The organism is Sphingomonas sp. GM_Shp_1, from assembly GCF_026540895.1.
Classification (GTDB): domain Bacteria; phylum Pseudomonadota; class Alphaproteobacteria; order Sphingomonadales; family Sphingomonadaceae; genus Sphingomonas.
Genome location: NZ_JALNUR010000013.1, coordinates 1 through 56,424, shown reverse-complemented (window position 1 = coordinate 56,424; position 56,424 = coordinate 1). Strand labels below are relative to the sequence as shown.

At 67.7% G+C, this 56,424-nt stretch carries 51 protein-coding genes (1 of these 51 only partly in view); 35 read left to right on the top strand and 16 right to left on the bottom strand.

The window, feature by feature from the left end; all coding sequences use genetic code 11:
* The 9 genes from OXQ33_RS08770 to OXQ33_RS08730 form a co-directional block, all read left to right on the top strand.
* Positions 1–652, top strand: the 3' portion of a protein-coding gene (locus OXQ33_RS08770) for a MotA/TolQ/ExbB proton channel family protein (protein WP_267434302.1). Its footprint begins 38 nt before the window's first position; only the last 652 of its 690 coding nucleotides appear in the window; the start codon falls outside the window, past its left edge; its stop codon occupies positions 650–652.
* Positions 649–1,194, top strand: coding sequence for a hypothetical protein (locus OXQ33_RS08765; RefSeq protein WP_267434301.1), 546 nt, complete (start codon positions 649–651; stop codon positions 1,192–1,194). The genes OXQ33_RS08770 and OXQ33_RS08765 overlap by 4 nt, the downstream gene beginning before the upstream one ends.
* Entirely contained in the window at positions 1,191–1,691 is a 501-nt protein-coding gene (locus OXQ33_RS08760; protein ID WP_267434300.1) for a flagella basal body P-ring formation protein FlgA, read from the top strand. The genes OXQ33_RS08765 and OXQ33_RS08760 overlap by 4 nt, the downstream gene beginning before the upstream one ends.
* Before the next feature lie 93 nt (positions 1,692–1,784).
* Positions 1,785–2,084 carry a flagellar biosynthesis anti-sigma factor FlgM gene (flgM, locus tag OXQ33_RS08755; protein WP_267434299.1) on the top strand — a complete coding sequence of 100 codons (300 nt, stop codon included), beginning with the start codon at positions 1,785–1,787 and terminating at the stop codon, positions 2,082–2,084.
* The gene (locus OXQ33_RS08750; RefSeq protein ID WP_267434298.1) at positions 2,071–2,382 is read left to right on the top strand and encodes a flagellar protein FlgN; all 312 of its coding nucleotides are present in this window, start codon (positions 2,071–2,073) and stop codon (positions 2,380–2,382) included. Before flgM ends, OXQ33_RS08750 begins: the two co-directional genes overlap by 14 nt.
* A gap of 233 nt (positions 2,383–2,615) precedes the next feature.
* Complete coding sequence (locus tag OXQ33_RS08745; protein WP_267434297.1) at positions 2,616–3,473, top strand: lytic transglycosylase domain-containing protein; 858 nt, start codon at positions 2,616–2,618, stop codon at positions 3,471–3,473.
* Between the two features lie 3 nt (positions 3,474–3,476).
* Positions 3,477–5,558: a flagellar biosynthesis protein FlhA gene (gene flhA / locus OXQ33_RS08740; RefSeq protein ID WP_267434296.1), complete on the top strand. Its 2,082-nt coding sequence runs from the start codon at positions 3,477–3,479 to the stop codon at positions 5,556–5,558.
* Positions 5,555–6,364 carry a FliA/WhiG family RNA polymerase sigma factor gene (locus OXQ33_RS08735; RefSeq protein WP_267434295.1) on the top strand — a complete coding sequence of 270 codons (810 nt, stop codon included), beginning with the start codon at positions 5,555–5,557 and terminating at the stop codon, positions 6,362–6,364. Before flhA ends, OXQ33_RS08735 begins: the two co-directional genes overlap by 4 nt.
* 136 nt (positions 6,365–6,500) lie before the next feature.
* Entirely contained in the window at positions 6,501–7,730 is a 1,230-nt protein-coding gene (locus tag OXQ33_RS08730) for an FtsX-like permease family protein (RefSeq protein WP_267434294.1), read from the top strand.
* Positions 7,731–7,860: 130 nt separating this feature from the next.
* Here the strand turns inward: OXQ33_RS08730 and OXQ33_RS08725 are convergent, their stop codons facing one another.
* Both OXQ33_RS08725 and OXQ33_RS08720 read right to left on the bottom strand, forming a co-directional pair.
* Positions 7,861–8,703, bottom strand: a complete 843-nt coding sequence (locus tag OXQ33_RS08725; protein ID WP_267434293.1) for a flagellin — start codon at positions 8,701–8,703, stop codon at positions 7,861–7,863.
* 200 nt (positions 8,704–8,903) lie between these two features.
* Positions 8,904–9,752 (bottom strand): flagellin, encoded by an 849-nt coding sequence (locus OXQ33_RS08720; protein ID WP_267434292.1) that lies wholly within the window; start codon positions 9,750–9,752, stop codon positions 8,904–8,906.
* A 297-nt stretch (positions 9,753–10,049) separates the two neighbouring features.
* On the opposite strand from OXQ33_RS08720, the gene OXQ33_RS08715 reads away from it, so the two are divergent.
* The 18 genes from OXQ33_RS08715 (at position 10,050) to OXQ33_RS08630 (ending at position 25,985) form a co-directional block, all read left to right on the top strand.
* Positions 10,050–11,333 (top strand): sigma-54 dependent transcriptional regulator, encoded by a 1,284-nt coding sequence (locus OXQ33_RS08715; RefSeq protein ID WP_267434291.1) that lies wholly within the window; start codon positions 10,050–10,052, stop codon positions 11,331–11,333.
* Positions 11,330–11,704 (top strand): flagellar hook-basal body complex protein FliE, encoded by a 375-nt coding sequence (gene fliE, locus OXQ33_RS08710; RefSeq protein ID WP_267434290.1) that lies wholly within the window; start codon positions 11,330–11,332, stop codon positions 11,702–11,704. Before OXQ33_RS08715 ends, fliE begins: the two co-directional genes overlap by 4 nt.
* A 1-nt stretch (position 11,705) precedes the next feature.
* Complete coding sequence (gene fliF / locus OXQ33_RS08705) at positions 11,706–13,445, top strand: flagellar basal-body MS-ring/collar protein FliF (RefSeq protein WP_267434289.1); 1,740 nt, start codon at positions 11,706–11,708, stop codon at positions 13,443–13,445.
* Positions 13,442–14,470, top strand: a complete 1,029-nt coding sequence (gene fliG, locus OXQ33_RS08700) for a flagellar motor switch protein FliG (protein ID WP_267434288.1) — start codon at positions 13,442–13,444, stop codon at positions 14,468–14,470. The genes fliF and fliG overlap by 4 nt, the downstream gene beginning before the upstream one ends.
* Complete coding sequence (locus OXQ33_RS08695) at positions 14,463–15,299, top strand: FliH/SctL family protein (RefSeq protein ID WP_267434287.1); 837 nt, start codon at positions 14,463–14,465, stop codon at positions 15,297–15,299. Before fliG ends, OXQ33_RS08695 begins: the two co-directional genes overlap by 8 nt.
* Positions 15,293–16,630, top strand: a complete 1,338-nt coding sequence (locus OXQ33_RS08690) for a FliI/YscN family ATPase (RefSeq protein ID WP_267434286.1) — start codon at positions 15,293–15,295, stop codon at positions 16,628–16,630. The genes OXQ33_RS08695 and OXQ33_RS08690 overlap by 7 nt, the downstream gene beginning before the upstream one ends.
* Positions 16,631–16,644: 14 nt before the next feature.
* A complete protein-coding gene (locus OXQ33_RS08685; RefSeq protein WP_267434285.1) occupies positions 16,645–17,085 on the top strand; it encodes a hypothetical protein in 441 nt (146 codons plus the stop codon).
* 13 nt (positions 17,086–17,098) lie between these two features.
* Positions 17,099–18,475, top strand: coding sequence for a flagellar hook-length control protein FliK (locus tag OXQ33_RS08680; protein WP_267434284.1), 1,377 nt, complete (start codon positions 17,099–17,101; stop codon positions 18,473–18,475).
* A gap of 11 nt (positions 18,476–18,486) precedes the next feature.
* Complete coding sequence (locus OXQ33_RS08675; protein ID WP_267434283.1) at positions 18,487–19,182, top strand: flagellar basal body-associated FliL family protein; 696 nt, start codon at positions 18,487–18,489, stop codon at positions 19,180–19,182.
* A 3-nt stretch (positions 19,183–19,185) separates the two neighbouring features.
* Positions 19,186–20,166 carry a FliM/FliN family flagellar motor switch protein gene (locus OXQ33_RS08670; RefSeq protein WP_267434282.1) on the top strand — a complete coding sequence of 327 codons (981 nt, stop codon included), beginning with the start codon at positions 19,186–19,188 and terminating at the stop codon, positions 20,164–20,166.
* Positions 20,163–20,453 (top strand): flagellar motor switch protein FliN, encoded by a 291-nt coding sequence (gene fliN, locus OXQ33_RS08665; RefSeq protein ID WP_007406148.1) that lies wholly within the window; start codon positions 20,163–20,165, stop codon positions 20,451–20,453. Before OXQ33_RS08670 ends, fliN begins: the two co-directional genes overlap by 4 nt.
* 8 nt (positions 20,454–20,461) lie before the next feature.
* A complete protein-coding gene (locus OXQ33_RS08660; RefSeq protein ID WP_267434281.1) occupies positions 20,462–20,815 on the top strand; it encodes a flagellar biosynthetic protein FliO in 354 nt (117 codons plus the stop codon).
* The gene (fliP, locus tag OXQ33_RS08655) at positions 20,812–21,693 is read left to right on the top strand and encodes a flagellar type III secretion system pore protein FliP (protein ID WP_276039970.1); all 882 of its coding nucleotides are present in this window, start codon (positions 20,812–20,814) and stop codon (positions 21,691–21,693) included. Before OXQ33_RS08660 ends, fliP begins: the two co-directional genes overlap by 4 nt.
* A 147-nt stretch (positions 21,694–21,840) precedes the next feature.
* Positions 21,841–22,110 carry a flagellar biosynthesis protein FliQ gene (gene fliQ, locus OXQ33_RS08650; protein WP_267434280.1) on the top strand — a complete coding sequence of 90 codons (270 nt, stop codon included), beginning with the start codon at positions 21,841–21,843 and terminating at the stop codon, positions 22,108–22,110.
* A 1-nt stretch (position 22,111) separates the two neighbouring features.
* Positions 22,112–22,885, top strand: coding sequence for a flagellar biosynthetic protein FliR (gene fliR / locus OXQ33_RS08645; protein ID WP_267434279.1), 774 nt, complete (start codon positions 22,112–22,114; stop codon positions 22,883–22,885).
* Positions 22,885–24,012, top strand: coding sequence for a flagellar type III secretion system protein FlhB (locus OXQ33_RS08640; protein WP_267434278.1), 1,128 nt, complete (start codon positions 22,885–22,887; stop codon positions 24,010–24,012). The genes fliR and OXQ33_RS08640 overlap by 1 nt, the downstream gene beginning before the upstream one ends.
* Before the next feature lie 91 nt (positions 24,013–24,103).
* Positions 24,104–25,573 (top strand): flagellar filament capping protein FliD, encoded by a 1,470-nt coding sequence (gene fliD, locus OXQ33_RS08635; protein WP_267434277.1) that lies wholly within the window; start codon positions 24,104–24,106, stop codon positions 25,571–25,573.
* Between the two features lies 1 nt (position 25,574).
* A complete protein-coding gene (locus OXQ33_RS08630; RefSeq protein WP_267434276.1) occupies positions 25,575–25,985 on the top strand; it encodes a flagellar protein FliS in 411 nt (136 codons plus the stop codon).
* Between the two features lie 143 nt (positions 25,986–26,128).
* Here OXQ33_RS08630 and OXQ33_RS08625 read toward each other — a convergent pair whose 3' ends face one another.
* The 5 genes from OXQ33_RS08625 to argH all read right to left on the bottom strand — a co-directional run bounded on the left by OXQ33_RS08625 (position 26,129) and on the right by argH (position 30,857).
* A complete protein-coding gene (locus OXQ33_RS08625) occupies positions 26,129–27,082 on the bottom strand; it encodes a zinc transporter ZntB (protein ID WP_267434275.1) in 954 nt (317 codons plus the stop codon).
* Positions 27,079–27,852 carry a bifunctional precorrin-2 dehydrogenase/sirohydrochlorin ferrochelatase gene (locus OXQ33_RS08620; protein WP_267434274.1) on the bottom strand — a complete coding sequence of 258 codons (774 nt, stop codon included), beginning with the start codon at positions 27,850–27,852 and terminating at the stop codon, positions 27,079–27,081. The genes OXQ33_RS08625 and OXQ33_RS08620 overlap by 4 nt, the downstream gene beginning before the upstream one ends.
* A gap of 142 nt (positions 27,853–27,994) precedes the next feature.
* The gene (gene lysA / locus OXQ33_RS08615; RefSeq protein WP_267434273.1) at positions 27,995–29,257 is read right to left on the bottom strand and encodes a diaminopimelate decarboxylase; all 1,263 of its coding nucleotides are present in this window, start codon (positions 29,255–29,257) and stop codon (positions 27,995–27,997) included.
* The gene (locus OXQ33_RS08610) at positions 29,257–29,493 is read right to left on the bottom strand and encodes a hypothetical protein (RefSeq protein WP_267434272.1); all 237 of its coding nucleotides are present in this window, start codon (positions 29,491–29,493) and stop codon (positions 29,257–29,259) included. Before OXQ33_RS08610 ends, lysA begins: the two co-directional genes overlap by 1 nt.
* Positions 29,490–30,857, bottom strand: coding sequence for an argininosuccinate lyase (gene argH / locus OXQ33_RS08605; protein ID WP_267434334.1), 1,368 nt, complete (start codon positions 30,855–30,857; stop codon positions 29,490–29,492). Before argH ends, OXQ33_RS08610 begins: the two co-directional genes overlap by 4 nt.
* A gap of 16 nt (positions 30,858–30,873) precedes the next feature.
* On the opposite strand from argH, the gene OXQ33_RS08600 reads away from it, so the two are divergent.
* A complete protein-coding gene (locus tag OXQ33_RS08600; protein WP_267434271.1) occupies positions 30,874–31,476 on the top strand; it encodes a TlpA disulfide reductase family protein in 603 nt (200 codons plus the stop codon).
* Between the two features lie 226 nt (positions 31,477–31,702).
* Here the strand turns inward: OXQ33_RS08600 and OXQ33_RS08595 are convergent, their stop codons facing one another.
* On the bottom strand, positions 31,703–34,681 hold the full coding sequence (locus OXQ33_RS08595; protein WP_267434270.1) for a TonB-dependent receptor: 2,979 nt from the start codon (positions 34,679–34,681) through the stop codon (positions 31,703–31,705).
* 203 nt (positions 34,682–34,884) lie between these two features.
* On the opposite strand from OXQ33_RS08595, the gene OXQ33_RS08590 reads away from it, so the two are divergent.
* Together OXQ33_RS08590 and mdoH are read left to right on the top strand one after the other, a co-directional pair.
* Positions 34,885–36,408, top strand: a complete 1,524-nt coding sequence (locus OXQ33_RS08590; protein WP_267434269.1) for a glucan biosynthesis protein — start codon at positions 34,885–34,887, stop codon at positions 36,406–36,408.
* Complete coding sequence (mdoH, locus tag OXQ33_RS08585; protein WP_267434268.1) at positions 36,405–38,216, top strand: glucans biosynthesis glucosyltransferase MdoH; 1,812 nt, start codon at positions 36,405–36,407, stop codon at positions 38,214–38,216. The genes OXQ33_RS08590 and mdoH overlap by 4 nt, the downstream gene beginning before the upstream one ends.
* 92 nt (positions 38,217–38,308) lie before the next feature.
* On the opposite strand, the gene OXQ33_RS08580 is transcribed toward mdoH, so the two are convergent.
* Positions 38,309–39,307, bottom strand: coding sequence for a ligase-associated DNA damage response exonuclease (locus tag OXQ33_RS08580; RefSeq protein ID WP_267434333.1), 999 nt, complete (start codon positions 39,305–39,307; stop codon positions 38,309–38,311).
* A gap of 19 nt (positions 39,308–39,326) precedes the next feature.
* Here OXQ33_RS08580 and OXQ33_RS08575 point away from each other — a divergent pair, with 19 nt between their 5' ends.
* The 4 genes from OXQ33_RS08575 to OXQ33_RS08560 all read left to right on the top strand — a co-directional run bounded on the left by OXQ33_RS08575 (position 39,327) and on the right by OXQ33_RS08560 (position 46,915).
* Positions 39,327–41,738: a ligase-associated DNA damage response DEXH box helicase gene (locus tag OXQ33_RS08575; protein ID WP_267434267.1), complete on the top strand. Its 2,412-nt coding sequence runs from the start codon at positions 39,327–39,329 to the stop codon at positions 41,736–41,738.
* Positions 41,739–41,990: 252 nt separating this feature from the next.
* The gene (locus OXQ33_RS08570; protein ID WP_267434266.1) at positions 41,991–44,090 is read left to right on the top strand and encodes a bifunctional (p)ppGpp synthetase/guanosine-3',5'-bis(diphosphate) 3'-pyrophosphohydrolase; all 2,100 of its coding nucleotides are present in this window, start codon (positions 41,991–41,993) and stop codon (positions 44,088–44,090) included.
* Between the two features lie 382 nt (positions 44,091–44,472).
* Positions 44,473–45,888: a M48 family metalloprotease gene (locus OXQ33_RS08565; RefSeq protein WP_267434265.1), complete on the top strand. Its 1,416-nt coding sequence runs from the start codon at positions 44,473–44,475 to the stop codon at positions 45,886–45,888.
* Positions 45,889–45,922: 34 nt separating this feature from the next.
* The gene (locus OXQ33_RS08560) at positions 45,923–46,915 is read left to right on the top strand and encodes a glycosyltransferase family 2 protein (RefSeq protein ID WP_267434264.1); all 993 of its coding nucleotides are present in this window, start codon (positions 45,923–45,925) and stop codon (positions 46,913–46,915) included.
* Positions 46,916–47,042: 127 nt separating this feature from the next.
* Here OXQ33_RS08560 and OXQ33_RS08555 read toward each other — a convergent pair whose 3' ends face one another.
* From OXQ33_RS08555 to OXQ33_RS08535, 5 genes are all read right to left on the bottom strand, one after another.
* Positions 47,043–48,191, bottom strand: a complete 1,149-nt coding sequence (locus OXQ33_RS08555; protein ID WP_267434263.1) for an AAA family ATPase — start codon at positions 48,189–48,191, stop codon at positions 47,043–47,045.
* A 142-nt stretch (positions 48,192–48,333) separates the two neighbouring features.
* Positions 48,334–50,673, bottom strand: a complete 2,340-nt coding sequence (gene pnp / locus OXQ33_RS08550) for a polyribonucleotide nucleotidyltransferase (protein ID WP_267434262.1) — start codon at positions 50,671–50,673, stop codon at positions 48,334–48,336.
* A gap of 254 nt (positions 50,674–50,927) precedes the next feature.
* Positions 50,928–51,197: a 30S ribosomal protein S15 gene (gene rpsO, locus OXQ33_RS08545; protein WP_261268525.1), complete on the bottom strand. Its 270-nt coding sequence runs from the start codon at positions 51,195–51,197 to the stop codon at positions 50,928–50,930.
* Between the two features lie 13 nt (positions 51,198–51,210).
* Positions 51,211–52,224: a tRNA pseudouridine(55) synthase TruB gene (gene truB / locus OXQ33_RS08540; protein WP_267434261.1), complete on the bottom strand. Its 1,014-nt coding sequence runs from the start codon at positions 52,222–52,224 to the stop codon at positions 51,211–51,213.
* Positions 52,225–52,234: 10 nt separating this feature from the next.
* Complete coding sequence (locus OXQ33_RS08535; RefSeq protein ID WP_267434260.1) at positions 52,235–52,846, bottom strand: thymidine kinase; 612 nt, start codon at positions 52,844–52,846, stop codon at positions 52,235–52,237.
* 53 nt (positions 52,847–52,899) lie between these two features.
* Between OXQ33_RS08535 and OXQ33_RS08530 the strand changes: the two genes are divergently transcribed.
* A complete protein-coding gene (locus tag OXQ33_RS08530) occupies positions 52,900–53,487 on the top strand; it encodes a YceI family protein (protein WP_267434259.1) in 588 nt (195 codons plus the stop codon).
* 58 nt (positions 53,488–53,545) lie between these two features.
* Here the strand turns inward: OXQ33_RS08530 and rbfA are convergent, their stop codons facing one another.
* A complete protein-coding gene (gene rbfA, locus OXQ33_RS08525) occupies positions 53,546–53,953 on the bottom strand; it encodes a 30S ribosome-binding factor RbfA (RefSeq protein WP_267434258.1) in 408 nt (135 codons plus the stop codon).
* Positions 53,954–54,075: 122 nt separating this feature from the next.
* The coding region (infB, locus tag OXQ33_RS08520) for a translation initiation factor IF-2 (RefSeq protein ID WP_267434257.1) at positions 54,076–56,424 on the bottom strand (2,349 nt) is incomplete at its 5' end.

The window sequence follows — 56,424 nt, the reverse complement described above, 5'->3', positions numbered from 1 at the left end:
CGCCGCGCTCGCCATCGTGCTAGGCGGGACGCTGGTCGCGACCCTGCTCCGCACGCCGTGGCGGGATGCCCGGCGCAGCGTGCGCGCGCTGGGCGTGCTGGTCCGCGCGCCCTATTCCGCCGAGCCGCTGCTGGAGCAGATCACCCATCTGGCCCGGATCGCGCAGCGCCACGGCGTGGTCACGCTCGACCGTTCGGTCATCACCGATCCCGATCTGGCCGAGGCGATCGGCGCGATCGTCGATGGCGAGCGGCCCGAGACCGTCCTCACCCGCACCCGTCAGGCCCGCCTGGCGCGGGTCGAACGGCATCTGGCGGTCGTCGATATCTGGGCGGGCGCGGCGGAGGCGGCCCCCGCCATGGGCATGGTCGGCACGCTGATCGGGCTGGCGGCGATGTTCGCGACGATGAACGATCCGCAGCGGATCGGCGGCGCGATGGCGATCGCGCTGCTCGCCACCCTGTATGGCGCGCTGTTCGCCAATCTGGTCGCACAGCCCATCGCCGCCCGCCTGCGCCGCGCCGCCCGGATCGAGGCGTTCGAGCGCGCGCGGATCGAACTGCCCATCGCCGCGCTCGCCGCGCGCGAGGCCCCGGTCGCCGCCGTCCGCCCGCCGACGCCGCCGCGCCGCCCGCTGGCGACCGTCGCATGACCGAGTTCGACTTCCCCGCCCCTGCCGCGTCGCGCCCGCTCTGGCTGATCACCCTGGCCGATCTGGCGCTGCTGCTGGTCGGCTTTCTGGTGCTGGTGCAGGCGATGGGCGCCGAGCGGCGCCCCGCGCTGGTCGATTCCCTGCGCGCCGAGTTCGGGGCGGCCACGCCGCTTGCCCGTGCCGCTCCCGTCCCGGCGCCATCGCCGATCATGCCGGTCGCCGCCGCCGCGCTCCGTTTCGCCCCCGGTTCGGCCCAGCCGATCGACCCCGATCCCGATCTGGCGCGCTGGGCGAAGGCAGCGCTGGCCGATCCGCGCGTGCGCCTGTCGATCCAGGCCGCGACCGACGGCAGCGCCGCCGATGTCGACCCCGTGACCCATAGCCCGGTGGTGCTGGCCGCCGATCGCGCGCGCGCCGCCGCCGCGCTGATCGGCCCGACCGCCGCCGATCGCCTGACCCTGTCGACCGCCACGGCCTCCGGCCAGCGACGCGCGGTGGTCACCCTCGTCTTTTCCGGTGAACCCCGAAGGAAGTCCCCATGATCCTGTCCCTGTTGCTGGCCGGCGCCGCCGGTTTTCAGGATGTCGCCGCGCTGGATGCGGCGGTCACCGCCTTCACCGGCCGCCCGGTCGGGGTGGAGGGCGGCGCGCGTTCGCCCGTGGACGCGCGGCTGAAGCTCGCCCAATGCCCCACCGTCGCGCTGTCCTGGCGGACCGAGGCGCATGACGCGGTGGTCATCGCCTGTTCCAGTCCGCAATGGCGCATCTTCGTACCGGTGCTGGCCGCCCCTCGCCCGGTGGCCGCCGCCGTGGCGGCGATTCCCACCGTTCCGGTCCGCCAGGAACCGGTGATCCGGCGCGGCGATCCGGTGACGGTGGAGGCGGGATCGGACGGATTTTCGATCACCCGCGACGGAATCGCGATGGCCGATGCCGCGCCGGGCGCACATTTTCCGGTGAAGATCGACGCAGCTCGCCAACCTATTCAAGCAGTTGCCCTGTCCAGCGGTCGCGCCACCCTGCCCGGCTGGACCGATTGACGGCGTCCCGCAGGGGCGGGGCTGAAATTCCGACTAAAAGAATGCACGAAACTGCCGTTTCCATGGATGTCAGCGAAACCGATAGGTGCGGGCATGGTGGAAATATCGACTTCAAGGCTGAATGCCGGAGACACGAGGGTCGCGCGGATCGCGGCGGCCCGCGTGGCGGCGACTCCCGAGGCAGGGCCTGCCCCGGCGAAGCCCGCGACCGGCGACACGAGCGCGCTGAGCGGCCTGTCCGCTTCGATGGCCTCGCAGCCTCCGATCAATCAGGAGCGCATCGCCCAGATCAAGAAGGCGATCGCGGACGGCAATTTTCCGATCCTGCCGGCGACCATCGCCGACCAGATGATCGCCCTGAAGCTGAGCTGGAGCAACAATGACGCGGCGTGACGCCCTGATCCGGGTCATCGAGGCCCTTCATCGCGAGATCGCGGCCCTGAAGGTCAACGACGTCGCCGGCCTGGAGCGCGCGACCACCGAAAAGCTGGCCGCGATCGAGGATGTCGCCGCGCTGGGCACCGGCCCCGCCGGACCCGAGCTGCGCGAACTGGCCGACGAGGCCAATCGCCTGAACGAGACGTGCCGCATCTATGTCAACCTGATGGCCGCCAATGTCCGCCGCCGGTTGCAGACCCTGACCGGCGATGCCGGGGCGGGTTATCGCCCGATGATGCGCGCCTTCGCCTGATTGCCGCCTTGCCGGCGGCAAGCGCTTGCCGCTTTGCCGCACCGACCTCTGCCGTGACCCGACCCACCACCGCCCCGCACATGGTCACGGCGCCAGCAATGTGAAGCAAAGCCCGGTTTTTCCGGGCTTTTTTATTGCCGCCATCGCTTTTGAACGGGTCGATCCGTGGCGGCGATCGGGATTGGCACGCCCCTTGCTAATCGAAGCCCAAACCAGGGCTTTAACCACATAGCATGACCGTCCAACCCGTTTCCCACGCCAGAATCCAATCGGCCATCGCGCTGGCGTCCAGCCGCACGGGGGTCGATTTCGGCTATCTGCTCGGCCAGGCGAAGCTGGAATCCGGGCTGAACGCCAATGCCCGTGCGGGCACCTCCTCGGCCTCGGGGCTCTATCAGTTCGTCGAGCAGAGCTGGCTTGCCGTGCTCAAGAAGCATGGCGCCGAACATGGGCTGGGCTGGGCGGCGGATTCGATCGGCCAGTCGGGCGGGCGCTATTATGTGACCGGCAATGCGCGCTCGGCGATCATGGGCCTGCGCAACGATCCGACCGCCGCCTCGCTGATGGCCGCCGAACATGCCTCGGACAACAAGGCCGCGCTGGAATCGACGCTGGGCCGCGAGGCGAACGGCACCGACCTGTATATGGCGCATTTCCTGGGCCTGGGCGGCGCGACCAAGTTTCTGGGCACGCTGGCCAGCAACCCGCAGGCCAGCGGCGCATCGCTCTTCCCCGCCGCCGCGCGGGCCAATCGTTCGGTCTTCTATGCGTCGAACGGCCAGCCGCGCTCGCTGTCCGACATCTATGACCGGTTCGCGAACAAGCTGGCGGGCAGCAGCGCCGACAGCGACGCGACCCGCTCCGCCAATCTCCAGTTCGCGGCGCAGGCGCTCGCGCTCCAGGGGATGAACGGCGATGCCACCGTGGTCACCGGCAACAACGAAAGCGCCGCCGACGCCATCGCCTGGGCGACCAGCACGATGAACCAGCTCGGCATGCGCAGCGCGACGGCGAACGGCGACAGCGTGCTGCGCCCCAAGCCCGATCATGCGCGGCTGGCGTACATGATGCTCGCGAGCATGGGGGGCTAAGGCATGGGCAAGCTTCTCGCCAATGGCCGCACCATGGCCCTGCCCGCCGCGATCCTGCTGCTGGTCCTCGTCATGGTCGTGCCGATCCCGCCGGCTTTGCTCGACGTCTTCTTCGTCGCGAACATCGCGATCAGCCTGGCCGTGCTGATGGTCTCGCTGAACGCCGAAAAGCCGCTCGACTTCTCGGCCTTCCCGACCGTCCTGCTCTTCGCCACGCTGTTCCGCCTGGGCCTCAACGTCGCCTCGACTCGCATCGTGCTGGTCCATGGCCATGAGGGCGAAGCGGCGGCGGGCCATGTCATCGAGGCGTTCGGCACCTTCCTGATCGGCGGCGACTATGTCGTCGGCCTCTTCGTCTTCGCGATCCTGATGATCATCAACCTGATCGTCGTGACCAAGGGCGCGGGCCGCGTGTCGGAAGTGTCCGCGCGCTTCACCCTGGACGCGCTGCCCGGCAAGCAGATGGCGATCGACGCCGACCTGAACGCCGGGCTCATCACGCCCGACCAGGCCAAGGCGCGCCGCGTCGAGGTGTCGACCGAGGCCGATTTCTACGGCTCGATGGACGGCTCGTCCAAGTTCGTGAAGGGCGACGCGGTCGCCGCGATGCTGATCCTGGCGGCCAACATCATCGGTGGCCTGATCCTGGGTCCGGTCAGCCACGGCATGGGCGTGGCCGACGCCGCCAAGACCTATATCCTGCTCGCCATCGGCGACGCGCTGGTCGCGCAGTTGCCCAGCCTGATGCTGTCGATCGCTGCCGCCGCCATCGTGACGCGCGTTTCGTCCGACAAGGATCTGGCGGGCCAGATCGGGTCACAGTTCGGCGCGTCCAAGACCTGGCTGCCGGTCGCGGTCATCCTGGGCCTGCTGGGCGTGCTGCCCGGCATGCCGCACCTGATCCTGCTGCCCGCCGCCGCCATCGCCGGTTTCACCGCGTGGAAGCTGCGCCAGATCGAGAAGCGCCCCGTCATCGTCGCCGCCCCGCCCGCAGCCGAACCGGTCGACCCCTCGCGCATCGCGTGGGAAGACGTGACCGACGGGATGCAGGTGCATATCGACATCGGTTACGGCCTGGTGCCGCTGGTCGACGAGCGTCGCGGCGCCCCCCTGATGGCGCGCATCACCGGCGTCCGCCGCCAACTGTCCAAGGATTTGGGCTTCGTCGTGCCGCAGGCGCGGGTCCGCGACGATATCAGCCTGGCGCCCTATAGCTATCGCATCCTCATCAACGGCGTGGTCGCCGCCGAGGACCAGGTCTCGCCCGACGAGATGCTGGCGCTCGACACCGGCCAGGCGTTCGGCACGCTGAACGGCAAGCCGGTCAAGGACCCGACCTTCGGCCTGCCCGCCACCTGGATCCTGAAGGGCGATGCCGATGCCGCGACCGGCATGGGCTATCTGGTGGTCGATCCGGGCACCGTCATGGCGACCCATCTGAACCATATCCTGGGCTCGAACGCCGCCGAACTGCTTGGCCCCGACGAGGTGCAGGCGCTGCTCGACGGGTTGAAGGAGCACGCGACGCAACTGGCCGCCTCGCTCTGCCCGACGCCGCTGCCGCTGACCACGCTGACCCAGGTGCTCAAGGGCCTGCTGGCCGAGAATATCTCGCTCAAGGAATTCCGCCGGATCGCCAGCGCCATCGCGGTCGCCGCGCAGCGGACGACCGATGCCGAAGAGATCATCGAGACGATCCGCCCCAGCCTGGGCGCGCTGATCGTCCAGAAGCTGTGCGGCGTGCGCGAACCGCTTCGCGTCATGACGCTGGACGGTCAGCTCGAAGGGCTGCTGGGCCAGGCGATGCGCGCCGACGTGTCGCGCCGCCATGTCATCGAACCCGATCTGGGCCAGCGGATCACCACCGCGCTGACCCAGGCGGCCGAACCGCTGATCGCCGAGGCCAAGCCCTTTGCCCTCGTCGTCCAGCCCGGCGTCCGTCTGGCGATGCGCAAGCTGCTGCGCACCTGCCTGCCCGACGTGCCCGTCCTCTCCTTCTTCGAAGTGCCGGAAGACAAGCCGGTCGAAGTCGTCGCCGTCATCGGCGCCCCCCATCACTCCCAGCAACAGGCGATTGCTGCATGACCTCGCACCCTTTCAGCGGCGCATTCATGAATGCCCAGCCGGTCAACCCGGCGAGCTTCGACCCCGCGCTGGTCAATCCGACGATCGCGGACCAGCCGCTCACCTATCGCCCCGCCCCGCGCGGGGCCACGGGCGACAGCAGTGCGCTGATCCGCCAGCATCTGCCGATGGTCCGCCGCATCGCGTGGCACGTCCATGGGTCGATGTCGAACCTGGTCGAGATCGAAGACCTGGTCCAGGTCGGCCTGGTCGCGCTGGTCGAGGCCGCCGCCTCGTTCGAGGAGCGCGGGGTCGAGTTCGGCCATTATCTGAAGGCCCGCCTGCGCGGCTCGATGATCGACGAACTGCGGCGCCAGGCGACGACGACGCGCGGGGCGATGCGCCGCCGCCGCGACTATGCCAAGGCGGTGTCCGCCCTGACCGAGCCCGACGGCCAGGCCCCGACCGACGAGGCGGTGGCGCAAAAGCTGGGCGTGCCGGTCGAACGGCTTCGCGCGGAATACAAGACGGCGGAGGCGGTGCGGATGGATTCGATCGACGATGTCTATTCGGACGATCTGCCTTGGTTCGCCGACGACACCCCCGACGCCTTCGAGCAACTGGCCGAAAGCGACCTGCGCGACGCCCTGATCGCGGCCATCTCCGCCCTGCCCGAGCGGGAGGCGATGGTGATCCAGCTTTACTATGTCGAGGAACTCAATCTGGAGGAAATCGGCCAGGTGCTGAATGTCGGCGCCGCCCGCGTCTGCCAGATCAAGAGCGCCGCCCATGCCAAGCTGAAAAAGGCGCTGGCCGGGCAGGCATAACGACACCGATCGTCCGCCGCGGCATTCGCCGGGATGGTCTTGGCGGTTTCGCCATGATTCCCCGCCGGGGGGAGAAATCGTGTTCATTTGACCGGTCCTTGCGCCTAAGCCTTTCCCCCGCATCCGGGGAAAGAGCATGTTGGCCCGTCACGAACGTCACCTGATCGCGCGCTATCTGTGGCCTGGTGCGGGGGGACGGCTGGTCCTGCTGGTCGGCGCGATCGGCTGTATCGGGGTGGCGATCGGCGTCGCCTCGCTCGTGCTGGTCCTGGCCGTGATGAACGGCGCGACCGCCAAGCTGGCCAGCAGCGTCGCGCCGGTCGACGGACATCTCAGCATCACCGCCGCCGCCCACCAATTGATGGACGAGGCGCAGGTTGCCGCGGCGATCGCCCGGCTGCCCGGTGTCGCGCGCGCCGAACCGTTGCGCGAAATCACCGCCGCGCTCAGCATCGACGGGCGGATGAGCCCGATCCGCTTGCAGGGACTCTACCCCGACGGGCTGGCGCGCCACCCCGCCTTGTCGCGCATGGCCATGGGCCGCCGCCCCGATTCCCCCGACAGTATCGCGGTCGGCGAGAATGCCGCGCTGCAACTGGGGCTGTTGCCGGGGATGCCGGTCGCGCTGGGCCGGGTCGAGGTCGCCCCCGACCGGGCGGTGTCGCTGAAGCTGTTCGATGCGCGGGTCGCCGGGCTTTACCATGACGACGAAGCCGATGGCGGACAGTCGCCCGTCGTGATCGGCCCGGTGACGGGCCTGCCGATCCTGGACGACACGGCGGCGGTGACGCGCCGGGTCGCGGTGACGCTGACGAAACCCGCCGACGAAGCGATGGTGACCGGTGAAATCCGCCGCCGCCTCGGCCCCGGCTATCGCATCGCGAGTTGGACCCAGACCAACCGCACGCTGCTCGCCGCGCTGGCGACCGAGAAGATCGGCATGACCATCGCGGTCGGACTGGTGACGGTTATCGCGCTGTTCAACATCCTGTCCTCGATGACCCTACTCGCCCGCTCCAAGCGACGCGAGATCGCGGTGTTGCGCAGCATGGGCATGTCCGCGCGCGGTATCGCGCGGGTGTTCACGGCGGTGGGCAGCGTCATCGCCGGGGTCGGCGCGGTGGCGGGCCTGACGCTGGCGAGCGGCCTGTTGACCCAGCGCGAGCGGATCGCGGCGTTCGCCCTGTCGCTGGCCCCGACGCGCGAGCGCGAACTGGACGTCTTCCTGTCGCTGCCCATCGGGATTTCGCCGCATGAGGTGGCGATCATCGGCGTCTGCGTGCTGGCGGGTGCGGTGCTGGCCAGCCTCTATCCCGCCTGGCAGGCGGCGCGCGTGTCGCCCGCGCTGGTGCTGCGCGGCGAATAGAAACGCGTAAACCCCGGCGACCCGAAGGCCGCCGGGGTTTTTCCTGCGAACCGTACCGCGCGCTCGGGCGCGGTCGGTCGGCCCCGGCACCCGAGTGGGGGCGCGGTGCCGGGGCGCTCAGGATCCGGTATTACTGACCGAGCAGCTTGAGCACGCCCTGCTGCGACTGGTTCGCCTGGCTCAGCATCGCAGTCGAGGCCTGGGACAGGATCTGCGCCTTGGCGAGCGCGGTGGTTTCCGACGAGAAATCGGTATCCTCGATGCGGCTGCGCGCGGCTGAAAGATTGGTGGCGTTCGATGTCAGGTTGTTGATCGCCGACTGAAGCCGGTTCTGCACCGCACCCAGACCCGAGCGGAAATTCGACACCTTCGCGATCGCGTCGTCGAAATCCTGGAATACCGGGGCCGGCGACGTCTTCAACTTCTGGGTGGCAAAGTCGATGACCTTGACCAGGGTCGTGTCAGCCTTCAGATTACCGAACGTCATGGTCAGCGCATCGCTGGAATAGGCACCCGCCTGGATCTGCACCGAACCGTCACCGTTAAGGCCCGCCGTACCATCGAACAGCTTCTGGCCGTTGAAGGTGGTATTGGTCAGGATGGTCGTGATCTGCGCCGATAAGGCGTCCTGCTCGACGGTGATGCTGCCGATGTCCTGCGTGGAATAGGTCGCGTTGGCCTTCTGCACCGCCAGTTCGCGCATCCGCTGCAGCATGTTGCTGACTTCCTGGAGCGCGCCTTCGGCGGTCTGCGCCATCGAGATGCCGTCATTGGCGTTGCGAACGCCCTGATTCATGCCTCGCACCTGCGCGGTCATCGAGGAGGTGATGGCCAGACCGGCCGCATCGTCCATCGCGGAGTTGATTCGCTTACCCGTCGAAAGGCGGTTCATCGAAACGTCCAGCCCGTTCTGGGCAGAGATCGATGCATTGGCGGCGCGTAAGGCCGAGATATTGGTGGCGATCACCGTCATGGTTGTTCTCCAAAGCTGGAGCTCTCCGCCGCCCCCAAGGCGAAGGTCGAGCTGCCACAACGGAAAACGGTCGCCTGTCGCCGCACTTTAGAAAAAAAGTGCAGCGGGCGACGAATTATTTTGGCTGTCCCCCGCCATCTCATTGAAATGACGGGGGAACAGTTATCGGGGGTTCAGGGGAAAGACCCCCGATCCGGGGATTAGCCGAGCAGCTTGAGCACGCCCTGCTGCGACTGGTTGGCCTGGCTCAGCATCGCGGTCGATGCCTGGCTCAGGATCTGCGCCTTGGCGAGCGCGGTGGTTTCCGCCGAGAAGTCCGTGTCCTCGATGCGGCTGCGGGCTTCGGACAGGTTGGTCATGGTCGAGGTCGTGTTGTTGACCGCCGACTGGATCTGGTTCTGCGTCGCGCCCAGTCCGGCCCGCGCCGTCGCCACCGCCTTGATCGCGTCGTCATACTGGGCGAGGGTCGCACCCGCCGAGATCGTCGCGGCGTTTGCCGCCGATTCACCGCCGCCGCCGGTCACGGCGACCAGGGCTGCCGAACCGGTCGCCTTCGTGAAGTCGGTCGACTTCAGCGTGATGGTATCGTTGACACCGGCGCCGGTCTGAATGGTGAAACCGGTTGCGGCGGCGGCGTTGAACAAGGCCTTGCCGTTGAAGGTCGTGTTGGACACCACGCTGTTGATCTGGACCGCCAGCGCGGCCTGCTCGTTGTTGAGGTTGGTGACGTCGCTGGCCTGATAGGTGCCGTTCGTCGACTGGACCTTCAGTTCACGCATGCGCTGCAGCATGTTGCTCACCTCGTCCAGCGCGCCTTCGGCGGTCTGCGCCATCGAGATGCCGTCATTGGCGTTGCGGATGCCCTGCGCCATGCCGCGAATCTGCGACGTCATGGAGGCCGAAATTGCGAGGCCCGCCGAGTCGTCGGCTGCCGAGTTGATACGCTTGCCGCTCGACAGGCGCTGCATCGAGGTGCTCAGCGCGTTCTGGGCGAGGTTGCCGGCGGCAGTGGCGCGCATCGCATTCACGTTGGTCGCAATAACAGTCATCGTTCATCCTCCGAAAAGCTCGACGGGTCCCTCGCTGTCCCCTGGGACCGTCGAGCCGTCGAAGTGGAGAACGGCCGCATTCCGGCAGGATTTAGCCGCCAACCGGCAAAAACCTGCCCTTAAGTTTTGCCGAAATTGCCGTTTCACGGGCGGGCGGACGCGTGCGCCCGCCCCCGCGCGGTGGCGCGGGCGCATGCCCGCGTGCGCCCGGAAAAATATTGCCGCCATTCTTGCCGCATTAACCGCGGTTTTACCAAAGAAGCGGCAATGGGGAGTCACGAAAGGACTTCCCCGCCGATGCCGTCGATTCTTCCCTCTCCCGCCCTGATCAAGCAGAAATATGCGCTGATCTCCGCATTGCGCGCTCAGGGTCTGGCGATTGCCGAACCGGGTGCCGCGCCACAGGCGGGGGACATGTTCCTGCTGACCCCGGACGACGTCGTAACCCATCCGACGCGCACCGTGATCGTCGGCGACGGGGCCGAGCCCGCCATCATCCCGGCAAGCCATGGCCGACCGACGACGGTGATCTATCCGGCAAGCGAGGCCGGTGTCGGCAACAGCTTCGTCCGCGCGCTGGTCGCCGGGCCGGACATGCCGACCGCCGCCGATCCGGAGAGCCTGGCGCTGTTCACCCTGGCCGAGCGGGTCGCCCAGTCGGACATCACCGTCCTGATCAACGGCCCGACCGGCACCGGCAAGGAAGTGGTGGCCCGCGCGATCCACGCCCAGTCCGCCCGCGCGTCCAAGCCGTTCGTCGCGATCAACTGCGCGGCACTGCCCGAATCGATGCTGGAGGCGCTGCTCTTCGGTCACCAGAAGGGCGCCTTCACCGGCGCGGCCCAGGCGGGCGAAGGTTTCTTCCGCGCGGCGGACGGCGGCACCCTGCTGCTCGACGAGATCGCCGAGATGCCGCTCCAGCTTCAGGCCAAGCTGCTCCGCGTGCTCCAGGAGCGCGAGGTGATCCCGCTCGGCGCGTCGATGCCGCAGTCGGTCGACGTCCGCATCATCGCCTGCGCCAATCGCGACCTTCAGGCCGAAGTGGCGGCGGGCCGGTTCCGCGCCGACCTTTACTACCGCCTGTCGGTCTTCCCGCTGACCACCAAGGCGCTGTCCGAGCGGCGGTTGGACATCCCCGCGCTCGCCGCGACGATGATCCTGCGCCACGCCGCGGGCCGCGCCGTCATGCCCTGGCCCAGCGTCGCGGCGATCGAGAAGCTGGCCATGCACAATTGGCCGGGCAATGTCCGCGAGATGGAAAACGTCATCCAACGCGCCCTGCTCTTCGCGGGCGGCGCGACCATCGAGCCCGAGCATATCGTGTTCGACCGCCCGATGGTCGCCAACGACACCGACGACATGCCGCTGACCGTGACGACCGCCGAAGCCACGCTGGGCAAGGTCGTGCAGATGAGCGAATTCGCCGCGATCCGCGAGATGCTGGCCGCGTGCGGCGGCAACCGGGTCGAGACCGCCAAGCGCCTGGGCATTTCGGAGCGCACGCTGCGCTACCGCCTCGCCAAGGCGCGCGAGCAGGGCGAGGAGATCATCCGCCCCTCTAGCCGGGCCATGATGGCATGAGCGTCGGCGGTGTCGGCGGCGCGATGAGCGTCGACCGGGTGATGGCGCTTCGTGCGCAGATCCTGGAACGCAATCAGGCGCTCAAGGCGGCAAGCCAGGCCGGTGCCAACCAGGCGGCACAGGCCGCCCAGACTCAAGCCCCGGCGGCTCCGGCGAATTTCGCCGACACGCTGGAAACCGCGCTGAAGGGCGTGAACGAAGGCCAGCAACAGGCCGCCCGCCTGTCCGAATCCTATGAACGCGGCGAAACCGTCGACATCGCCAAGGTGATGATGGCGCGCCAGCAGGCCTCGGTCGGCTTCGAAGCGACGTTGCAGGTCCGTAACAAACTCCTGTCCGCCTATAAGGACATCATGAGCATGCCGGTGTAAGATGAGCACTGCCCTCACCCCCGCATCGACCAATCCCGCACCGGCCCTGCCGCCGTTGCCGGAAAAGTTCGCCAACCCGCTGCGCCAGATCAAATCGGTGATGGCGCAGCCCGCCGTGCGCCGTTCCGCGCCGATGGCGATGCTGATCGGACTGATCGCCGCCGCCGCGCTCGCCTGGATGGCGCTGTCCAGCCCGCCGCAGAAGACGCTGTTCGAGAATCTCTCGGACGCGGACAAGCAGGCGGTGACGACCGCGCTGTCGGCCGCGAACATCAAGAGCAAGATCAACGACGGCACCGGCGCACTGACCGTCAACGAGGAGGATTATTCCAGGGCGCGGATGCTGCTGGCGGGCCAGGGGCTCCCCAAGCAGGCGCCCGGCGGCTACGCGATCCTCGACCAGCTGCCGATGGGCGTCAGCCGCGCGGTCGAGGGCGAACGGCTTCGCCAGGCGCGCGAGAGCGAACTGGCCCGCTCGATCCAGGAGATCGACGCGGTGGCCGAGGCGCGCGTCCACCTCGCCATGCCGGAGGCGTCGGTCTTCGTGCGCGACCATGCCTCGCCCTCCGCATCGGTGGTGCTGAAGCTGAATGCCGGGCGCTCGCTGTCGGAATCGCAGGTCCAGTCGATCGTCAATCTCGTCGCCTCGTCGGTGCCGGGGATGAAGCCGGAGGACGTGACCATCGTCGACCAGATGGGCGGCCTGCTGTCCAAAAAGGGCGCCGAGGGTGCCAATGGCGACGATCGCCGCATCGATTTCCAGCGCCGCATGGAAGAGAAATACCGGACCCAGCTGATCCAGCTGCTGACCCCCCTGGTCGGCGCGGGCAACTTCACCGCCGAGGTGCAGGCCGAGGTCAATCTGGACGAGACCAGCGCGACCCGCGAATCCTATGACAAGGAAGGCGTGCTGCGCGCCGAAACCGGCAACTGGACCGGCAACCAGAAGGACCCGACCACCCCGGGCGGCATTCCGGGCGCGCTGTCCAACACCCCGCCGCCCGCCAGCACGCTGCAACAGCCGCAGGCCGCCAATGGCGCGCCGGGCACGCCGCCCGCCGACCAGAAGCCGGTCGCCGGTGGTCCGGGCGTGAACCCCGAAAAACAGTCCGACAGCTTCCAGCGCGCCTATGACCTGGGCAAGGAAGTCTCGGTGACGCGCGCCGCGCCGGGTTCGATCAAGCGGCTGACCGTCGCCGTCCTGCTGCGCGATCCCGCCACGGGCAAGCGCAGCCAGATGGAGATCGGCCAGATTTCCGATCTGGTGAAGTCGGCGGTTGGCTTCGATCAGCAGCGCAACGACAATGTGACCGTCATCAGCCGCAAGTTCGCCGATGCGAGCACCGATCAGGGTCCGGCCTGGTACGACAATAGCTGGCTGCCCGTGCTGGCGCGCAATGCGACCGCGCTGATCATCGCGCTGCTCGTCCTGCTGCTCGGCGTGCGTCCGCTCGTCAAGGCGATGACGAAGAAGAAGGACGAGGCGGCGACCAAGGCGCTGCCGATGGGGGCCGCCGACGGCGCAGATGGCGTGGAGGAGGCCGACGGCGATCCCGCGCTGGCCAGTCAGGTCCGGCCCGATCAGATCGCGGTCCAGCCGCCCGTGACGCTCGACGATATCGAGGATTCGACCGTGCTCGACGAACGGATCGGCAAGGTGCGCGGCTTCACCCGCGACAATCCGGCCCGCGCCGCCCTCGCCATCCGCGACATGATCCGCATGCCGGAGCCGCAGGCATGAGCGCGGTTGCGGAGGCCCCCCGCGCCTATAGCGGGGTGGAGCGTGCGGCGGTCCTGATGATGCTGGTCGGCGAGGAGGAAGCCGCCGCCATCCTGCAAAAGCTGGACCCCGACGAGGTGCGCGAACTGGGCAAGGCGATGTATTCGATCGCGGATGTCAGCGAGAGCGACGTCGACGAGGTGCTCGACAATTTCGTCGGCTGTGCGCGGGCGCGGACCTCGATCGCGTTCGAGCCCAAGCCGCTGGTCGAAAATCTGATGAACCGGGCGCTCGGGCCCGAACGCGCCGATAGCGTGCTGTCGCGCATCGTGCCGCCCGAGGCGCAGTGCGAGATCGAGATGCTCCACTGGCTCGACGCGACCGACATCGCCAAGATCGTCGAGAAGGAACATCCGCAGATCGGCGCGGTGCTGATCGCCAATTGCGATCCGGCGGTGGCGGGCCAGGTGCTCGAACTGCTGCCCGAGACGATGCAGCCCGACATCCTGCACCGCGTCGCGCGGCTGGGGCCGGTGACGCCGCAGGCGATCGAGACGCTGAACGCGATCCTGTCGCGTCGCACGAGCGGCGGCAATGGCGGCGGCGGGGCGGGCAACGGCCTGACCATGGGCGGCTCGCGCGAGGCGGCCAAGATCCTGTCGAGCGCGCGCAAGGCGACCGAGCAGCGGGTCATGCCCAAGCTGTTCAAGATCGACCGCGACGTCGCCAAGCAGATCGAAGAGGCGCTGTTCATCTTCGAGAACCTGCTGGAGATGGACGACAAGAATCTGGGCGCGCTCATCCGCAACGTCGATGGCGAAGTGCTGATCCGCTCGCTCAAGGGCGCGGACGAGGCGGCGCGCGAACGCTTCCTGGCGTGCATGTCGGCGCGGGCGGCGGCGGGTATCCGCGACGAGATCGACTCGCGCGGGCCCATGAAGCTGTCCGAAGTGCTGGAGGCGCAGAAGGCGATGATCGCGGTGGCCCGCAACCTGGCCAAGGAAGGCACCATCATGATGGGCGGCGGCGAGGACGATTATGTCTGATTTCGTCGCGGGTTTCTCCGCGCGGCAGAATGCGGCGGCGGCGGCGCTGCAACAGGCGTTCGCGCCGCCGGGCGGCTTCGCCCGGTCGGACCTGCCCGGCATGGGTGCCGGGTCGGTTGCCGGCGCCGGTGCCGATATGGGCATGGGCTTCGATCTGGGCGCGGGCCCGGTGTCGTTCCGCCCCCGCTCGCCGGTGCCGGGTGCCGATCCCGCCCCGGAAGCGGACGGACAGGCGCGGCCCCGCCACTTCCACCCGGCCAACCGGACCGAAGACCCCACCCAGGGCTGGGATCCGTTCGCCGCGTGCGAGGAAGGCGAGGAGCCTGCGGTCGATCCGATCGCGGCGGCCCGCGCCGCCGCCCATGCCGAGGGCTATGCCCAGGGCGTCGAGGACGCGACCCGCGAATTCCAGGCCCTGTCCGAAGCGCAGGCACGCGACGCCGAGCTGATCGGCGGCATCTCCCACGCGCTGTCATCGCGGATCGACCGCGACATGATGGCGAACCAGTTGCGGCACACCGTCATGGCGCTGGTCACCCGGCTGGTCGGTGAGACCGGCATCGACGCCGCCCGGCTGACCGCGCGGATCGAGGGCGCGATCGACCTGCTGGCCGAGGCGCATGAGTCCGCGATGCTGCGCGTCCATCCCGACGATGTCGCCGCCCTGGAAGGGCGACTGCCGCAGACGATCTTCCCGGTCGGCGATCCCAGTGTCGAGCGCGGCGGCTTCGTGCTGGAAAGCGCCTCCACCATCATCGAGGACGGACCGCGCCTATGGCTCGATCAGCTGGCGGCGGTCATGGACAAGGTGCCGGTCCCGTCATGCTGAACCGGTTCACCGCCGACTATCTGGAAACGCTGGCCCAGGCCGATTTCGCGCCGCGCGTCAGCGTGTCGGGGCGGCTGTCCTCCTATGACGGGCTGTTGATGGAGGCGGTCGGCCTGTCGCTGCCGGTGGGCACCGTCTGCGCGATCGGCGATGCGGAGAGCGAGCGGGTGGAGGCCGAGGTGATCGGTTTCCGCAACGGTCGCACGCTCCTGATGAATCTGGGCGGTCCCGCACCGCTGCTGCCGCGCGCGCCGGTGCGCCCGCTCGGTCCTCCGGGCGAGGCGGAAGTGGGCGCGGCGATGCTGGGCCGCGTGGTCGACGGGTCGGGCAAGCCGATCGACGGACTGGGCCCCATTCGCGGCGCGGGCCGCTGGCCGCTGGCGGGCAAGATGCAGTCGCCGCTCGATCGCGGCCGGGTGCGCGAGCCGCTGGACGTGGGCGTGCGCGCGATCAACGGGCTGCTGACCATCGGCCAGGGCCAGCGCGTCGGCATCATGGCGGGTTCGGGCGTCGGCAAGTCGGTGCTGCTGGGCATGATGGTCCGCGCCGCCCGCGCCGATGTGATCGTCATCGGCCTGATCGGCGAGCGCAGCCGCGAGGTCGCCGACTTTCTGGAAACCAAGGTGGCGGGCGAGGCGCGGGCGCGCTCGGTCGTGGTCGCGGTGCCCGCCAACCATTCGCCGGTGCTGCGCATTCGCGGGGCCCTGCGCGCCACCGCCATTGCCGAGGCGTTCCGCGCCGAGGGCAAGAAGGTGCTGCTGATCATGGATTCGCTGACCCGCGTCGCCCATGCCGGGCGCGAGATCGGGCTGGCGCTGGGCGAGCCCGCCTCGGCGCGCGGCTATCCGCCGTCCGCCATCGCGATGCTGCCCAATCTGATCGAGCGCGCCGGGGCCGATGCGCATGGGCCGGGGTCGATCACCGCCATCTACACCGTGCTGGCGGACGGCGACGACGGCAACGACCCGGTGGTCGACTCGGCGCGTTCGATCCTGGACGGCCATATCGTGCTCAACCGCCATCTGGCCGAGCGCGGTGTCTATCCCGCGATCGATATCGGCCCCTCGGTCAGCCGCGTGATGACCGATATCGTCGGCAAGCCGCATGCCATGGCCGCGCGGACGCTGCGCCGCCACCTGGCGACCTATGAGGAAAATCGCGACCTGGTGCTGATGGGCGCCTATCGCGCCGGGGCCGACCCGGCGATCGACGCCGCCATCGCCTGCCACCCGGCGGTGATGGAATATATCCGCCAGGACGCCGATGAGATCGTGCCGCTCGACCATGCGGTCGAGGAACTGGTCGGCGTGTTCGGCCAGCCCGGCGCCTGACCGAAGGACAGACCATGCCCAACCGGCAACAGGCGATGTTGAACCGGCTCCACCGGGTCCGCACGCTGCAACTCAACCTGACCATGGCCGAGGAATCGCGCGCGCAGCAGCGGGTCGCGACCGAACGCCAGTTGTCGGATCGCATCGCCCAACTGGCCCAGGCGGTCGCTCCCACCCCGGCCCCGCCGACCTCGGCGGTGGCGCTGATGGCGCGGGCGCATTTCCGCAACCGGTTGAACGAATCCTCCGACGCCGCCGCCGGTCGCGTCGCCGCCGCCGAGCGCCAGGCGGACCGCGCCGCCGAGCAGACCCGCGATGCCAAGCGCGATCAGACGGCGGTCGAAAAGCTGCTCGAACGCGCCCGCGCCGCCGCGATCCGCGCCGAAATGCGCGCGCTGGAGGACATGCCCGCCGCCGCGCCGCGCCGCTCGCAAAATCGGCACGATCCTTGCTGACGGGTATTATGCCATGTCAGCCATTCCCTCCTTCCTCATGCTGGATGTCCTGCATCCCGGTCGCAGCCTGTCCGCCAAGCCGGGCGGCACGATCCCGGCAGGCGACGGAAATCCGGAGAAATTTTCCGATCTCCTCGCGATAGCGTCGCCCGTCGCAGACACGGGCGGGCTTTCGCTCGTCACCGAGGACGATGATTCCTCGCCCGAGACGAGCGACAAGGCGGCAGCGGACCCCGGCAATCCCTTGCCGGGCATTTTGCCGATGGTCCTGCCGGTCTTCGCCGACGTGCCGCCGCCGACCCAATATGCGGCGCCGGTCGCCAGCGGTGAGGCCGCCGCGACCGACCCGGGCGTCACCGATCGAACCGTCACCAGCCCGCTCGCCATCGCGATCGCGACGACCCCGATGATCGTCCCACAGGATGGGCCGCCAAGCATCGATAGCGACACGATTAAGGCGACGCGTCCGGCACCGGTCGGGAATGCGAGCTCGTTGCTCCAGCCCGCCCTTCCCGACGCCGCCGCCCCCAATGCCCCGCGCCCCGACGCTGCAACGCCCCTGATCCGACCGAGCGACGCCGCGATGCTCGATGCGCTGGCGCCCGCCACAGGCCCGGTCGCCGACATGCCGCCCCCGGCGGCCCGGGCCACCGGCTTTCGCCTGGTCGCCGCCCAGCCCCGTGTCGAGACGAACACCGAAACGCTCGCCCCGTCCCCCGCTCTGCCCAGCGGTCCGCTGAGCGTGCTGCAACCCGCGCAAGGCGCGCCGGTGATCGGCCTGCTGGCGGAAACACTGCGCCATTTGTCCACAGCCCCCGAGGATCGCGATGAAGCGTCCGATCGCGCGACGCTGACCGTGGCGGGCGCGGCCGCCGATCCCGTCGCGCTGGCGGCGACCGATGGCGCGCGTCCCGTGGTCGCGGCGACCGCGACCGCCGATCACGCCCCGCTCGACATGACGCAGCATCACTGGCCGCAGGCGATGATCGACCGGATCGACCGCATGCGCGAGGACGCCGCGACCGCCGACACCCGGATTCAGCTCTCACCCGACGCGCTGGGCGGGATCGCCGTCGCGATCCGGCGCGACGACGACCGGACGCATATCCACTTCACCGCCGAGCAGGCGCACACCGCGACGATCCTGGCGGACGCGCATGCGACGCTCGCCCAGCTGGCCGAGGACAAGGGGATGCGGCTGGGCAGCATGGCGGTGCAGGCGGGGGCGACCGGCGGCTCCGACCTGGGCCAGTCGGCGCGCGACCAGCGTCCGGCGACCCCGCCCGCCCCCATCGTTCCGGCACGCCCGCGCGCGCCCGAGACCGACCCATTCCGCGAGAGCGCGTCGGGCGACCCCGCCGCCGCCATCGCCACCACCCGAATCGCCTGAGGAACTGAGACATGAGCGACGCGAAAGACACGCCCGAAACCGAGGGCAAGCCCAAGAAGAAGGGCAAGATCGGCAAGATCCTCGTCATGGCCACCGGGGTCGTCGTCCTTTTGGGCGGTGGCGTCGGGGCCGGGCTCTACGCCGCCAATTCGGGGCTGGTCGGCGGCCATTCGACCAAGGACAAGGCCGCCGCCGAAGAGGCCGAGGCCGATGCCAGCCATCCCGGCCCCAAGCTGGTCCCCAAGGCCGAGCAGAAGCGCGCCGGTGAGGGCGGCGAAGGCGAAGAAGGCGGCGGCCATGGCGGCGGCGGCGAAGGAGGAGAGGGCGGCGAAGGCGGCGGCCACGAAAATGTCGGCATGAAGACGCCGATCGGCGACGGCGGCGAACGCTATGCCAGCAACTATTACCAGTTGCCCAAGGACTTCACGTCCAACATGCGCGACTCGGTGCATATCATCCAGGTCGGGCTGGCGGTATCGACGCCCTATGACGATACGGTCATCAACAATCTGAAGACCAACGACCTGGCGGTCCGCTCGGCCATCCTGATGACGCTGGGCGACGCCAATGAGGAAGCGGTGTTCTCCAGCGAGGGCAAGCGCCAGCTACAACGCAAGCTGGTCGACGCGATCAACGAGATTCTTCGGCAGAAAGAGGGATTCGGGGGTATCGCTAACGTCTACTTTACCAATTTCGTTGTTCAGTGAGGCATGGTTAACGCCACCCCTCAGGCCGAACGACGCGAGCGCAATCGGGAACAGCCCACCGCCGACCACGGCGTGCTGGGTTCGACCAAGCTCAACCCGTTCGGCGATCTGCACACGATGCAGCATCTGTCCGCGCGTCTGGCGCGGACACTGCGGGGGCTGTTCGAATCGCTGCTTCGCGAGGAACTGCGCTGCTGGGCGGAGCCGCTGGTCGTCCAGCGTTTCGCCGATTACCGGGCGGAGCGCGGCGAGGGGCTGAGCGCGTGGCTGCCGATGACGATGAGCGCGCCCGGCGGGTCGCCCCCCGATTCGCAGGCGCTGATCGTCATCGATGGCGGGTTCGGCCTGTCGTTGATCGACCTGCTCTTCGGCGGCACCGGCAATGTGCCCGATCCCCTGCCCGCCGAATTCTCGCACGGGGCCGAGACGATGGTGACGCAGCTGGGCGACATGATGGCGATCCCGCTGCGCAATGCCTGGGAATCGCTGGCCCGGCTGGACTTCCGCGCCGGTCGTCCCGAATCCTCACCCGCCATGCTGTCGGGGATCGAGGGCGAGGACGCGATGATCGTCACCCGTTTCGGCATCGCCGGACAGACTCGTCGCCCGACCATGCTCGACATCCTTTATCCCGTCAGCGCGTTGAAGCCGCACGGCTCCGCCCTGACCGGCAAGGTGGTCGACAAGCAGGCCGCCGCCGATCCCACCTGGCGCGGCGACCTGACCCGCGCGGTGATGACGGTGCGTTTCCCGGTCCGCTCGGTCCTGGCCGAACCCGTCGTTCCGCTCAGCCGCCTGATGGACCTGAAGATCGGCGACGTGATCCCGATCAGTTTCGGCCCGGAAGTGCCGGTGATGGTCGGCGGCGACCTGCTCGGCATGGGCACGGTCGGCACCGCCAATGGCCGCGCCGCCGTCCAGCTTACCACGCTCAACCGGTCCATCGAGGGACTGGCCCGCGCTCACGAAGGACACGAAGAATGAACGATATGGCCGGGGGTTTCCCCGTCGACACGTCGGTCGCGGCCAATTTCCGGCTGCTCCAGGATGTCGACGTCAAGCTGACCGTGGAGATCGGCTCGACCCAGCTGTCGCTGCGCGAGCTGCTGGCGCTGTCCGAATCGAGCGTGATCGAACTGGACCGTCAGGCCAACGAACTGCTCGACGTGCTGGTCAACGGCACGCTGATCGGGCGGGGCGAGGTGGTGACGGTCGGCGACCGCTTCGGCGTACGCATGACCGAGCTGGTCAACCCCGACAAGCGCGGCTGACCCACCCGATGCTCTGGTCCTATATCCTGAAGCTGGTCGTCCTGCTGCCGCTGATCTGCGGGTTGATGATCGGGTGCCTGTATCTGTGGCGGCGGCTGGAAAGCCGGATGCCCGGGCGCCCCGCGACGCGGCTGATTCATGTGCGCGAGACGATGATGATCTCGCCCGGCCTGCGGCTGGCGGTCATCGAGTTCGAGGGGCGCAACCTGCTCGTCTCGGTCGGGCGCGGCGGCGTGCAGCTGGTCGACAAGGTCGAGGGCAAGGGCCCCGCGACGCCGGTGACGCCGACGCCGATGGAACCGACGACCCCACGCGGTCGCGACTTCGTGTCCCGCTTCGCGCCGAAGAAGTTCGACCAATGAGCATTTCCGTGACCCGCCGGGGCACCGGCCCCGCGCTGATCCGGACGCATGGGCGGTCGGCACCGGGCCGCAGCCTGAAGCCGCTATGGATTCTGCTGGCCCTGTTGCTGGCGCTGGTCATCGCGATGCCCGCCTTCGCCCAGGCGGCCCCCGCCGCCGCCCCGGCCGCCGCGCCCGCGCCGGGTGTCGGCGACGCGGTGGACCGCGCGATCGGCCAGCTCGGCGGCGGCGGCAATGGCAGCTCGGGCTCGCTGAGCCTGTCGCTCCAGGTCCTGATCATCATGGGCCTGCTGACGATCCTGCCGGGCATCATCCTGATGATGACCAGCTTCACCCGGATCGTCATCGTGCTCGCCATCCTGCGCCAGGCGCTGGGCCTGCAACAGACCCCGCCCAACCAGGTGCTGATCGGCCTGTCGGTCTTCCTGTCGCTGTTCATCATGGCGCCCACCATCAGCCAGATGAACGCGAACGCGATCCAGCCCTATGCCGAGGGTCGCCTGCCCGGCACCGAGATGATCAAGGCGGCGGGCGCGCCGCTCCACGCCTTCATGGCCAAGCAGACCCGCATCAAGGACGTGACGATGTTCGCCGAAATGGCGAAGTCGGGCCCCTATGCCAGCCCCAACGACATTCCCTATTCAGTGCTGCTGCCCGCCTTCGTCACCTCGGAGCTGAAGACCGCGTTCCAGATCGGCTTCCTGATCTTCCTGCCCTTCATCGTCATCGACCTGGTCGTCGCCACCGTGCTGATGGCGCTGGGCATGATGATGCTCTCGCCCTCGATCATCTCGCTGCCGTTCAAGCTGCTGCTGTTCGTGCTGGTCGACGGATGGGCGCTGACCATGGGCAGTCTGGCCAATAGTTTCGCGACGTAAGGGCGGGGCCTGGGCTTCGACTTCGCTCAGCCTGAACGGCTGTAGGGAATAGACCCACCCCATATCGCCCCGAATACCAACCTCCGTTCCGCCTGAGCGAAGTCGAAGGCCACGCCCCACCCACCCACACGGGACAAAGACCGCATCATGGACGCCGATTATTTCCTGACGCTGGCCAACCAGACCATGTGGGTGCTGGCGCTCGCCGCCGCGCCGATCCTGTTGCCCGTGCTGGTGTCGGGACTGGTCATCGGCATGGTGCAGGCCGCGACTTCGATCAACGAGCAGACCCTGTCCTTCGTGCCGAAGCTGATCGTCGTCGCCCTCTCGATCCTGATCTTCGGCAGCCTCATCATGGGCCTGCTGAGCGACTTCACGATCAGCATGTTCGAGCGCATCCCGGATCTCGTGAAATAGCATGCTCGGCTTCGGCCTCTCGATCGAGCCGCAGGCCTGGGCGATCCTGTTCATCATGGTCCGGGTCGGGGCGGCGTTCATCACCGCGCCGGTGTTCGGCGCGGTGTCGATCCCCCTACCCGTGCGGGTCAGCCTGGCCGGAGCCATCGCCTTTCTGGTCAACATGGCGCACCCGGTGGTGCCGCCGCCCGTCATCTTCGCCCTGCCCACCATCATGTCGGTGGCGGCGGAGGCGATCGTCGGGCTGGCGCTGGGGCTGATCCTGCAGGTCGCCTTTTCGGCACCCCTGGTCGCCAGCGAGCTGATCGGCGGATCGATGGGCATCAACTTCGCCGCCACCATCGATCCGCTCAACGGCCGCTCGACCCAGGCGCTGGGCCAGTTCTTCACCGTGATGCTGACCCTGCTCTTCCTGTCGGTCGACGGGCACCTGATCCTGGTCGACACGATCGTGAAGAGCTATGACGCGCTGCCCCCCGGACAGGCCTGGATGGCCCCGGCGCAGTTCCGCGCGATCGCGCTGTTCGGCGGCTATGCGTTCCTGGCCGGATTGCTGCTGGCGCTGCCGGTCGGTTTCCTGCTGCTCTGCCTCAACCTCGTCATGGGGATGATGAGCCGCGCCGCGCCCTCGCTCAACCTCTTCTCGGTGGGCCTGCCCGCCGCGCTGTTCCTCGGCGTCATCGCCATCGCCATCGCCTTCCCCGCCATGGGCGACTATATGCTCGTCATCCTGCGCGAAGGCCTCGCCGCCACCCAGACGCTGGTGCTCGGCTGATGTCGGAGGGCGGCGAAAAGACGGAAGCCCCAACCCAGAAGCGTCGCGAAAAGGCGCGCGACGACGGGCAGATCCTGCGCAGCCGCGATCTGGCGGCGGCCCTGGTGATGATGGCGGGTATCGCCTGGCTGATCTTCGCAGGGCCCACCCTGCTCGGCGCATGCAAGGCGGTGATGGCCGCCAGCTTCCAGTTCAGCCATGCCGATGTCGAGGATTTCGAGCCCTTCCGCCCGCTGATGGAGGCGGGATGGAAGCTGGCCCCCTCGCTCGCCTCGCTGTTCGCGGTCACCATCGTCGCGACCATCGCGTCGCAGGCCGGGTTGGGCTCGCTCCACTTCAATCCCAAGGCGATCGCGCCCAAGCCGTCCAAGCTCAACCCCGCCTCGGGCCTGAAGCGCATCTTCGGCATGCAGGGCTGGACCGAGCTGGGCAAGTCGCTTCTCAAGGTCGTGCTGCTCGGCGCGATCGGCGCGTACATGTTGTGGAAGTCGTCGCGCACCACCATGGGGCTGGCGCAGACCGACCTGAACACCGCGCTCGGCTCGCTGGGCGGGACCTTCATCTCGGTGCTGCTGGTGATGGGCATGGGGCTGGTGCTGATCGCGGGCTTTGACGTGCCGCTCCAGATCTTCCAGCTCTTCTCCAAGCTCAAGATGACCAAGCAGGAGGTCAAGGACGAGCATAAGGAAGCCGAGGGCAATCCCGAGGCCAAGGCGCATATCCGCGCCAAGCAGCGCGAGATGTCGCATCGTGCGGTGCGCGCGGCGGTGCAGGAGGCGCATGTCATCCTGACCAACCCGACCCATTTCGCGGTCGCGCTGCGCTACGAGCGGGGCCAGGACGAGGTGCCGGTGGTCGTCGCCAAGGGGCGCGGGGCCACCGCGCTGGCGATCCGCGAGATGGCGGGCGAATATGCCAAGCCCGTGCTGGAATATCCCCAGCTCGCCCGCGCCGTCTATTACACCAGCCGCGAGGGGCAGGAGGTTCGCGCCGACCTGTATCAGGCGATCGCGGTCGTCCTCGCCTTCGTCTTCGGCCTCAACGCCGGCGCGGGTGGCACGGCGCAGCCGCCGGTCGAGGTGCCGGTCGACGCCCGCTTCGACGAGAACGGCCAGCCCCAGCCATGAACCGGCACGCCATGAACCGTTCGTCGCAAATCCCTAAAGAAACCATCGCGATGGTCGTTCACGAAGGCGAACGCGTGCCGGAGTCCCGTCGATGACGACCATTTCCTCGACCTCATCGTCGTCCGCGGTGACCAGCACCACGGCGACCCAGTCGACCACCGACGCGACCAAATCCGCCGCGCAGGCGCTGTTCACCTCGCTCCAGACCGGTTCGGGCATCGATCTGTCCTCGCTGGTCCCCTCGCTGGTCCAGGCGCAGTTCGCCGCGCGCAACGCCGCGCTGAAGGCGAAGGCCGATACGCTGACCTCTCAGATTTCGGCGACGTCGACGATCATGAGCTCGATCACCGATTTCGCCAGCTCGCTCGCCACGCTCGCCAAGGGCGGGACGCTAGCGACCCAGGCGAGCAGCAGCAATTCGGCGGTGTTCAGCGTGACGACGGCGGCGGGCGCGAAGCTGGCAGGGCTGTCCAAGTCGATCACCGTCAACGCGCTCGCCACCCCGCAGACCAGCGTGACGCGCACCAGCTATGACCGGACCGCCTCGATGGGCACCGGCAGCCTGTCGATCCAGGTCGGCTCCAACGCCGCCGTCACGGTCAGCTTCGACGACGGCACCAGCCCGACGATCGACGATGTCGCGACCAAGATCAACGCGGCGAAGACCGGCGTCACCGCCTCGGTCATCACCGACGCCGACGGCAAGGCCTATCTGTCCTTCACCGGCACGACGGGAGCGGCGAACAGCTTCACCGTGACCGCCAGCGAGGGGGCGACGGCGGGTCTGTCGCGGCTCAACGTCGGCGGCGGCGCGACGGGCACGCGCGACACCTCCACGGCGACCAATGCCCAGTTGACGGTCGACGGCGTCACGGTGGAGCGCGCCAGCAACACCGTCAGCGATCTGGTAAGCGGCGTGACGATGACGCTGAACGCGGTCTCGACCACCCCGGTCTCGCTGACCGGCACGCGCCCGACCGCTGCGCTGACCTCGGTCGTGTCGGACTTCGTTGCGACCTTCAACGACAAGATCACCGAGCTGAACAAGGAACTGAACCCCCAGACGGGCGACCTGCGAAGCAACCTCGCGGCGCGCACGCTGTCCCAGTCGCTGGGGCGGTTGACCACGTCGAAGATCGTGCCGGGCGACGCCAGCACGCCCGGCCCCAAGACGCTGGCCGATCTGGGCGTCGGCACCAACAAGGACGGGACGCTAAAGGTCGATACGGCCCGGCTGGCGCAGGTGATGGCGCAATATCCGGATGCGGTCGAACAGATGTTCCAGTCGAGCGGCGACAATCTGGTCGGCCTGTCGGCGCAGTTGAACAGCATCCAGTTGGCGGCGACCAGCACCCTGTACGGGCTGGGCGCGACCGCCCAGCAGTTGAGCAGGGACCAGAGCGCCAATGCGCTGGCCCAGAGCGATCTGGCGGACGACCAGAGCGCGACGCAGGACCGGATGACGGCGCAGTTCTCCGCGATGAACGCGCGCGTCTCCAGCTACAAATCGGTGCAGAATTTCATGGACCAGCAGGTCAAGATGTGGACGAAGAGCGACTGATATGGCCTATGCAACCGGACTGTTGGCCGATCCCGCCGCGACCTATCGCCAGATCGACGTCGTCGGGCGCACCGCGATGGCGGACGGCCCTGCGCTCGTCCAGCTTCTCTATGAGGAACTCATCTCCGCGCTCCGCTCGGCGGCCTGGGCGACCGAACATGGCCAGCTCGCGCGCAAGAGCGAGCGGGTGACGCGCGCCACCGCCATCCTGTTCGCGCTGGAGGCAGGGCTCGACTTCGAGAATGGCCGCGACATGTCGATCACGTTCGCCAAACTCTATGCGGGTGCACGGCGGCAGATCGTCGACGGCTCGCTCGACCAGAATCCGCAGGTGTTCCGCGACGTGGCGACCAACATCGCCGATATCGCCGAGGCGTGGGAAACGGTGCGCCAGATGAACAAGAAGAATTAAGAGGGCGGAAGGGGGCCGCTCCCCACCCTCCGTTCAGCCTGAGCGAAGTCGAAGGCCAAGGGAATCCCTCCGCCAAGCCGCCAGCGCGGAACGTGCGCTTCGACTTCGCTCAGCGCGAACGGAGGGCCGGGCGGGGATAAGGATTACCGCCGGAACCAGTGCCGCTGCACGAAATAGATGACGATCCCCGCCGCGATCACCGTGCACGCCCCCAATATCGCATCGAACGCCCAGGGCTCCTCGGCATAGGGCAGGTTTTTGACGTTCATCCCGTACAGCCCGGTGATGAAGGTCAGCGGCAGGAACACCATCGCCACGATCGAGATGACCAGCGCGCGATTGTCGATCTGCTCGGCGCGCAGGTCGGTCAGCGTCTCGTGGATCAGCGCCGAGCGCTCGCGGATCGACTCCAGTTCCTCGGCCATGCGCGCGGCGCGGTCAGCGGCGGCGGACAGATGCAGCCGGTCGTCATCGGCCAGCCAGTCGCCGGGCAGCGCCGCGAGTTTCTCCAGCGCCGCCCGCTGCGGGTTGAGGAAGCGGCGATAACCGATCGCGGCGACCCGCACCCGGCTGACCGTACGGCGCAGCTGGAAGACGCGGTGTTCGTCCAGCTGCTCCTCGCAACTGTCGAGTTCGTCGCCCAGTCCCGCCACATCGGGGTCCAGGTCGCTGGTGATCGCGGTGGCGAAGGCGGTGATCAGGTCGCCCGGATCGGCGATGGCGCCGCCCTCCACCTCCTTGCGCACCGTGTCGATCGCCAGGAGCGGGCGGCGCGTCACCGAATAGACCTTGCCCTTCACCGCCCAGATCCGAACCGAGGCGAGCATGTCCGACCCGTCGAGCGGCTCGCTGCTCCGCCCGCGCAGGTTGAGGAACGCCCCCTCCCCCACCGCCTCGCAGCGGGGGCGCGTCTCGGTCGCGGTCAGCGCGTCGACGACATAATCCTCCAGATGCGCCGATTCGCGCAGCCAGCGTTGCGCCACCGCGTCATTGGTCTCCAGATGCACCCAGACCAGCCGGGCTTCCGCCTCCACCGCCTCGCGGATCGGGATGGCGGCCGCTTTGCCCCCGTCGATGCGATAGGCGAAGCCCGTCATGCGCTGGGTGCCATGGTGAGATCGACGATCTGCCCCTCACCCGATTCCGCAGGCAGCGTCTCGCTTTCGATCCGAACCGCATCGGCGCGCGCGCGGTCGAGGATGGCGGGCGGCACGTCGCGGCGGTGATAGACCCGGTCGGCGGCGGCCAGCGCACGGGCCTGGCGCAGGGTCAGGTCGTCCGGGTCGGGCGAGGTGAGGACGAACGCGGCAACCGTCGCCGCCGGACGCTCGACGCCCGCCAACCAGGTTTCGACATCGGTTTCGCCCGCCAGCGGGTCGAGCGCGCCACCCGGCGACAGCGCCGCCCCGATCGCACGCCGCCGCTCCGCGCCGTCCGGGAAGCGCGCGCGCAAGGCCGCGCGGGCGGCGTACAACCCCTCGGCCAGCTTTCCCAATCCGGCGGGCAGCAACGTCTCCAGCCGCTGGCGAAGCGCCGCCGCGAGTCCCGCCGACACGCCGCCGGTGCCGATGGCGACGATCACCGGCCCGCGCTCGACAATGGCGGGCAGGGTGAAATCGCACGCCGCCGGGCGGTCGACGGCGTTGATCAGCACCCCCCGCGCCTTCAGCCGGGCGATGGCGGTTTGCGCTTCGTCCTCATCCTCGATGGCGACGATGGCGAGGGCGGCTTTGGCGTCCTCCCCCACGACCAGCGCACCGGCGCGGTCGAGCAGACGCCGCTTCGCCTCGGCGGGTTCGCCTTCGCCGAGCAGGATGACCGGACGCCCGCCCAGCCGGACGAATAGGGGCAGACTGGCGAGACTCACCCATTCCTCCCCAAGCCATGCTTGGGGAGGGGGACCATCGCGAAGCGATGGTGGAGGGGCAAATGTCCCCGGCCCCTCCACCACGCCCTGCGGGCGCGGTCCCCCTCCCCATCAGAGATGGGGAGGAATGGGGCGGCGATCGTCACTTCTTCAGCCACTCCGGCACACGCTCGGCGGCGATGATCGTCTCGGCGGCGATGCGGTCGGCAACGACGGCATAGCGGTCGCCCTCGACCATCACCTCGGGCACGAGCGGGCGGCTGTTATAGGTCGACGCCATGGTCGCGCCGTAAGCCCCGGCGGTGCGGAACACGGCCAGGTCGCCCGACTTCACCGCGTCGATCTCGCGATTCATGGCGAAGGTATCGCCGGTCTCGCACACCGGCCCGGCAATATTCGCCATCATCCGCTCGCCGGTCGGCTTCACCGCGACGAAGTCATGATACGCATCGTAGAGCGCAGGGCGCGCGAGGTCGTTCATCGCCGCATCGACGATGACATACGGATTGGCGACGCCGGGCTTCACCCAGACCACTTCGGTCGCCAGCACGCCCGCATTGCCCGCGATCACCCGACCGGGCTCGAACATCAGCTCGACGTCCCATTCCCTGGTCACGCGCGCCACCATCTCGCCATAAGCGGCGGGGGCGGGCATGACGTCGCCGGGCTTGTAGGGGACGCCCAGCCCGCCGCCCAGATCGACGCGAGTGATGCGGTGCCCCGCCCCGCGCAGCTCGGCGACCAACTCGCCGACGCGCTTATAGGCGGCCTCCAGCGGCGCGAGGTCGCCCAACTGGCTGCCGATGTGGCAGGCGACACCCTTCAGGTCGATACCCGGCAGCCCCGCCAGACGGTCGAACATGCCGAGCGCCTGGTCGATCGGCACGCCGAACTTGTTCTCCTTGCGGCCGGTTGAGATCTTGGCATGGGTGCCCGCATCCACGTCCGGGTTCACCCGCAGCGTGGCGGGGGCGACGAGGCCGCGCTCATGGGCCAGCTCGGCGAGGACCGCGCTCTCTTCTTCCAGTTCCAGGTTGAACTGGCCGATCCCGGCCTCCAGCGCGGCGATCAGTTCTGCACGGGTCTTGCCCACGCCGGAGAAGACGATGTCCTCCGCCTTCATCCCCGCCGCCAGTGCGCGGCGCATCTCGCCGACCGAGACGACGTCCGCGCCGTACCCCTCGTCCGCCAGCACGCGGAGCACGGCAAGATTGGGGTTCGCCTTGATCGCATAGGCCAGGTGCACGCGCGGCAGGGCGCTCAGCCCCTCGCGGAACACCTGCGCGTGACGGCGGAAGGTGGAGGCGGAATAGATATAGACCGGCGTGCCGACGTCCGCGGCAATCCGGGATACGGGCACGTCCTCCACATGGAGTTCGCCGTTCTGAAAATGAAAATGGTCCATCAGCGGGGGGGCAAATCAAATTCGTCCGAACGCCGATCCTGCGACTGGGTCATCAGTTCGTCGGAGCGTTGCGGGCGTTGTTGGGGGGTGGCCGTCAGCAATTGCTGCGGCGTCGGAGTCGCGGTGGCGCCGCGTGGCGCGACGGGCAGGTTCTCGCCCTTGGCGGGTTGCAGCCGGTTGGCGGCGCCACAGCCGGTCAGGCCCAGCGCGACCAGCATGGCGAGCGCGCGCTTCATGCGCGCAGGCCCCGTGCGGTCGCGATGGCCGAGCGGACATTGGCGGGCGCGGTGCCGCCGAAGCTGACCCGGCTGGCGACCGAGGCATCGACCGACAGCACGTCATAGATGCTGTCGTTGATTCGCACGTCGATGCCGGTCAGATCGTCGATCGACAGTTGATGCAGCATCACGCCCTTCTCCTCGGCGAGTTTGACCGCGCGACCGGTGATGTGATGCGCCTCGCGGAAAGGAATGCCGCCGACGCGCACCAGCCAGTCGGCCAGATCGGTCGCGGTCGAGAAGCCCGCCTCCGCCACCGCGCGCATCCGCTCCGTGCGGAAGGTCGCGCTCTGGATCATGCCGGTCATCGCCGCGATCGACAGGGCCAGCAGGTCGTGCGCCTCGAACACCGGCGGCTTGTCGTCCTGCATGTCCTTGGAATAGGCCAGCGGCAGGCCCTTCATCGTGACCATCAGGCTGGTCATGCAGCCCATGATGCGCCCCGCATGGCCGCGCACCAGTTCGGCGGCGTCGGGGTTGCGCTTCTGCGGCATGATCGAGCTGCCCGTCGACCATTGGTCGCTGAGCGCCACGAAGCCGAAGGGCTGCGACGCCCAGAGCACGAATTCCTCGGCCAGTCGCGACAGATGCAGCGAGCAGTTGGTCGCCGCCTGGAGATAGTCGATGGCGAAATCCCGGTCGCTCACCGCATCCAGCGAGTTGCGGGTCGGCGCATCGAAGCCGAGCGCCGCCGCCGTCATGTGCCGATCGACCGGAAACCCCGTCCCCGCCAGCGCCGCCGAACCGAGCGGACACTGGTTCATCCGCGCCCGCGCGTCCGCAAATCGGCTGGCATCGCGCACGATCATCTCGTGATAGGCCATCAGGTGATGGCCGAGCGTCACCGGCTGCGCGGACTGAAGATGCGTGAAGCCCGGCATCACGCTGTCGGCATGCTCTTCCGCCCGGGTCAGCAGCGCTTCCCGCAAAGCCCCCAGCGCCACCAGCGTCTCGTCGATCGCATCGCGCACCCACAGGCGGAAATCGGTCGCCACCTGGTCGTTGCGTGACCGCGCGGTATGCAGACGCCCCGCGACCGGGCCGATCAGCGCGGCCAGCTTCGCCTCGGTCTGCATATGGATGTCTTCGAGGGTCAGATCCTCGGCCACACCGTTCGCCGCATAATCCTCGGCGACCTGATGCAGCCCGGCGGCGATCGTCGCGGCGTCCTCGGCCGAGACGATGCCCTGTTTGCCCAGCATGGCGACATGCGCTTTCGACCCGGCGATATCCTGTTTCCACAGTCGCTTGTCGAAGGGGATGGACGCGTTTATCTCGCGCATCACCGCGGCGGGACCTTCTGCGAAGCGCCCGCCCCACATTGCATTGGAGCCGCCCATGTCGTCGCGTACCGTGATCGCCTGTCTCCTGGGGCTGATGGTCGCCGGGTGCGATAAGCAAAGCCCCGCCCCGGAGCAAGCGAACAACAGCTCTACGGGGGAAGTTTCCAGCGGTGAAGTCACCGGCGGCGAGGTCGCTTCGTCGGCGCCCGAGGCCCCCAAAGCCGCCGGCGCGGTCGACCGTGCCCACAAGGGCGAAGCCGCGCCGAGCCTGGGCTTCACCACGCTGGACGGCAAGTCGATGACCTTAGCCGATTTCCGGGGCAAGCCGGTGCTGATGAACCTGTGGGCGACCTGGTGCGGGCCGTGCGTGGCGGAAATGCCGACGCTGGCCGTCACGGCGGATCGCCTGAAGGGCAAGGTCGCGGTGATCGCGGTGGCGCAGGACGATGCGGCCAAGGTGAAGCCGTTCCTGGCGGGCCGGAAACTGGACGCACTGCCCATCTATCTCGACCCAAAATTGTCCCTGAGCGTCCATTACAAGGCGAACCTGCCGACGACGATCCTGTACGGCGCGGACGGCAAGGAGGTCTGGCGGGTGACCGGCGGCTTCGACTGGGCGGGCGCGGAGGCGCAGAAGCTATTGGCCGAGACGGCGTAACTACACCTCCACCGCCCCGGCGAAAGCCGGGGCCCAGAGTCGGCACGGAACGCGGCTCGGCAACTGGACCCCGGCGTTCGCCGGGGTGGACAACGAGGTGAGCGAGAGGCTTCCGATCGCCGTCTCGGCCGCCCCCCCAGAAAAATCCCCGCCCGGTGTGAACCGGACGGGGCAGGCTGGGGTAAAACGCGTTGTCGGGATCGGGGGCGCTGCCGCCCCCTCTCCGTCAGAATTCCGCCGTCAGGCCGATGAACACCGAGCGGCCGACCACGTCGTACATGCCGGGATAGGTGTTGCCGTTGCCGAACGAGGACAGCAGCCCCTGCGCGATGATCGGCGGGTCCTTGTCGAGCAGGTTGTTGACGCCCGCACGGAAGGTGACGCCGTCCTGCACCTTGGCGGTCGCGGCCAGATCGAAATAGCTGTACGCCTTGATCCGGCTGTTGAAGAGCGACGGCGTACCGGTCAGGTTCGGGTCGGTGGAATTGTTGGTCAGGTTGGTCGCGCCGATATAGCGCCAGTTGAGCGAGATCGTCCCCACCTTCGACGCATCGGTCCAGGTGAAGCGCGACTGGTGACGCCATTCGGGCGTCGGCTGGCCGCAAACGGGGCCGAAGAAGCCGACACAGTCATAAGAACCCAGGCCCGGCACCGGCTCGTTCACCAGCTTGCGGTTCCAAGTGCCCTGGAAGTCGATCGCCAGCGATCCCACGCCGCCCAGCGGCTGGAGATAGGCCAGGCCGAAGTCCACGCCCGAGGTGCGCAGCGAACCCGTATTCTGCGTCGTCGAGACGATATAGCCCTGGTCGCCGAAGATGATGCCGCCGCGCGGATCACGCTTGAACAGGTTGCAGAAGAAGGGGTTGCCGGTCGCGATGCACTGGCTGATCGTCTGGTTGACTGAAATCGAACCGATATAGTCGCGCACCTTGATGTCGAAATAATCGACCGAGAAGGACAGCCGCTTCAGGAAGGTCGGCGTCAGGACCAGACCGGCGGTGAAGGTGTCGGCGGTTTCGGGCTTCAGCGCCGGATTGCCGCCGAACTGCGCGGTGCAGGTTTCCGCCGGGCAGTCGGTGATGCGGCCATATTGCGCCTGGGTCACGCCGGTACGGGCGCACTGGGCGAAGGTCGCGGTCGGCGTCGCGGTGGCGCAGGGGTCCTGCGCGCTGACATTGCCGTTGAACTGCGGGCCGAACAATTCCGAGACGTTGGCGGCACGGATCGCGCGGTTATAGCTGCCGCGCAGGCGGATATCGCTGCTCGGTGCCCAGGACAGCTCGGCCTTGTAGGTCGAGACGATCTTGGACAGGTTGCTATAGTCCGATCCGCGATAGCCCGCGTTCAGCGACAGGTCCTTGAAGAAGGGACGATTCTGGACCAGCGGCACTTCGATTTCGGCGAAGATCTCGTTCACGTCGAAGCGGCCCTGGGTCTCCTTGGTCCCCTTTTGCAGCGCCAGCGCGTCGGCCTTGAACTCCAGGCTTTCATAGCGATGCTCGAAGCCGAGCACGACGCCGATACCGTCGCTCGCGAAGGGCGAGGTCACGCCGTATGTGCCCAGGTCCGCACTGATATTGCCGCTGAGCACGGTTTCCTTGTCGACACCCCGGGTCGAGGTCGGCGCATAGATATAGCCGAACGCCGCGTCCGAAATGCCGTTGTAGCGGAAGATGTCGAGCGGAACGCACTGCGGATCGCTGCCGTCGACCACCGACTTACAGGTCGGGGTGCCGTTGACGTTGACCACCTGGATACCGCGATTGGCGCGCGTGGGGTCGATGTCGTTCTCATAGGTCTCGTTATAGAGGACCGTCGAGAACAGCGCGTTGGCGTCATAGCGGATGCCGGGCGCGATCTCGCCGCGCACGCCGCCCGAGAAGCGATAGTCGGTATGGCGCAGGTCGTCGCGACGCGGACGGGCGTTGCCCGCCACCGGGCGATAGCCGATGTAGAGCTGCTGCGTCGCGTTGGTGCCATAGGCCGAGCCGCACAGGATATTGCCCTGCTGCGCGCTGAGCAGCGGATTGTCGCAATTGACCGAGTAGGTATAGCCCTGGAACAGCGCGGACGGGGCGACCTGCGAATTGGTGTGGTCGTCCATGAACATCACGCTGCCATAGGCTTCGACCGACGGCGTGATCTCGTACCGGGCAAAGGCGCCGGCGGTGTAGCGGGTGTCGTTGCGCTGGAAATAGTTCAGCGGCGCGTAATTGTAGCGGAAGCTGGAATCATACGGCACCCAGGTGCGGTTGCCATCGCGCGTGTTGTTGAACCGGCCGGTATCGGCGTTCGGGCCCGTGATCGGGTCGAACAGGCCATATTGGTTGTTGCTCGACCCGCCGCAGATCAGCGTCGAATTGCCCACGCCGTCGGGATCGAACGCGCAGGACGAGACGTCGCGATTGCCCTGAAGGATCGGCTTGGTATCGCGATAGCCGAAATAGGCGGTCACATTGCCGCGATTGTCGGGGAAGTTGGTGCCGAAGGCGACGTTGACGTCCAGCTTCTGCCCGTCGAGCACATTGCGGTTGGCGAGGCGGTAATTGGCCTGGCTCTGGATACGGCGGGCGAACGCATTGTCGTTCTGATGCTGGGCGAAGCCGTACTGGATGTCGGTCCGAATGCCTTCCAGATCGTCGCGCAGGATGAAGTTGACCACGCCCGAAATCGCGTCCGACCCGTACACGGCCGAAGCGCCGCCGGTCACCACGTCGATCCGCTTGACCAGCGCGGAGGGGATGAAGTTCAGGTCGTTGGCCTGCACCGGCAGCATGCGCTGGCCGTTGATCAGCACCAGGTTCCGGTTGCTGCCCAGATTGCGCAGGTTGACGCGCGCGGTGCCGTCCGATCCGTTCGAGGCATTCTCGTTCGCGTCCGGCGTCACCTGCGGCAGGCGGTTGAGCACATTCTCGACCTGCACCGCGCCCTGATAGCGGATTTCGGTATCGTCCACGACCGTCAGCGGGCTGTTGCTGGTCAGGCTGGGGCGCTGAAGCCGGGTGCCGGTGACGACGATCGCCTCGCCCGCCGACCCGTTGGCGCTGTCGGGCAGCGCGGCGGCGTTCGACGGACAGGGCCGGTCGGGTGCGGGCACGCAATCCGTCGCATCATCGCTGGTCGCCCCCTGAGCGGTCTGCGCGCTGGCCGGCGAAACCGAAAGCAGCGCGATCGCAATGGCCCCGACCGAACATGCCAACCTCATGTAATTTCCATTCACGTATGAGCCCCCTAATTGGTTTATTTGGTTAATTTTAACCGAAACCATTAAGGAGTCAAATATATTATACCGTATGCTGCAATCATCTGGTGGCGCGGGAGCAACCGATCGTCGCGTGTTGCGTTGCACAAACGGCCAAGCTCACGCAGCCGGGAGCCGTTCGTCCGTCGCAGGAGATGCTGGAGCCGATGATCCGAGCCAATCGTCGAGAGTTGATCGCGGCGTTCGCCGCCCTGGGGCTGTCACCCGCATGGGCTGGCCGCGCCGCCGCGCAAGCCACGCCTTCGGGTGTCAAGATGGGCCCACCCAAGCCCTTTTCCTGGGCCGCGCTTCAATCGCAGGCCGAGGCCCTGGCCCGGCAACCCTACCGCCCACAGGCCAAGGTGGAGGCCGCCGCCGCCATCGATTACGACGCGGTCGGCACAATCCGGTATCGCGACGACAAGACGCTGGCGGGCGGAATCCGACTGTTCCCGCTGGGCCGCTATGCGCCCAACCCGGTCGGCATCCACATCGTCGAGAACGGCCAGGCGCGCAGCCTTCCCTTCTCCCCCTCGCTCTTCACGGCGGAAGCGGGCCATGCGCCGCCGCTGGGCATCGCCGGGTTCCGCGCGATGACGGCGGACGGCAAGAGCGACTGGCTGGCCTTTCAGGGCGCTTCCTATTTCCGGACCGCAGGCGCGCAGGATCAATATGGCCTGTCGGCGCGCGGGATCGCGATCGATACCGGCATCGACGGACGCGAGGAATTTCCCGCCTTCACCGATTTCTGGATCGAGCGGACGGGTGCGCAGGGCTATTCCGTCCACGCCTTGCTCGACGGGCCGAGCGTGACGGGCGCCTACCGGATCGAGTCGGTGAAGGGCGCGGCCGGGGTCGAACAGCGCGTCTCCGCCGTCCTGTTCTTCCGCCGCGATGCCGAACGCCTGGGCATCGCGCCTGCGACCAGCATGTTCTGGTATGGCGAGGGCAACCGCGCGGCGGGCAGCGACTGGCGACCCGAGATCCACGATTCGGACGGTCTCGCGCTGCTGACCGGCGCGGGGGAGAGGCTGTGGCGACCTTTGGTCAACCCGCCGCGCCCGACGCTGGACAGCTTCGCCGACACCAATCCGCGCGGCTTCGGCCTGCTTCAGCGCGACCGGGATTTCGATCACTATCAGGATGACGGCGCCTTTTACGATCGACGCGCCAATCTGTGGGTCCAGCCGCAGGGGGATTGGGGCCGGGGGCAGGTGATGCTCTATGCCTTCCCCACCAATTCGGAGACGGTCGACAATATCGTCGCCTTCTGGAATCCCGCCGACGCGCCCAAGGCGGGGCAGAAGCGGCAGTTCGACTATCGCCTGAGCTGGGGCTCGACCGACCCGACCGTGGTGCCCGCCATCGCGCACGCCGTCGACCAGTGGACCGGCGCGGCGGGGCGTCCCGGTGCCGAGCCGACACCGGGCGCGCGCAAGCTGGTGGTGGATTTCGTCGGCCCGGCGCTGGCGGGGCTGGACCGGCAGAGCAACGTGACCGCCGATATCGGCGTGTCGCGCGGCAAGCTGCTGAACCAGGCCGCCTATCCGGTCGTCGGCCAGCCCAACCGCTGGCGCGTGACCGCCGATATCGCGCCCGAGGGGCAGGGCCCGGCCGATGTCCGCCTGTTCCTGAAGCGTGGGAACAAGGCGCTGACCGAGACGGTGCTGGCCCCCGTCTTCCTGCCATGACCGACGCCTGGACCGCCCCCAGGGCGATCATGCCGGAGCCCGCGCCGCTGACCATGCCGGTCCAGCGGTTCGACGGCCCCCCGCCCCCGCACGACGCGCCCGAGCCGCGCGCCGGGGTCAATCTGGCACCCGACGATATCCTGACGCGGCGGTTGCTGCTGGTATTGCTGACCGGCCTGCTCGCCACCGCCGCGTCCGCCTCGGTCAAGGAGGCGTTGCTCAGCGACGGGTTCAACCTGCTCGACGGGTTGCTGTTGCTGCTGTTCTTCCCGCTCTTCGCCTGGATCTCGTTCGGCTTCGTCACGGCGGCGATCGGCTTCATCCTGCTGATTTCCGGCGCGCATCCCGGCATCACCCCCGCACCCCGGGGCGCGGCCCCCCTGACCGCGCGGACCGCCGTGCTGGTGCCGGTGCATAATGAGGATGTGGAGGCGGTGTTCGACCGGATCGCGCGGATGGCGACGATGATCGACCGCGCGGGCGCCGCGGAGCGCTTCGCCTTTTTTGTCCTGTCCGACTCGAGCGAAGCGGCGGAGGCGGAGGAGCGCGCCGCCTGGGCCCGGCTCGCCCCCTGGCTGAAGGTGCCGCTTTATTATCGCCGCCGGACCGAGAATATCGGGCGCAAACCGGGCAATGTCGCCGAATGGGTGCGCAACTACGGCGCGGCCTATGACTTCATGCTGATGCTCGACGCCGACAGCCTGATGGGCGGCGACACGATGGTCGGCATGGCCCAGATCATGGAGCAGCGCCCCTCCATCGCGCTGCTCCAGACCGTGCCGATGATCATCGGCGCGACGACCTTCTTCCAGCGCTGGATGCAGTTCGCCAGCCGCTTCTACGGGCCGATCTCGACGGCCGGGCTGGTCTGGTGGTCGGGGTCGGAATCGACCTTCTGGGGGCATAACGCGCTGATCCGAATCCGGGCGTTCGCCGAAAGCTGCGGCCTGCCCGACCTGCCCGGGCGGCCTCCGTTCGGCGGCACGATCATGAGCCATGACATGGTCGAGGCGGCGCTGCTGCGGCGGCGCGGCTGGCGGCTGCACATGCTGATGGTCGAGGACAGTTTCGAGGAATTCCCGCCGACCCTGATCGACCAGGCGGTGCGCGACCGCCGCTGGGCACAGGGCAATACCCAACATCTCAAGCTGCTGGGATCGAGCGGTTTTCACTGGATCAGCCGATTGCAATTGTTCATCGGCGCGCTGGCCTATCTGATGTCGCCCGCCTGGCTGATCCTGATCGCCACCTCGATCGCGCAGAGCCTGTCCGACGATGCCGCGACGGTGCGCGCGGTCACCTCGACCCAGGTGCTAGTCGTGACGTTGATTCTGCTGTTCGGGCCCAAGCTGCTGAGCATCATCTGGGCGATGGCCGACCGGAACCGGCGGGCGAGTTACGGCGGCGCGCGGGGAATCCTGGCATCGGTGGCGCTCGACGTGCCCTTGTCGATCCTGACCGCGCCGGTGATCGCGCTGACCCAGACCATCGACCTGATCAACATCGTGCGCGGTAAGCCGTCGGGCTGGAACCCGCAGAGCCGGGTGCGCGACGGGCTGGCGGCGGCGGATGCCATGCCGCGCTATTACTGGCATCTGGGGGTGGGAGTGGTGCTGCTCGGCGTGTCGTTCCTGAACCCGATGCTGGGGGCGTGGCTGTCGCCGGTGACCTTGGGGCTGTTGCTTGCGCCCTGGCTGGCGATGCAGACGGCGAAGGTGCGGCCGGGCGAAAGGCTGGCAAAGAAGGGCGTGTTCGCGGTGCCGGGATCGGAGGTGGCGGAACCGGCCCGGCCTTTGGCGATGGTATAACGAGTCGTCGCCCCAGCGAAGGCTGAGGCCTCTATCGATCGGAAGTCCGAGTTGCCAAAGATCCCAGCCTGCGCTGGGATGACGGTGGGGTATCAATCATCCTCATCCTCGAACCCCACCAGCGCCAGGGCCCGCGCCTTCATCTGCCGCGTCTCGCACCAATGAACCAACGCCTCCTCGCGACCATGCGTCACCCATACCTCGCGCGGGGCGATCTCGGTCAGGGTTTGGGTGAGTTCGTCCCAATCGGCATGGTCGGACAGGATCAGCGGCAGCTCGACATTCTTCTGCCGCGCGCGCTGGCGCACCCGCATCCAGCCGCTGGCCATCGCGGTGATCGGCTCCGGCAGCCGCCGCGACCAGCGATCGTTGAGCGCGCCGGGCGGACACATCACGACATGCCCCGCAATCTCGGCCTTGGGCGTATCCGCGACCATGCGCAACTCGCCCAGGTCGACGCCCAGTTCCTCATAGAGCGTACATAGCCGCGCCAGCGCGCCGTGGAGATAGATGGGTGCCTCATGCCCCCGCACCCGCAACTCCGCGATCACCCGTTGCGCCTTGCCCAACGCATAGGCGCCGACCAGCACGCAGCGGGTCGGATTGGCGTGGAGCCGCGCGATCAGCTTGTCGATCTCATCGCCGGTTTCGGGGTGGCGGAAGACGGGAAGCGCAAAGGTCGCCTCCGTGACGAACACGTCGCATTTCACCGGCTCGAAGGGCGCGCAGGTCGGGTCGGCGCGACGTTTGTAATCGCCCGAGACCACCACCCGCTCTCCGCGATAATCGAGCACGATCTGCGCCGATCCTAGCACATGCCCGGCGGGGACGAAGCTCACATCCACCTCGCCCAGCCGAATCGTCTCGCCATAACCGACCGCGATGCCGGTCTGGGGGCCGTAACGCGCCTCCATGATCGCCAGCGTCTCCGGCGTCGCCCAGACCGTGCCATGGCCACCGCGCGCATGATCGGCATGGCCGTGCGTCACCAGCGCCCTGGCCTCCGGCTCGGACGGATCGACCCACACATCGGCGGGGGCCACGTAAATCCCGTGTTTATGGGGCTGTATCCAGTCGCCGAGCTTGGCCATGATACCTATATCGTTGGACATGCCCCCCGGTTCCCTTCCGCCCGCCCTGACCGACTGGTTCGCCGCCAAGGGCTGGCAACCGCGCACGCACCAGTTGGCGATACTGGACGAAGCCCGTGCCGGGCGTCACGCTCTGCTGGTGGCGACGACGGGCGCGGGCAAGACGCTGGCGGGGTTCCTGCCGACGCTGACCGAGTTGATCGAGGAACCGACCGAGGGCTTGCACACCCTCTATGTCTCGCCATTGAAGGCGCTGGCGGTCGATATCCGCCGCAACCTCGTCACGCCGATCGAGGAGATGGGCCTCGACATCCGGGTCGAAACCCGGACGGGCGACACCTCGTCGGACAAGAAGGCGCGGCAACGGATCAAGCCGCCGCACATCCTGCTGACCACGCCCGAATCGCTGTCGCTGCTGCTCAGCTATCCCGATGCAGAGACGATGTTTGCCGGACTGAGGACCATCGTGGTGGACGAAGTCCACGCCTTCGCCACCGGCAAGCGCGGCGACCTTCTGTCCCTGTGCATGGCGCGGTTGCAGCGCCTGTCCCCGTCCTTACGCCGTGTCGCTCTGTCGGCGACGGTGGCGGACCCGGACGGCTATCGCGCCTGGCTCGCCCCCGATGGCGATATCGACGCGGTCGGCCTGGTCACCGGTCAGCCCGGTGCGCCGCCCGACATCTCCATCCTGCTGCCCGAGGACCGCATTCCCTGGGCGGGCCATTCGGGCCGTTACGCCGCCGCACAGGTCATGCGGGTGATCGAGGCGAACCGGACCACCATCCTGTTCTGCAACACGCGAAGCCTGGCCGAACTCATCTTTCAGGATTTGTGGAAGGCCAATGACAAGAGCCTGCCGATCGGCGTTCATCACGGCTCGCTCTCATTGGAAGCGCGCCAGAAGGTGGAGGGCGCGATGGCGGACGGCCAGTTGCGCGCACTGGTCGCGACCGCCAGCCTGGACCTGGGCGTCGACTGGGGCGATGTCGATTGCGTGATCCAGATGGGCGCGCCCAAGGGTTCGTCGCGGCTCCTGCAACGCATCGGCCGCGCCAATCACCGGCTGGACGAATCGAGCCGCGCCATCCTGGTCCCCGGCAACCGCTTCGAATATCTGGAGGCCCGCGCCGCGCTCGACGCGGTGGAGGCGGGCGAGCTGGACCCCGACCTGTTCCGGCAGGGGGCGCTCGACGTGCTGGCCCAGCATGTCATGGCCTGCGCCTGCGCCGCGCCGTTCGAGCAGGGCGCGTTACTCGACGAGATCCGCTCGGCCATGCCCTATTCGGCGCTGGACGATACGACCTTCGACCGGGTGCTGCACTTCATCGCGGACGGCGGCTATGCGCTGCGTGCCTATGACAAGTTCAAGCGGCTGGTGCAGCAACCCGACGGCCTGTGGCGTGTCACCCACCCGCAGTTCGTGGCGCAGCATCGCCTGAACGCCGGGATCATCGTCGAGGCGACGATGTTGAAGGTGCGCTTTCGCAACGGCCGCCAATTGGGCCGGGTCGAGGAGGGATTCGCCGCCACCCTCGCCCCCGGCGACACCTTCTTCTTCGCCGGGCTCAGCCTGGAGGTCGAATCGATCGACGGCGAGGACCTGATCGTCCGCGCCACTTCGCGCCCGGCGCGTATCCCGACCTATGGCGGCAGTCGAATGCCGCTGTCGACCAGCTTGGCCGACCGGGTGCGCGGGTTCCTCGCCGACCGGAACGAATGGGATCGCTTTCCCGCAGACGTGCATGACTGGCTGGAGATGCAGGACCGCCGCTCCGTCCTGCCCCGCCCCGGCCAGTTGCTGGTCGAGACCTTCCCGCGCGAGGGGCGGCATTACATGGTCGCCTATAGCTTCGAGGGGTGGAATGCGCACCAGTCGCTGGGGATGCTGATCACCCGGCGGATGGAGGCGCAGGGGCTGAAGCCCTTGGGCTTCGTCGCCAGCGACTATGCGCTGGCCTGTTACGGGCTGGAGAAGGTGACCGACCCGGCCAGCCTCTTCTCGCCCGATATCCTGGAAAACGAGTTCGTCGACTGGGTGCAGCAATCGCACCTGCTCAAGCGCGCCTTTCGCGAGGTGGCGGTGATCGGCGGGCTGGTCGAACGCCAGCATCCCGGCAAGCGCAAGACCGGGCGGCAGGTGACCTTCTCGACCGACCTGATCTACGACGTGCTACGCAAATACGAGCCCGGCCATCTGCTGCTCCAGGCGGCGTGGGACGATGCACGGCAGCGGATGACCGATGTGGGGCGGCTGGCGAATCTGCTCGACCGGGCGGGGGGCACGATGCTGCATGTCGATCTGGAGCGGGTGAGTCCGCTGGCGGTCCCGGTGCTGGTGTTGATCGGGCGGGAGAAGGTGGCGACGGGGAGTGCGGACGACGACCTGCTGATCGAGGCGGAGGCCCTGGCGGCGGAAGCGATGGGGGAGTGATTCCCGTGGCCTTCGACTTCGCTCAGGCTGAACGGAGGTTGGGTATGGGAAACTCCAACGTCTTGCCGCTCCCCTCCCGCAGGCGGGAGGGGATGGGGGAGGGCACGGGGTCTCACCGAGACCGGCCCCCATGGCCCTTGCCCCTCCCCAACCCCTCCCCCTGCCGGGAGAGGGGCTTTAGAAGATCACCCGATCACCCTGATCGCATCAAAAATGTTGCAATGGTCATCCCTACCACGCACATCTGATATCGTGCTCCGCCAGTATGAACTTGTCGACCGCGTGCTCGACTACGACCCCCAGGCCGATGAGGCGCTCCTCAACCGCGCCTATGTCTTCTCGATGAAGGCGCATGGCAGCCAGAAGCGGGCCTCGGGCGATCCCTATTTCAGCCATCCGATCGAGGTCGCCGGCATCCTGACCGACCTGCATCTGGATGACGAGACGATCGCGACCGCCATCCTGCACGACACGATCGAGGATACCGTCGCCACCTATGACGAGCTCGAGCGACTGTTCGGGCCGAACGTCGCGCGGCTGGTCGACGGCGTCACCAAGCTGTCCAAGATCGAGGCGCAGACCGAGAGCGAGCGCGCCGCCGAGAATCTGCGCAAGTTCCTGCTCGCCATGTCGGACGATATCCGCGTCCTGCTGGTCAAGCTGGCCGACCGGCTGCACAATATGCGCACCCTCCATCACATCGCGAAGCCGGAGAAGCGCCGCCGCATCGCGAAGGAGACGATGGACATCTATGCCCCGCTCGCCGAGCGGATCGGCATGTACGAGTTCATGAAGGAGATGCAGATGCTCGCCTTCCAGCAACTCGAACCCGAAGCCTATGAGTCGATCACGCTGCGCCTGGCGCAGATGAAGGAAGGCGGCGGCGACCGGATTTCCAAGATCGCCTCGGGGCTCAAGCTGCTGCTGTCGCGCGGCGGGGTGGAGGCGGACGTGACGGGCCGCGAAAAGTCCGCCTTTTCGATCTTCCGCAAGATGAACGAGCGGCATATCAGCTTCGAGCAACTGTCCGACGTCATGGCCTTCCGCGCGATCGTGCCGGCGGAAGAGGATTGCTACCGTGCATTGGGGCTGATCCATCGCCGCTGGCCGATGGTGCCGGGGCGGTTCAAGGACTATATCTCGACCCCCAAGCGCAACGGATACCGCTCGCTCCACACGAGCGTGATCCATGCCGACAACGCCCGCATCGAGATTCAGATTCGCACCCCCGAAATGCACGCCGAGGCCGATTTCGGCCTGGCTGCGCACTGGACCTACAAGCAGGCGACGCGCCACGACGCGCAGGTCAGCTGGATTCGCGACCTGGTCGAAATCCTCGATACCTCGGACAGCCCCGAAGAGCTGATCGAGCATACGAAGATGGCGATGTATCAGGATCGCATCTTCGCCTTCACCCCCAAGGGCGAACTGATCCAGCTGCCGAAGGGCGCGACGCCGATCGACTTCGCCTATGCCGTGCACACCGATCTGGGCGACCAGGCGGTGGGCGCGAAGCTGAACGGCCGCGTCGTGCCGCTATCGACCGTCATCTCGAACGGCGACCAGGTGCAGATATTGCGCTCGGCCGGACAGACGCCGCAGGCCAATTGGCTGAACCTGGCGATCACCGGCAAGGCGCTGGCCGCGATCCGCCGCCATCTGCGCCAGGCCGAGCGCGCCGAGCAGGTGACTTTGGGCACCAAGCTCTACGAGGACATCGTCCGCCGCCTGCCCGCCCAGATCGGGTCCGACGCGCTGACCCATGCACTGCAACGGCTGAAGATGCCCGACGAGGCGCATCTGATGATCGCCATCGCCCGGCGCACGGTATCGGATGCGGCCGTGATGGAGGCGCTGATGCCCGGATCGGCGGGCGCGGATGTCGCGGCTCTCCCGCCCCAGTCCAGCGCCATCTCGATCAAGGGGCTGACGCCGGGCGTCGCCTATGACCTCGCGCAATGCTGTCACCCGGTGCCGGGCGACCGGATCGTCGGGCTTCGCCGCCCGGATGCGGGGATCGAGGTCCATGCGATCCAGTGTCCGGTGCTCGCCGAACTGGCCGACCGGACCGACGAGGAAACCGACTGGGTCGACGTCTCCTGGGGCGACGAGAGCGAGGGCGCGACCGCGCGCATCTCGGTGATGGTCAAGAACGAACCCGGCGCGCTCGGCATTCTCGCGACGATCATCGGCCAGCATAAGGCGAACATCATTAACGTCCGGCTGGATACGCGCGACACGCGCTTCCACACCAACCTGATCGACGTCGAGGTGCACGACCTGCAACATCTGATGCGCCTGATCGCGGCATTGCGCGCGGCGGATGTGGTGAGTTCGGTCGAGCGGGTCTGAGGTTCGCGCGGAGACGCGGAGGCGCGGAGATGTCCGGCTCCGCCGATCCGACATGCGCGCTCTCGACCGGAAGACGATGTCGCATGGTTGGGAATGGATGCGGCCCACGCTGGGCGAGGCCCCTCCGCGTCTCCGCGCCTCCGCGCGAACCAAATCCTCTCTGTTCCCCGGCGAAGGCCGGGGCCCAGTTGCGGTGCATGATCGAAGGTGCCGGGCGGATGCCTCCCCCGCATCGTTTCGTGCCTCCTAAGCCGCCAAGAAACTGGACCCCGGCCTTCGCCGGGGAACAATTTTCCTGACACCCGAATGACGCCCCCGTAACAAAAGGCTGGAACCCGCGCCGCGCCTGCGCTTTGGAAACCCCGAACAGGGGAGCCTTAACATGCGTTTCATCACCGCCGCCGCCATGCTCGCGCTTGTCACCGCACCCGTCGCCGCGCAGCAGGCACGCTCCATCTCCGCCTCGGACAAGGCGCAAGGGGCGCAGGCCAATCCGCAGCTCGTGGCGCAATATGGCGGCCGCTACACCGGCCCGCAGGCGGCGTTCGTGGAACGCGTCGGCAAGCGCGTCGCGGTTCAGTCCGGCCTGTCCAATGCACAGGGCGACTTCACCGTCACCACGCTCAACTCGCCGGTGGAGAACGCCTTCGCCATCCCGGGCGGCTATGTCTATGTCACCCGCCAGTTGCTCGCACTGATGAACTCGGAGGCCGAACTCGCCTCGGTGCTCGGGCACGAAGTCGGCCATGTCGCCGCCCGCCATTCGCAGAGCCGCAACACCCGCTCGACCATCGGGTCGATCCTGGCGGCGGGCGCGGGACTGTTGACCGGCAGCAATGTCGCAAGCCAGTTGGTCGGCACGGGCGCGCAACTCTACACGCTGAAATATGGCCGGGATCAGGAATATCAGGCCGATGGCCTCGGCATCCGCTACATGGCCGCCGCCGGGTACGACCCTTATGCCTCGGCCGATATGCTCGCCTCGCTGGCGGCGTCGAGCAATCTCGCCGCGCGGACGGCGGGCAAGGAGGCGAACGCGATCCCGACCTGGGCCTCGACCCATCCCAACAGCGCCGACCGGGTGCGCCGCGCCGCCGCGCTGGCGCAAGCGACCGGTCGCCCCGAAACCACCCCGCCACAGGATGTCGCCTTTCTGCGGATGCTCGACGGGCTTCCCTATGACGACGATCCCAAGGAAGGCGTGGTCGATGGCCGGAATTTCCGCCATCCCGGCCTGAAGCTGAAATTCACCGCCCCCAGCGGCTATACCATCGCCAATGGCAGCGACGCGGTCAGCATCGTCGGCCAGGGCGGGCAGGCGCAGATGCGGCTCGCCCAGGGCAGCGACCTGTCCCAGGCGATCACCCAGCGCTTCGGCCAGCTCGGCACCGGCACCCCCTCGGGCCAGCTTCAGAACGGGACGGCCAACGGCATCCCCTATGCCTGGGTGACGACCCGTGCATCCGCCAGCAATCGCGCGGTGGATGCGACGGTGGTCGCCTATCGCTTCCCCTCGGCGACCTATACCTTCACGCTGGTGACGCCCGCAGGGTCGGGCATCGGGCCGTTCCAGCCGCTGCTCGCCTCGGTCGCGCCGGTCTCCACGGCGGAGGCGAACGCCATTCGTGGCAAGCGGATCAGCATCGTGACGGTGAAGGCCGGCGACACGATCGACAGCCTGTCGGCGCGCATGGCCTATCCCGATTACAAGCGCGAGCGGTTCGTGACGCTGAACGGGCTCGACCCGGAACAAGCGCTGACGCCGGGCCGTTTGGTCAAGTTGGTCGTGAACGGGTGACGGACGGCTTCGACGCCGCTAAACCGGCGGCGTCATGAAGCGCCCTGCCCTGTCCGTCGTCGTCCCCTGCTATAACGAAGCCGCCTGCCTGGACGTGTTGCACGCGCGCATTTCGGGCGCGGCGCGCGCGGCGGTGGGCGAGGATTATGAGATCGTCCTGATCAACGACGGCTCGAAGGACGATAGCTGGCCGGTGATGCAGCGCCTCGCCGCCGCCGATCCGCATCTGGTGGCGATCAACCTGTCGCGCAACCATGGCCACCAACTGGCGCTAACCGCGGGCCTCGACCTGTGCGCGGGCGAGCAGATCCTGATCATCGACGCCGATCTTCAAGACCCGCCCGAGCTGTTGACCGACATGCGCGAGACGATGATCGCGCAAGGCGCCGACGTGGTCTATGCCGTCCGCCGCAAGCGCGCGGGCGAGACCTTGTTCAAGAAGGCGACGGCGGCACTCTTCTACCGGATGCTCGACCGGCTGACCGACACGCCGATCCCGCTCGATACCGGCGATTTCCGCCTGATGAGCCGCCGCGCGCTCGATGCGCTGCAATCCCTGCCCGAACAGGCGCGCTTCATTCGCGGCATGGTCGCCTGGGTCGGCTTCCGCCAGGTTCCCTTCGCCTATGACCGTGCCGAGCGTCATGCGGGCGAGACCCATTATCCGCTGGGCAAGATGATCGCGCTCGCCTTCGACGCGGTGACGGGGTTCTCGACTGCGCCCCTGCGCTGGGCCAGCCATATCGGGCTGGCGCTGACCGCCGCCTCGTTGCTGCTGCTGGTCTATATCGCGATCGGCTGGCTGACCGGGTCGGCGGTGCAGGGATGGACCTCGACCATGCTGGTCACGGTCGTGCTGGGCGCGGTGCAGATGTTCGTGCTGGGCATGATCGGCGAATATCTCGGGCGGCTGTACATCGAATCGAAGCGGCGGCCGCTTTACTTGGTCGCGGACGTGGCGGGGCCGGTGCAGGGCCATGCGCGGCTCGGGTACAGCGCGCATGAGGGGGCGAAAGACCCGGCGTAACTTCTATTCCTCCCCTGCAAGGGGAGGTGGCAGGCCGTCAGGCCCGACGGAGGGGTGTCCCCACCATCGAGAGCGCGACACCCCTCCACCATGCTTCGCATGGTCCCCCTCCCCTTGCAGGGAGGAATTACCGCGATGGCCAGACCCAGCGCGGGCGTTCGACATCCTCGACCAGCGTCTCGCCCAGTTCCTTGTACAGGCGGATCGACCGCGCCTCGGCATTGCGGTCCAGCGTATCGACCAGCGCGGCGGCATGCGACACGACGATCACCTGGCACCGCGCCGAAGCCTTCACGATCAACCGGGCAAGCGGCGCCAGCAGGTCGGGATGCAGGCTCGCCTCGGGCTCGTTGAGGATCATCAGTTCGGGCGGGCGCGGCGACAACAAGGCGGCGGCAAGTAATATGTAGCGCAGCGTCCCGTCGGACAGCTCGGCCACCGAGAGCGGGCGGAGCAGGCCGTGCTGGCGCATCTCCACCTCGAACCGATCGCCGACCTGGAGGGTCGCGCCGTCAAAGGCATCGGCGATGGTATCGGCCAGCGCCTCACCCTCGCCGATCTCGAAGATGGTCTGGATCGCCGCCCCGACATCGCCGCCATCGCCCGACAGGACGGGCGTGAATGTCCCCACCTGCGGACGGCGCGCAGGCGCGTCGCGGTCGGTGCGCAGATCGTCATAGAAGCGCCAGCCGCGTAAGCGCTCGCGCAGTTGCAGCAGTTCCAGCCCGTCGCGACTGTCGGCACAGTGGGTCACCATCGAATCGACCGCAGGAATCGACCGCGCCCCATCGCGCCAGCCGCCGCTATCGGCCTCGCGCAGCCGGACGAAATCGCCGCGTCGTTCGGCGATCAGGTTGGACCGCCCCGCCATCGGACCGACCCAGAGCGCCTCCAGCTTGATCTCCGGGTCATGGGCGAAGCGGGTGATGCTGGGGATGGGCAGGCCCAGGTCGATGGCATAGCCATAGTCGGCGGACGAAAAACCGAGTTTCAGGCTGACCGGCCCATCGCGCACCGTCCCCTGCACCGGGGTGTCGCCGCGCTTCATCCCCCGGCTGAACTTTTCCGGTCCCGCCCAGAGGGTGGAGGACAGCCCGCCCTCGGCCGCCAGCGAGGCGATCACCCGGCCTTGCGCGACATCCGACAACAGGCGCAGCGCACGGTAGAGGCTCGACTTGCCGCTGCCGTTCGCGCCGGTGACGATGGTCAGCGGCGCGAGTGGCACCACCACGTCGCGCAGCGAACGATATCCGGAAATGGCCAGGGTTTCGATCATGCCGCCCGCCTTTGTGGAGTGGCGAGGGTAAGGCCGGTCGGGCCGGCGTGTCCACCGATGGTGAGGTCTGGGCGTGAGGCTCCCACGAAAAAGGGCCCGGGGTTTCCCCCGAGCCCTTTTCCTTTCACCCGAGGGCGAAGGATCAGTCGCGATCGCCGGTCAGGAAGGCCGGAGCGGCGAATTCGGGCGAGCCGCCCTGCTCGCCGCCTTCGCGACGGGGACGGTCGCCACGGTCGCGACGCGGACCGCTGCGGCCTTCGCCTCCGCGATCACCGCCCCGCTCACCGCCACGATCCCCGGCGTCACGACGCGGACCACGACCGCCTTCGCGCGGGCCACGGTCGCCGCGCGGTTCACGCGGTTCGCGGGCCGGACGATTGTCCTCCAGCTCGGCACCGGTTTCCTGGTCGACGACGCGCATCGACAGGCGGACCTTGCCGCGCGGGTCGATCTCGAGGACCTTCACCTTGACGTCCTGGCCTTCGGTCAGGACGTCCGAGACCTTCTCGACACGCTCGTTCTTGATCTCCGAGACGTGGACGAGACCGTCCTTGCCGCCCATGAAGTTCACGAACGCGCCGAAATCGACCAGGTTGACGACCTTGCCGTTGTAGATCTTGCCGACCTCGGCCTCTTCGACGATGCCCTTGATCCAGTTCATCGCGGCTTCGATCTGCGCACCGTCCGACGAGCTGATCTTGATCACGCCCTCGTCATCGATGTCGACCTTCGCGCCGGTGGTGGCGACGATCTCGCGGATCACCTTGCCGCCGGTGCCGATCACGTCGCGGATCTTCGACTTGTCGATCGTCATCGTCTCGATGCGCGGCGCGTGCGCCGACAGCTCGGTCCGGGTCGAGGACAGCGCCTTGTTCATCTCGTTCAGGATGTGCGCGCGGCCTTCCTTGGCCTGCGCCAGCGCGACCTTCATGATCTCCTCGGTGATACCGGCGATCTTGATGTCCATCTGGAGCGAGGTGATGCCCTCGGAGGTGCCCGCCACCTTGAAGTCCATGTCGCCCAGGTGATCCTCGTCACCCAGGATGTCGGACAGGACGGCGAAGTCCTTACCTTCCAAGATCAGGCCCATGGCGATGCCCGAGACCGGACGCTTCAGCGGAACGCCCGCATCCATCAGCGACAGCGAGCCGCCGCAGACGGTGGCCATCGACGACGAGCCGTTCGACTCGGTGATGTCGCTGGTCACGCGGATGGTGTAGGGGAATTCCTCCTTCGACGGCAGCACCGGGTGCAGCGCGCGCCAGGCCAGCTTGCCATGGCCGATCTCGCGACGACCCGGCGCGCCGAAGCGGCCCACTTCGCCGACCGAATAGGGCGGGAAGTTATAGTGCAGCATGAAGTGCTGGTACGACAGGCCGTTCAGGCCGTCGATCATCTGCTCCGCATCGCGGGTGCCCAGCGTCGTGGTCGCGATCGTCTGGGTCTCGCCGCGCGTGAACAGCGCCGAGCCGTGCGAACGCGGCAGGAAGTGAACCTCCGCCTCGATCGGACGGATTTGCGTGGTCGAGCGACCGTCGATGCGGCGGCCGTCCTTCAGGATCGCGGTGCGGACGATCTCGGCTTCCAGCTTCTTGACGAACTTGGCGGCGACGAGCTGCTCCTGCGGGCTACGGTCGGCCATGGCGGCCTTCGCCTTGGCGCGGGCCTCACCCAGCGCGGTCTGGCGCTGCTGCTTGTCGGTCAGCTTGTAGGCCGCGGTAATGTCCTTGCCGATCAGCTTCTTCAGCTCGGCCTTGACCGCCTTCTGGTCGTCGCCGACCTTCAGCTCCCACGGATCCTTCGCGGCCTGCTCGGCCAGGTCGATGATCGCGTCGATGATCTGCTGCGACGCCTTGTGCGCGTACATGACCGCGCCCAGCATGACTTCCTCGGACAGCTCCTTGGCTTCCGATTCGACCATCATCACCGCGTCGTGCGTGGCGGCGACGACCAGGTCCAGGTCACCGGCCAGCGCCTCGGCATCGGTCGGGTTCAGCTGATACTCGCCATCGACATAACCGACGCGCGCCGCGCCGATCGGGCCCATGAAGGGCACGCCCGAGATGGTGAGCGCGGCCGACGCGGCGACCAGCGCCAGGATGTCGGGCTCGTTCTCGCCATCGTACGAGAGCACCTGGCAGATGCAGTTGATCTCGTTGTAGAAACCTTCGGGGAAGAGCGGGCGGATCGGACGATCGATCAGGCGGCTGATCAGCGTCTCACGCTCGGTCGCACCGCGTTCGCGCTTGAAGAAACCGCCGGGGATACGGCCCGCCGACGAGAACTTCTCCTGATAGTGAACGGTCAGCGGGAAGAAGTCCTGCCCTTCCTTCACGGTCTTCGCGGCCGTCACGGCACACAGCACCACCGTCTCGCCCAGCGTCGCGATCACCGCGCCGTCGGCCTGACGGGCCACCTTGCCGGTTTCGAGGGTCAGCGTCTTGCCGCCCCACTCGATGGCCACTTTCTTGGTATTGAACATGGAATATCCTTCACTCCGACGGGCCTATCCCGCCGGGGCCTATGGGTTGAGCCAAAATTGGCTCTGGAGGTCGGCCGAATTGCCGCCCTTCCGATTGCTCTACCCGGCATCCTCGCCGGATTTGATGACATAGAGGCTTTGGGGATGCGCAGTTTTTGCGGCATCCGGTCGGCCCGGTGCTACATACACCAGCCGATAAAAAAAGGGCACCCCCCGATGGGAGTGCCCTTTTTGGTCGCTTGCGCGCCCCGCTGTTACTTGCGGAGGCCGAGCTTGGCGATCAGCGCCAGATAGCGGTCGCCATCCTTGTGACGCAGATAGTCGAGCAGCGAGCGACGCTTGTTGACCAGCATCAACAGACCGCGACGCGAATGATTGTCCTTCGCATGGGTCTTGAAGTGGCCGGTCAGGTTCTGGATCCGCTCGGTCAGGATCGCGACTTGGACTTCGGGCGAACCCGTGTCACCCTCGGCGCGGGCATGGTCCTTGATGATTTCCTGGCGGCGTTCAGCGGTGATCGACATCGTGATCCTTTCTTCAATCGAGGTTGAAGCCGCGCACGACCCGGACGTTTCCGTCCAGCGCCTCTACCAGCGCCACCGGGGTTTCCCCCAGCATCGCGAAATATTGGCCATCGTCCACGGCGATCCCAACCAGCACACGCCCCTGACGGAGCGCCCCTGCCTGGTCGGGGTCGAGAGCAAGAGCCGGGATGTCGTCCAGCCCCGCCCTCAGCGGCAGGAGTATCTGTTCAAGGGTGCGCGCCTGCCCCATTTCGTTCAATTTGTCCAGCGATATCGCCGAAGCCAGCGTGAACGGCCCCGCCTTGATACGGCGGAGCATGGTGACATGGCCGACCGTGCCCAGCGCAAGCGCGATGTCGCGGGCGAGCGAGCGGATGTACGTGCCCTTGGAGACATGCGCGGTGAGGGTCACCTCCTTCAACCATTCCTCCCCATCTCCGATGGGGAGGGGGACCGCGCCCGCAGGGCGTGGTGGAGGGGCGGCGGCGTCAGCCGCCGTCTGCGACGGCGCCCCTCCACCATCCTTCGGATGGTCCCCCTCCCCAAGCGAGCTTGGGGAGGATTGGAGCGAATGAATCGTCACCGCGCGACTCGCCAGCACCACCTCTTCGCCCGCCCGCGCGAGGTCATAGGCGCGCTCGCCATCGATCTTCAGCGCCGAATAGGCGGGCGGCACCTGTTCGATCGGCCCGGTAAAGCGCGGCAACACCGCCTCCAGCGCCTCTCGCGTAGGCCGAACATCGCTCTCCGTCACCGCCTCGCCCTCGGCATCGAGCGTCGACGTCTGCACCCCGAACCGAATGGTGAAGTCATACACCTTGTCGCTGTCGAGCATCCGCCCGGCCAGCTTGGTCGCCTCGCCCACCGCGATCGGCAATACCCCGGTCGCCAGCGGATCGAGCGTCCCCCCATGCCCGACCTTGATCCCCTTGCCATAGCCGCCCTGGCGCAACACGCGCTTGACCGCGCTGACCCCTTGCGTCGAGCCGAGCCCCAGCGGCTTGTCGAGAATGATCCATCCATGCATCGCGCAGGCGTTAGTCGGGGTTGCGCCCCGCCTCAAGCACCCTGCCCCCGGCCAAAGCCTCGCCGAAATGGCGGCGGCACAGCGCGACATAGCGGTCGTTACCGCCGATCTCGGTCTGCGCGCCCTCGGCAATCGCACGGCCTTCGCCATCGACCCGCAGGTTCATCGTCGCCTTGGCGCCGCATACGCACACCGACTTGATCTCGCTGAGCGCATCCGCCAGCGCCAGCAGCCGCGCCGAGCCTGGGAAGAGTTGTCCCTTGAAGTCGGTGCGCAGGCCGTAGCACAGCACCGGAATCCGGTGCCGGTCCGCGAGCCGTGCCAGTTGGTCCACTTGCTCGGGCGTCAGGAACTGCGCCTCATCGACCAGGATACAGGCGAGCGGTGTCTCCGCATGGCGATCGAGCGCGCATGCCTCCAGATCGGTGCTCGCCTGGAACGGCGTCGCGGGCTGCGACAGGCCGATTCGCGAGGCGATGGTGCCATAGGCGAAGCGGTCGTCGATCGCGGCGGTGAACAGCATCGTGTTCATGCCCCGCTCGCGATAGTTGAAATCGGCCTGCAACAGCATGGTCGATTTCCCCGCATTCATGCTGGCATAGTAAAAATAGAGCTTGGCCATCCCCCGCCCTTATCGCAGGGCGACCGCCGTATCGAGCTTTGGGGCGAACAAGTGTGAAAAACGGCGCGAAGACGGCCATGGTCGCAGGCCTGCTCCTGACCGGCACGGCGGTCACCGCGGAGCCGGGCGGCCTCGCCTATGCCATCGATCCGGCCCATGCGACCGTGCGGGCCAAGGTCGGCTTTTTCGGGCTGGGCAGCAAGACCGCGCACTTCCCCCGGCTGGACGGCCGGGTGGCCCTGTCCGACCGGGATGCGAAGGCGGTGACGCTCGACGTGCGGATCGATGCGCAAGCGCTGGAGGCGGGCGATTCGCTCACCCGTTCGCGGTTGCGGGGGTCCGATTTCTTCGATGTCGATCGCTATCGCTATGTGGTTTTCCACGGCACGAGCATGACGCGGACCGGCCTGCACAGTGCGCAGGTGGCGGGCACGATTTCGGCGCGCGGGGTGACGCGACCCGCGACGCTGGCGGTCGACTTCTCGCGCGACTTCACGGCGATGACGGGGCGAGAGCCGGTGCATATCGCGGCGTCGACGCGAATCGACCGGCGCGATTTCGGGATGACCGCCTATCCGCTGATCGTCGGGCGACAGGTGACGATCGCGATCGATGCGGATCTGGTGCCGGTCGGGGGGTAAACCCCCTTCCTCGCTCCGTTCAGCCTGGGCGAAGTCGAAGGCTGAACGGGGGTGGGTGTCAGTCCTCGGACGACTCCCCCTCTTCCAGGTCCTGCGACACTCTGGGCGAGCGGAGGAGCGAGTCGATATGGCTTCCCTCGTCGAAGCTCTCGTCCGGCAGGAACTTCAGCTTGGCGGCATATTTCATCTTCACCCGCGTCGCGACCTCGCGCTGCAGATACGCGGTGTTGGTGCGCAGCGCCTTGATCACCACGTCCTCGTCCTTGCCCAGCAACGGCTTCACGAAAACCGTCGCGTGGCGCAGGTCGGGCGACATGCGCACCTCGGTCACGCTGACCATATGCTTGGCCAGCGTCTCGTCATGCACGTCGCCGCGCGCCAAGATTTCGGACAGGATGTGGCGAACCTGCTCGCCGACGCGCAGCAGGCGGACCGAGGGTTCGGCGGGGTTGTTCGGACGGACCATGTGTTCAGCTATTTCTTCTCAAACGAAAATCGCGGCCGCCGGGCAGGCGACCGCGAATTCTGGCGCGATCCATTCCGGCATGAAGCGCGGGCGGCAGGATCGCTCCCGCCGCCCCGCCATCATCAGAGCGAACGCTCGCGCAGTTCGACCTCGAAGGTTTCGAGATAGTCGCCCGGCTTGATGTCGGTGAAGTTCTGCGTGAACGTCACACCGCACTCGAGCCCTGCGCGGACCTCGGCGACATCGTCCTTGAACCGGCGGAGCGAGTTGATCTCGCCCTGGTAGATGATGACGTCGTTGCGCGTGATGCGCGCCTTGAGCGCCTTGCGGATGACACCCTCGGTGACCAGCAGACCGGCGGCCTTGCCGATCTTGCCCGCCGAGAAGACCTCGCGGATTTCGGCGCGGCCGACCACCGTTTCGAACGCCTCGGGGCCCAGCTCGCCGGCCATGCCCGCGCGGATCTCGTCGATCAGGTCGTAGATGACGTCATAGTACTTCAACGCCACCTTGTTCCGCTCGGCGATCTCGCGCGCCTTGGCGTTCGCACGGACGTTGAAGCCGATGATCGGCGCGCCGCTGGCCGCCGCCAGCGTCACGTCCGACTCGGTGATGCCACCGACGCCCGAGTGCAGGATGCGCGCCTTGATCAGATCCGACTGGATCTTGTTGATCGACGCCACGATCGCTTCGACGGTGCCTTGCGTATCCGCCTTGACGACCAGCGGATATTCCTTGGCCTGGTTCGCCTTCAGCGCCGAGAACATCGACTCCAGGCTGGCCGGGGCCGAGGTGGTGCGCTTCTGGAGCACCACGCTCTGGCGATATTCGGCGACCTCGCGGGCGCGGGCCTCGTTCTCGACGACCTGGAGCAGGTCGCCCGCCTGGGGCACGCCCGACAGGCCGAGCACCTCGACCGGCATCGCCGGACCGGCCTGCTTCACCTGGCGGCCCTTGTCGTCGACCAGCGCACGGACCTTGCCGCTTTCCGCGCCGACGACGAACACGTCGCCGACCTTCAGCGTGCCGCGCGTGACGAGCACGGTCGCGACCGGACCACGGCCCTTGTCGAGCTTGGCCTCGATCACGCTACCCTCGGCGGCGCGGTCGGGGTTGGCGGCCAGTTCGAGCAGTTCGGCCTGAAGCTGGATCTTCTCGATCAGCGTATCCAGACCGATCTTCTTGAGCGCCGAAACCTCGACGTCCTGGGTCTCGCCACCCATCTCCTCGACCTGCACGTCATGTTCGAGCAGACGCTCGCGGACGCGCTGGGCATTGGCGTCGTGCTTGTCGATCTTGTTGATCGCCACGATCATCGGCTTGCCCGCCGCCTTGGTGTGGTTGATCGCCTCGATCGTCTGCGGCATCAGCCCGTCATCGGCCGCGACCACCAGCACCACGATATCCGTGACGTCGGCACCGCGCGCGCGCATCTGGGTAAAGGCTTCATGGCCCGGCGTGTCGAGGAAGGTGATCTTCGACTTGTCCTTCAGCGTGACCTGATAGGCGCCGATATGCTGGGTGATGCCACCCGCTTCGCCGCGCACCACGTCGGTGCCGCGCAGCGCGTCGAGCAGGCTGGTCTTGCCATGGTCGACATGGCCCATGATCGTCACGACCGGCGGACGCGGCTGCAAGCTCTCGGCCGCATCCTCGCTGGTGTCGAGCGCCAGGTCGATGTCGCTGTCCGAGACGCGAACGATGTTGTGGCCGAATTCGGTCACCAGCAGCTCGGCCGTATCCTGGTCGATGGTCTGCGTCATGGTGACGGGCATGCCCATCTTGAACAGCGCCTTGACCAGGTCCGCGCCCTTTTCCGCCATGCGGTTGGCGAGTTCCTGAACGGTGATCGCCTCGGGCACCTGCACGTCGCGGACCTGCTTGACCTGCGGCTCGCGGGGGCCGCCAAAGCCACGCTTTTCCTTTTCGCGGGCACGCTTCAGCGCGGCGAGCGAGCGGGCGCGGGCGCCGTCCTCGTTCAGGGCGCGGGTCACGGTCAGCTTGCCGCCGCGACGCTCGTCACCCTTGCGGTCGCGCTGCTGCGGACGGCTGGGGGGGGCGTTGCGCGGGGTCGGCTGGCCCGACGGCAGGGAGCGCGGTGCGCCACCCGAGGGAGCCGAGGCATTGCCCGAAGGCGCGGCCGACGCCGGAGCCGCTGCTGCGGCGGGCGCAGGCACGGGCTTGGGCGCGGGCTTCGGGATTTCGGGACGCTGCACCGGCGAGAAACGGCGCGGCGCGGGCATGGCGGGATCGCGACCCAGCACCGGCGGCGTCGGAACGGCCGGAGCGGGGGCAGGCGCGGGCTTCGCCGCGACCGGAGCGGGTGCGGGCGTCGGCGCGGGGGCCGGAGTCGGCGCAGCAGCCTCGACCTTGGGCTCTTCCGCCTTGGGTTCGGGGGTCGGGATCACCGGACGCTCGACCGGACGGAAGGGACGCGGCTGGACCGAGATGGTCGGCGCGGCCGGAGTCGG

What these genes read in the sequence shown, in the direction of transcription:
- OXQ33_RS08595 (WP_267434270.1), bottom strand. Translation starts at nt 34,681, where the DNA reads ATGAGGTTGGCATGTTCGGTCGGGGCCATTGCGATCGCGCTGCTTTCG.
- OXQ33_RS08565 (WP_267434265.1), top strand. Translation starts at nt 44,473, where the DNA reads ATGCGTTTCATCACCGCCGCCGCCATGCTCGCGCTTGTCACCGCACCC.
- rpsO (WP_261268525.1), bottom strand. Translation starts at nt 51,197, where the DNA reads ATGTCGATCACCGCTGAACGCCGCCAGGAAATCATCAAGGACCATGCC.
- fliE (WP_267434290.1), top strand. Translation starts at nt 11,330, where the DNA reads ATGAGCGTCGGCGGTGTCGGCGGCGCGATGAGCGTCGACCGGGTGATG.
- fliN (WP_007406148.1), top strand. Translation starts at nt 20,163, where the DNA reads ATGAACGATATGGCCGGGGGTTTCCCCGTCGACACGTCGGTCGCGGCC.
- OXQ33_RS08765 (WP_267434301.1), top strand. Translation starts at nt 649, where the DNA reads ATGACCGAGTTCGACTTCCCCGCCCCTGCCGCGTCGCGCCCGCTCTGG.
- OXQ33_RS08690 (WP_267434286.1), top strand. Translation starts at nt 15,293, where the DNA reads ATGCTGAACCGGTTCACCGCCGACTATCTGGAAACGCTGGCCCAGGCC.
- OXQ33_RS08535 (WP_267434260.1), bottom strand. Translation starts at nt 52,846, where the DNA reads ATGGCCAAGCTCTATTTTTACTATGCCAGCATGAATGCGGGGAAATCG.
- OXQ33_RS08625 (WP_267434275.1), bottom strand. Translation starts at nt 27,082, where the DNA reads ATGACGGGCTTCGCCTATCGCATCGACGGGGGCAAAGCGGCCGCCATC.
- OXQ33_RS08680 (WP_267434284.1), top strand. Translation starts at nt 17,099, where the DNA reads ATGTCAGCCATTCCCTCCTTCCTCATGCTGGATGTCCTGCATCCCGGT.
- fliQ (WP_267434280.1), top strand. Translation starts at nt 21,841, where the DNA reads ATGGACGCCGATTATTTCCTGACGCTGGCCAACCAGACCATGTGGGTG.
- mdoH (WP_267434268.1), top strand. Translation starts at nt 36,405, where the DNA reads ATGACCGACGCCTGGACCGCCCCCAGGGCGATCATGCCGGAGCCCGCG.
- fliG (WP_267434288.1), top strand. Translation starts at nt 13,442, where the DNA reads ATGAGCGCGGTTGCGGAGGCCCCCCGCGCCTATAGCGGGGTGGAGCGT.
- OXQ33_RS08555 (WP_267434263.1), bottom strand. Translation starts at nt 48,191, where the DNA reads ATGATCGAAACCCTGGCCATTTCCGGATATCGTTCGCTGCGCGACGTG.
- OXQ33_RS08575 (WP_267434267.1), top strand. Translation starts at nt 39,327, where the DNA reads ATGCCCCCCGGTTCCCTTCCGCCCGCCCTGACCGACTGGTTCGCCGCC.
- pnp (WP_267434262.1), bottom strand. Translation starts at nt 50,673, where the DNA reads ATGTTCAATACCAAGAAAGTGGCCATCGAGTGGGGCGGCAAGACGCTG.
- fliP (WP_276039970.1), top strand. Translation starts at nt 20,812, where the DNA reads ATGAGCATTTCCGTGACCCGCCGGGGCACCGGCCCCGCGCTGATCCGG.
- OXQ33_RS08630 (WP_267434276.1), top strand. Translation starts at nt 25,575, where the DNA reads ATGGCCTATGCAACCGGACTGTTGGCCGATCCCGCCGCGACCTATCGC.
- fliF (WP_267434289.1), top strand. Translation starts at nt 11,706, where the DNA reads ATGAGCACTGCCCTCACCCCCGCATCGACCAATCCCGCACCGGCCCTG.
- OXQ33_RS08660 (WP_267434281.1), top strand. Translation starts at nt 20,462, where the DNA reads ATGCTCTGGTCCTATATCCTGAAGCTGGTCGTCCTGCTGCCGCTGATC.
- OXQ33_RS08760 (WP_267434300.1), top strand. Translation starts at nt 1,191, where the DNA reads ATGATCCTGTCCCTGTTGCTGGCCGGCGCCGCCGGTTTTCAGGATGTC.
- fliR (WP_267434279.1), top strand. Translation starts at nt 22,112, where the DNA reads ATGCTCGGCTTCGGCCTCTCGATCGAGCCGCAGGCCTGGGCGATCCTG.
- fliD (WP_267434277.1), top strand. Translation starts at nt 24,104, where the DNA reads ATGACGACCATTTCCTCGACCTCATCGTCGTCCGCGGTGACCAGCACC.
- OXQ33_RS08735 (WP_267434295.1), top strand. Translation starts at nt 5,555, where the DNA reads ATGACCTCGCACCCTTTCAGCGGCGCATTCATGAATGCCCAGCCGGTC.
- lysA (WP_267434273.1), bottom strand. Translation starts at nt 29,257, where the DNA reads ATGGACCATTTTCATTTTCAGAACGGCGAACTCCATGTGGAGGACGTG.
- OXQ33_RS08725 (WP_267434293.1), bottom strand. Translation starts at nt 8,703, where the DNA reads ATGACGGTGATCGCCACCAATATCTCGGCCTTACGCGCCGCCAATGCA.
- OXQ33_RS08560 (WP_267434264.1), top strand. Translation starts at nt 45,923, where the DNA reads ATGAAGCGCCCTGCCCTGTCCGTCGTCGTCCCCTGCTATAACGAAGCC.
- OXQ33_RS08745 (WP_267434297.1), top strand. Translation starts at nt 2,616, where the DNA reads ATGACCGTCCAACCCGTTTCCCACGCCAGAATCCAATCGGCCATCGCG.
- truB (WP_267434261.1), bottom strand. Translation starts at nt 52,224, where the DNA reads ATGCATGGATGGATCATTCTCGACAAGCCGCTGGGGCTCGGCTCGACG.
- OXQ33_RS08670 (WP_267434282.1), top strand. Translation starts at nt 19,186, where the DNA reads ATGGTTAACGCCACCCCTCAGGCCGAACGACGCGAGCGCAATCGGGAA.
- argH (WP_267434334.1), bottom strand. Translation starts at nt 30,857, where the DNA reads ATGTGGGGCGGGCGCTTCGCAGAAGGTCCCGCCGCGGTGATGCGCGAG.
- OXQ33_RS08750 (WP_267434298.1), top strand. Translation starts at nt 2,071, where the DNA reads ATGACGCGGCGTGACGCCCTGATCCGGGTCATCGAGGCCCTTCATCGC.
- OXQ33_RS08730 (WP_267434294.1), top strand. Translation starts at nt 6,501, where the DNA reads ATGTTGGCCCGTCACGAACGTCACCTGATCGCGCGCTATCTGTGGCCT.
- OXQ33_RS08715 (WP_267434291.1), top strand. Translation starts at nt 10,050, where the DNA reads ATGCCGTCGATTCTTCCCTCTCCCGCCCTGATCAAGCAGAAATATGCG.
- OXQ33_RS08640 (WP_267434278.1), top strand. Translation starts at nt 22,885, where the DNA reads ATGTCGGAGGGCGGCGAAAAGACGGAAGCCCCAACCCAGAAGCGTCGC.
- flhA (WP_267434296.1), top strand. Translation starts at nt 3,477, where the DNA reads ATGGGCAAGCTTCTCGCCAATGGCCGCACCATGGCCCTGCCCGCCGCG.
- OXQ33_RS08610 (WP_267434272.1), bottom strand. Translation starts at nt 29,493, where the DNA reads ATGAAGCGCGCGCTCGCCATGCTGGTCGCGCTGGGCCTGACCGGCTGT.
- rbfA (WP_267434258.1), bottom strand. Translation starts at nt 53,953, where the DNA reads ATGGTCCGTCCGAACAACCCCGCCGAACCCTCGGTCCGCCTGCTGCGC.
- OXQ33_RS08590 (WP_267434269.1), top strand. Translation starts at nt 34,885, where the DNA reads ATGATCCGAGCCAATCGTCGAGAGTTGATCGCGGCGTTCGCCGCCCTG.
- OXQ33_RS08675 (WP_267434283.1), top strand. Translation starts at nt 18,487, where the DNA reads ATGAGCGACGCGAAAGACACGCCCGAAACCGAGGGCAAGCCCAAGAAG.
- OXQ33_RS08580 (WP_267434333.1), bottom strand. Translation starts at nt 39,307, where the DNA reads ATGGCCAAGCTCGGCGACTGGATACAGCCCCATAAACACGGGATTTAC.
- OXQ33_RS08720 (WP_267434292.1), bottom strand. Translation starts at nt 9,752, where the DNA reads ATGACTGTTATTGCGACCAACGTGAATGCGATGCGCGCCACTGCCGCC.
- OXQ33_RS08600 (WP_267434271.1), top strand. Translation starts at nt 30,874, where the DNA reads ATGTCGTCGCGTACCGTGATCGCCTGTCTCCTGGGGCTGATGGTCGCC.
- OXQ33_RS08695 (WP_267434287.1), top strand. Translation starts at nt 14,463, where the DNA reads ATGTCTGATTTCGTCGCGGGTTTCTCCGCGCGGCAGAATGCGGCGGCG.
- OXQ33_RS08685 (WP_267434285.1), top strand. Translation starts at nt 16,645, where the DNA reads ATGCCCAACCGGCAACAGGCGATGTTGAACCGGCTCCACCGGGTCCGC.
- flgM (WP_267434299.1), top strand. Translation starts at nt 1,785, where the DNA reads ATGGTGGAAATATCGACTTCAAGGCTGAATGCCGGAGACACGAGGGTC.